The 51,758-nt window shown below is 67.1% G+C and carries 50 protein-coding genes and 2 tRNA genes (1 of these 52 only partly in view); 32 read left to right on the top strand and 20 right to left on the bottom strand.

Translation table 11 applies throughout. The features are described from left to right. Positions 1 to 11: 11 nt before the first annotated feature. Complete coding sequence (locus tag RU09_RS01415) at positions 12 to 545, bottom strand: M23 family metallopeptidase (protein WP_042536770.1); 534 nt, start codon at positions 543 to 545, stop codon at positions 12 to 14. A gap of 305 nt (positions 546 to 850) precedes the next feature. On the opposite strand from RU09_RS01415, the gene rpsB reads away from it, so the two are divergent. The 9 genes from rpsB to RU09_RS01370 all read left to right on the top strand — a co-directional run bounded on the left by rpsB (position 851) and on the right by RU09_RS01370 (position 7,566). Further along, on the top strand, positions 851 to 1,792 hold the full coding sequence (gene rpsB / locus RU09_RS01410; RefSeq protein ID WP_042536769.1) for a 30S ribosomal protein S2: 942 nt from the start codon (positions 851 to 853) through the stop codon (positions 1,790 to 1,792). Positions 1,793 to 1,836: 44 nt separating this feature from the next. Then, positions 1,837 to 2,664 (top strand): translation elongation factor Ts, encoded by an 828-nt coding sequence (gene tsf, locus RU09_RS01405; RefSeq protein WP_042536767.1) that lies wholly within the window; start codon positions 1,837 to 1,839, stop codon positions 2,662 to 2,664. Between the two features lie 90 nt (positions 2,665 to 2,754). Further along, positions 2,755 to 3,471, top strand: a complete 717-nt coding sequence (pyrH, locus tag RU09_RS01400) for a UMP kinase (RefSeq protein WP_042536766.1) — start codon at positions 2,755 to 2,757, stop codon at positions 3,469 to 3,471. A gap of 66 nt (positions 3,472 to 3,537) precedes the next feature. Further along, on the top strand, positions 3,538 to 4,092 hold the full coding sequence (gene frr, locus RU09_RS01395; protein WP_042536765.1) for a ribosome recycling factor: 555 nt from the start codon (positions 3,538 to 3,540) through the stop codon (positions 4,090 to 4,092). 5 nt (positions 4,093 to 4,097) lie between these two features. Continuing rightward, positions 4,098 to 5,237, top strand: coding sequence for a phosphatidate cytidylyltransferase (locus tag RU09_RS01390; protein ID WP_194286027.1), 1,140 nt, complete (start codon positions 4,098 to 4,100; stop codon positions 5,235 to 5,237). Beyond that, on the top strand, positions 5,237 to 5,821 hold the full coding sequence (locus RU09_RS01385; RefSeq protein WP_042536764.1) for a DivIVA domain-containing protein: 585 nt from the start codon (positions 5,237 to 5,239) through the stop codon (positions 5,819 to 5,821). The genes RU09_RS01390 and RU09_RS01385 overlap by 1 nt, the downstream gene beginning before the upstream one ends. 66 nt (positions 5,822 to 5,887) lie before the next feature. Next, complete coding sequence (locus RU09_RS01380; protein ID WP_079112749.1) at positions 5,888 to 6,553, top strand: transglycosylase SLT domain-containing protein; 666 nt, start codon at positions 5,888 to 5,890, stop codon at positions 6,551 to 6,553. 9 nt (positions 6,554 to 6,562) lie between these two features. After that, positions 6,563 to 6,850, top strand: a complete 288-nt coding sequence (locus RU09_RS18825) for a hypothetical protein (RefSeq protein WP_042536763.1) — start codon at positions 6,563 to 6,565, stop codon at positions 6,848 to 6,850. A gap of 2 nt (positions 6,851 to 6,852) precedes the next feature. Beyond that, positions 6,853 to 7,566, top strand: a complete 714-nt coding sequence (locus RU09_RS01370; protein ID WP_042536762.1) for an alpha/beta hydrolase — start codon at positions 6,853 to 6,855, stop codon at positions 7,564 to 7,566. Here RU09_RS01370 and RU09_RS01365 read toward each other — a convergent pair. Further along, entirely contained in the window at positions 7,563 to 8,624 is a 1,062-nt protein-coding gene (locus RU09_RS01365; RefSeq protein WP_042536761.1) for an AI-2E family transporter, read from the bottom strand. The two genes, RU09_RS01370 and RU09_RS01365, sit on opposite strands and share 4 nt — an antisense overlap. A gap of 179 nt (positions 8,625 to 8,803) precedes the next feature. Between RU09_RS01365 and RU09_RS01360 the strand changes: the two genes are divergently transcribed. Beyond that, a complete protein-coding gene (locus RU09_RS01360; protein WP_052492805.1) occupies positions 8,804 to 10,828 on the top strand; it encodes a hypothetical protein in 2,025 nt (674 codons plus the stop codon). Further along, positions 10,825 to 11,751: a tetratricopeptide repeat protein gene (locus RU09_RS01355; RefSeq protein ID WP_042536757.1), complete on the top strand. Its 927-nt coding sequence runs from the start codon at positions 10,825 to 10,827 to the stop codon at positions 11,749 to 11,751. The genes RU09_RS01360 and RU09_RS01355 overlap by 4 nt, the downstream gene beginning before the upstream one ends. Before the next feature lie 46 nt (positions 11,752 to 11,797). Here RU09_RS01355 and glgB read toward each other — a convergent pair whose 3' ends face one another. The 3 genes from glgB to glgX form a co-directional block, all read right to left on the bottom strand. Further along, entirely contained in the window at positions 11,798 to 14,002 is a 2,205-nt protein-coding gene (gene glgB, locus RU09_RS01350) for a 1,4-alpha-glucan branching protein GlgB (protein WP_042536756.1), read from the bottom strand. Beyond that, entirely contained in the window at positions 13,999 to 16,062 is a 2,064-nt protein-coding gene (locus RU09_RS01345) for an alpha-1,4-glucan--maltose-1-phosphate maltosyltransferase (protein ID WP_052492804.1), read from the bottom strand. Before RU09_RS01345 ends, glgB begins: the two co-directional genes overlap by 4 nt. A 76-nt stretch (positions 16,063 to 16,138) precedes the next feature. Further along, entirely contained in the window at positions 16,139 to 18,211 is a 2,073-nt protein-coding gene (gene glgX / locus RU09_RS01340) for a glycogen debranching protein GlgX (protein WP_042536754.1), read from the bottom strand. Positions 18,212 to 18,306: 95 nt separating this feature from the next. Between glgX and RU09_RS01335 the strand changes: the two genes are divergently transcribed. The 4 genes from RU09_RS01335 to RU09_RS01320 are packed head-to-tail and all read left to right on the top strand — an operon-like array spanning position 18,307 to position 23,429. Next, positions 18,307 to 19,482, top strand: coding sequence for a cysteine desulfurase family protein (locus RU09_RS01335; RefSeq protein WP_042536752.1), 1,176 nt, complete (start codon positions 18,307 to 18,309; stop codon positions 19,480 to 19,482). A gap of 9 nt (positions 19,483 to 19,491) precedes the next feature. Beyond that, a complete protein-coding gene (gene mnmA / locus RU09_RS01330) occupies positions 19,492 to 20,589 on the top strand; it encodes a tRNA 2-thiouridine(34) synthase MnmA (RefSeq protein WP_079112757.1) in 1,098 nt (365 codons plus the stop codon). A 42-nt stretch (positions 20,590 to 20,631) separates the two neighbouring features. Further along, positions 20,632 to 22,947, top strand: coding sequence for an NAD-dependent DNA ligase LigA (gene ligA, locus RU09_RS01325; RefSeq protein ID WP_042536750.1), 2,316 nt, complete (start codon positions 20,632 to 20,634; stop codon positions 22,945 to 22,947). Beyond that, entirely contained in the window at positions 22,944 to 23,429 is a 486-nt protein-coding gene (locus tag RU09_RS01320) for a hypothetical protein (RefSeq protein ID WP_042536748.1), read from the top strand. Before ligA ends, RU09_RS01320 begins: the two co-directional genes overlap by 4 nt. Positions 23,430 to 23,434: 5 nt before the next feature. Here the strand turns inward: RU09_RS01320 and RU09_RS01315 are convergent, their stop codons facing one another. The 3 genes from RU09_RS01315 to RU09_RS01305 are packed head-to-tail and all read right to left on the bottom strand — an operon-like array spanning position 23,435 to position 27,478. Beyond that, positions 23,435 to 23,839 carry a GNAT family N-acetyltransferase gene (locus RU09_RS01315; RefSeq protein WP_194286028.1) on the bottom strand — a complete coding sequence of 135 codons (405 nt, stop codon included), beginning with the start codon at positions 23,837 to 23,839 and terminating at the stop codon, positions 23,435 to 23,437. Between the two features lie 55 nt (positions 23,840 to 23,894). Continuing rightward, on the bottom strand, positions 23,895 to 25,730 hold the full coding sequence (locus tag RU09_RS01310) for a DEAD/DEAH box helicase (protein ID WP_228385696.1): 1,836 nt from the start codon (positions 25,728 to 25,730) through the stop codon (positions 23,895 to 23,897). 47 nt (positions 25,731 to 25,777) lie between these two features. Beyond that, a complete protein-coding gene (locus tag RU09_RS01305) occupies positions 25,778 to 27,478 on the bottom strand; it encodes a long-chain-fatty-acid--CoA ligase (RefSeq protein WP_042536744.1) in 1,701 nt (566 codons plus the stop codon). A 68-nt stretch (positions 27,479 to 27,546) separates the two neighbouring features. On the opposite strand from RU09_RS01305, the gene gatC reads away from it, so the two are divergent. Genes gatC through RU09_RS01275 form a run of 6 tightly spaced genes read left to right on the top strand, consistent with a single transcriptional unit; the run spans position 27,547 to position 33,098 of the window. Continuing rightward, entirely contained in the window at positions 27,547 to 27,846 is a 300-nt protein-coding gene (gatC, locus tag RU09_RS01300; RefSeq protein WP_042536743.1) for an Asp-tRNA(Asn)/Glu-tRNA(Gln) amidotransferase subunit GatC, read from the top strand. Then, positions 27,843 to 29,360, top strand: a complete 1,518-nt coding sequence (gene gatA, locus RU09_RS01295; protein WP_042536742.1) for an Asp-tRNA(Asn)/Glu-tRNA(Gln) amidotransferase subunit GatA — start codon at positions 27,843 to 27,845, stop codon at positions 29,358 to 29,360. Before gatC ends, gatA begins: the two co-directional genes overlap by 4 nt. Then, positions 29,360 to 30,874 (top strand): Asp-tRNA(Asn)/Glu-tRNA(Gln) amidotransferase subunit GatB, encoded by a 1,515-nt coding sequence (gene gatB, locus RU09_RS01290; RefSeq protein ID WP_042536741.1) that lies wholly within the window; start codon positions 29,360 to 29,362, stop codon positions 30,872 to 30,874. Before gatA ends, gatB begins: the two co-directional genes overlap by 1 nt. A 47-nt stretch (positions 30,875 to 30,921) precedes the next feature. Continuing rightward, on the top strand, positions 30,922 to 32,178 hold the full coding sequence (gene dinB / locus RU09_RS01285; protein ID WP_042536740.1) for a DNA polymerase IV: 1,257 nt from the start codon (positions 30,922 to 30,924) through the stop codon (positions 32,176 to 32,178). Positions 32,179 to 32,215: 37 nt separating this feature from the next. Beyond that, positions 32,216 to 32,533: a hypothetical protein gene (locus RU09_RS01280; RefSeq protein WP_042536738.1), complete on the top strand. Its 318-nt coding sequence runs from the start codon at positions 32,216 to 32,218 to the stop codon at positions 32,531 to 32,533. After that, the gene (locus RU09_RS01275; protein ID WP_042536736.1) at positions 32,517 to 33,098 is read left to right on the top strand and encodes an aminobenzoate synthetase; all 582 of its coding nucleotides are present in this window, start codon (positions 32,517 to 32,519) and stop codon (positions 33,096 to 33,098) included. The genes RU09_RS01280 and RU09_RS01275 overlap by 17 nt, the downstream gene beginning before the upstream one ends. A gap of 3 nt (positions 33,099 to 33,101) precedes the next feature. Here the strand turns inward: RU09_RS01275 and RU09_RS01270 are convergent, their stop codons facing one another. The 6 genes from RU09_RS01270 to orn form a co-directional block, all read right to left on the bottom strand. Then, entirely contained in the window at positions 33,102 to 33,593 is a 492-nt protein-coding gene (locus tag RU09_RS01270; protein WP_042536734.1) for a DUF2017 family protein, read from the bottom strand. Beyond that, complete coding sequence (gene clpS, locus RU09_RS01265) at positions 33,590 to 33,883, bottom strand: ATP-dependent Clp protease adapter ClpS (protein ID WP_042536733.1); 294 nt, start codon at positions 33,881 to 33,883, stop codon at positions 33,590 to 33,592. Before clpS ends, RU09_RS01270 begins: the two co-directional genes overlap by 4 nt. Beyond that, entirely contained in the window at positions 33,880 to 34,227 is a 348-nt protein-coding gene (locus RU09_RS01260) for a metallopeptidase family protein (protein ID WP_042536732.1), read from the bottom strand. Before RU09_RS01260 ends, clpS begins: the two co-directional genes overlap by 4 nt. 36 nt (positions 34,228 to 34,263) lie before the next feature. Further along, a complete protein-coding gene (locus RU09_RS01255; RefSeq protein WP_042536730.1) occupies positions 34,264 to 34,893 on the bottom strand; it encodes a LysE family transporter in 630 nt (209 codons plus the stop codon). Between the two features lie 115 nt (positions 34,894 to 35,008). Continuing rightward, positions 35,009 to 35,084: transfer RNA gene (locus RU09_RS01250), tRNA-His, on the bottom strand. A gap of 36 nt (positions 35,085 to 35,120) precedes the next feature. Next, positions 35,121 to 35,747, bottom strand: a complete 627-nt coding sequence (gene orn, locus RU09_RS01245; protein WP_042536728.1) for an oligoribonuclease — start codon at positions 35,745 to 35,747, stop codon at positions 35,121 to 35,123. Between the two features lie 59 nt (positions 35,748 to 35,806). Here orn and RU09_RS01240 point away from each other — a divergent pair. Then, positions 35,807 to 35,879: transfer RNA gene (locus RU09_RS01240), tRNA-Arg, on the top strand. A 23-nt stretch (positions 35,880 to 35,902) separates the two neighbouring features. Here RU09_RS01240 and RU09_RS01235 read toward each other — a convergent pair. Then, positions 35,903 to 36,172 (bottom strand): hypothetical protein, encoded by a 270-nt coding sequence (locus RU09_RS01235; protein WP_052492803.1) that lies wholly within the window; start codon positions 36,170 to 36,172, stop codon positions 35,903 to 35,905. Between the two features lie 204 nt (positions 36,173 to 36,376). Here RU09_RS01235 and RU09_RS18820 point away from each other — a divergent pair, with 204 nt between their 5' ends. The 4 genes from RU09_RS18820 to RU09_RS01210 all read left to right on the top strand — a co-directional run bounded on the left by RU09_RS18820 (position 36,377) and on the right by RU09_RS01210 (position 39,813). Further along, the gene (locus tag RU09_RS18820; protein WP_079112765.1) at positions 36,377 to 36,919 is read left to right on the top strand and encodes a single-stranded DNA-binding protein; all 543 of its coding nucleotides are present in this window, start codon (positions 36,377 to 36,379) and stop codon (positions 36,917 to 36,919) included. Between the two features lie 85 nt (positions 36,920 to 37,004). Continuing rightward, a complete protein-coding gene (locus RU09_RS18650) occupies positions 37,005 to 37,502 on the top strand; it encodes a DUF6993 domain-containing protein (protein ID WP_042536725.1) in 498 nt (165 codons plus the stop codon). A gap of 136 nt (positions 37,503 to 37,638) precedes the next feature. Next, entirely contained in the window at positions 37,639 to 39,318 is a 1,680-nt protein-coding gene (ettA, locus tag RU09_RS01215) for an energy-dependent translational throttle protein EttA (RefSeq protein WP_042536724.1), read from the top strand. A gap of 6 nt (positions 39,319 to 39,324) precedes the next feature. Continuing rightward, positions 39,325 to 39,813: an acyl-CoA thioesterase gene (locus RU09_RS01210; protein WP_042536723.1), complete on the top strand. Its 489-nt coding sequence runs from the start codon at positions 39,325 to 39,327 to the stop codon at positions 39,811 to 39,813. 16 nt (positions 39,814 to 39,829) lie between these two features. Here RU09_RS01210 and RU09_RS01205 read toward each other — a convergent pair whose 3' ends face one another. After that, a complete protein-coding gene (locus RU09_RS01205) occupies positions 39,830 to 40,717 on the bottom strand; it encodes an acyl-CoA thioesterase (protein ID WP_042536722.1) in 888 nt (295 codons plus the stop codon). Positions 40,718 to 40,768: 51 nt separating this feature from the next. Between RU09_RS01205 and RU09_RS01200 the strand changes: the two genes are divergently transcribed. Beyond that, positions 40,769 to 41,434, top strand: a complete 666-nt coding sequence (locus RU09_RS01200) for a hypothetical protein (RefSeq protein WP_042536720.1) — start codon at positions 40,769 to 40,771, stop codon at positions 41,432 to 41,434. Positions 41,435 to 41,448: 14 nt separating this feature from the next. On the opposite strand, the gene RU09_RS01195 is transcribed toward RU09_RS01200, so the two are convergent. From RU09_RS01195 to pepN, 4 genes are all read right to left on the bottom strand, one after another. After that, positions 41,449 to 43,107 carry an FAD-binding dehydrogenase gene (locus RU09_RS01195; protein WP_042536718.1) on the bottom strand — a complete coding sequence of 553 codons (1,659 nt, stop codon included), beginning with the start codon at positions 43,105 to 43,107 and terminating at the stop codon, positions 41,449 to 41,451. Next, entirely contained in the window at positions 43,104 to 43,553 is a 450-nt protein-coding gene (locus RU09_RS01190) for a globin (protein WP_042536716.1), read from the bottom strand. Before RU09_RS01190 ends, RU09_RS01195 begins: the two co-directional genes overlap by 4 nt. Next, on the bottom strand, positions 43,550 to 44,623 hold the full coding sequence (locus tag RU09_RS01185; protein WP_042536715.1) for a mechanosensitive ion channel family protein: 1,074 nt from the start codon (positions 44,621 to 44,623) through the stop codon (positions 43,550 to 43,552). The genes RU09_RS01190 and RU09_RS01185 overlap by 4 nt, the downstream gene beginning before the upstream one ends. A 73-nt stretch (positions 44,624 to 44,696) precedes the next feature. After that, on the bottom strand, positions 44,697 to 47,249 hold the full coding sequence (gene pepN / locus RU09_RS01180; RefSeq protein ID WP_042536714.1) for an aminopeptidase N: 2,553 nt from the start codon (positions 47,247 to 47,249) through the stop codon (positions 44,697 to 44,699). A gap of 124 nt (positions 47,250 to 47,373) precedes the next feature. On the opposite strand from pepN, the gene RU09_RS01175 reads away from it, so the two are divergent. The 5 genes in view from RU09_RS01175 to RU09_RS01155 are tightly spaced (at most 37 nt apart) and all read left to right on the top strand, a layout consistent with a single transcriptional unit that may run on beyond the window. Further along, positions 47,374 to 48,558, top strand: coding sequence for a ferrochelatase (locus RU09_RS01175; protein ID WP_042536712.1), 1,185 nt, complete (start codon positions 47,374 to 47,376; stop codon positions 48,556 to 48,558). Between the two features lie 37 nt (positions 48,559 to 48,595). Beyond that, positions 48,596 to 49,081 carry a ribose-5-phosphate isomerase gene (locus RU09_RS01170; RefSeq protein ID WP_042536711.1) on the top strand — a complete coding sequence of 162 codons (486 nt, stop codon included), beginning with the start codon at positions 48,596 to 48,598 and terminating at the stop codon, positions 49,079 to 49,081. 1 nt (position 49,082) lies between these two features. After that, the gene (locus RU09_RS01165) at positions 49,083 to 50,081 is read left to right on the top strand and encodes an Fpg/Nei family DNA glycosylase (RefSeq protein WP_042536710.1); all 999 of its coding nucleotides are present in this window, start codon (positions 49,083 to 49,085) and stop codon (positions 50,079 to 50,081) included. A 23-nt stretch (positions 50,082 to 50,104) separates the two neighbouring features. Next, the gene (locus tag RU09_RS01160) at positions 50,105 to 50,746 is read left to right on the top strand and encodes an FMN-binding negative transcriptional regulator (protein ID WP_042536708.1); all 642 of its coding nucleotides are present in this window, start codon (positions 50,105 to 50,107) and stop codon (positions 50,744 to 50,746) included. Continuing rightward, positions 50,743 to 51,758, top strand: the 5' portion of a protein-coding gene (locus RU09_RS01155) for an amidohydrolase (protein ID WP_042536707.1). It continues 481 nt past the right edge of the window; only the first 1,016 of its 1,497 coding nucleotides appear in the window; the start codon lies at positions 50,743 to 50,745; its stop codon lies beyond the right edge, outside the window. The genes RU09_RS01160 and RU09_RS01155 overlap by 4 nt, the downstream gene beginning before the upstream one ends.

Genomic DNA, 51,758 nt, shown 5'->3' with positions numbered 1-51,758 from the left:
TGGGTCGCGCGTCACGGCGCGTCGCAGCAGGGAAGCAGCACCGCTCGAGGCACCGGCCCGAAGAGCAGCATCGGGTTGATGTACGCACCATCCAGCCGAACGCCGAGATGCAGTGCGCCGAGCATCGTGTGACCGCCGGCCGCGACCGTGCCGATCTCGTCGCCGGCCGAGACGAGATCGCCGGGGGCGAGTGTGGAGGAGACCGGCTCGAACGTCGACACATAGCCGCCGGGATGCGCGATCGTGATCAGGGGCCGGTCGACGACTGTCCCACGGAATGCGATCGCCCCATCGGCGGGTGCGCGGACGATCACCCCCTGCGCGCTCGCGAGATCGATGCCTCGATGGCCGGCGCCGAACGCGTGTGCCGGAGCGCGATACGGCGTTGCGACCGAGCGGGGTGCATCGAGCGGCCATCTCCAGAGTGGATGCGCAGCGCCGTCCGAGGATGACGATGACGCTCTCGCGCTCGGCGCGGTGGGCGGTGCGAGAGCGATGACGATCAGCAGGAGGAGAACGATCGTCCGGCGTGTGCGGGTGCTCATGAGGCAATGCTCCTTCGTGTGTGCGATTGGCTCCCCGTCGGACTGACGCCTGCGCGGAGCGCGTGCAGAATGCCCGAAACAGGCGCGATGTGCAGGGTGAGTGAGGCCCGCGCATCCTGTATGCTGAGGGAGCACCTCGATCTCGGGGTGACTACGCGTGCCCAGAGCGACTTCAGTCGTGGCATCCACTCCCACAGGTCCTGTTTCCACTCAGGCGGGGGTGCGCCGGGCACCAGGAAGTTCGATCGTCCGATCGACTTGACAACCTCAACGGCGCATATCCGCGCCAGAACAAGGAGACGACCATGGCTGTGGTCACCATCCGCCAGCTGCTCGACAGCGGCGTGCACTTCGGACACCAGACGCGTCGGTGGAACCCGAAGGTCAAGCGCTTCATCCTCACAGAGCGCAGCGGCATCCACATCATCGACCTGCAGCAGTCGCTCGGGTACATCGACAAGGCCTACGACTTCGTCAAGGAGACCGTCGCGCACGGCGGCACGATCCTCTTCGTGGGCACCAAGAAGCAGGCGCAGGAGATCCTCGCCGAGCAGGCGACCCGCGTGGGCCAGCCCTACGTCAACCAGCGCTGGCTCGGTGGACTCCTCACGAACTTCCAGACGATCGCGAAGCGTCTCGCTCGTATGAAGGAGCTCGAGGAGCTCGACTACGAGAACCCGTCCGCTTCGGGCTTCACGAAGAAGGAGCTCCTTCTCAAGAAGCGCGAGCTCGACAAGCTGCACAAGTCGCTCGGCGGTATCCGCAACCTCACCAAGACGCCGTCCGCCCTCTGGGTCGTCGACGCCAAGCGTGAGCACCTCGCCATCGACGAGGCGAAGAAGCTCGGCATCCCGGTGATCGGCATCCTCGACACCAACGCCGACCCCGACGACTTCCAGTACCCGATCCCCGGCAACGACGACGCGATCCGCTCGGTCTCGCTGCTCACCCGCATCATCGCGGACGCCGCGGCTGAGGGTCTCCAGCAGAAGCACAACCCCGAGACGGGCGACGCTGAGCCGCTCGCCGACTGGGAGAAGGAGCTTCTCGAGGCCCCTGTCCAGGAGTCTGCTGATGCCGCCGCCGTCGAGACGCCCGCCGATGAGGCTGCCGTCGTCGAGACGCCCGCCGCTGACGAGACCGCTGCCGACGAGGCCGGTGCCGAGGCGCACGACGAGGCCATCGCCGACGCTTCGGGCGAGGAGACCGCTGAGGTCGCCGACGCCGAGGCTGCAGACGCCAAGTAATTCCGCGACCACCACACACATCACGAAGCAAGGAGCCACCACACATGGCCAACTTCACCATCGCCGATCTCAAGGCGCTCCGTGAGCAGCTCGGCACGGGAATGGTCGACACCAAGAAGGCGCTCGAGGAGGCTGACGGCAACGTCGAGAAGGCCACCGAGATCCTGCGTCTCAAGGGTGCCAAGGGCAACGCGAAGCGCGCTGACCGCTCTACCAGCGAGGGCCTCATCGTCGCTCGCGAGCAGGACGGCGCAGTGACGCTGATCGAGCTCGCCTGCGAGACGGACTTCGTCGCGAAGAACGAGCGCTTCATCTCGCTGGCCGACAAGGTCGCCGACGCTGTCGCAGCTGTCAAGGCCGATTCGGTCGAGGACGCACTCGCCGCCCAGGCGGGCGACAAGAGCGTCGAGCAGGTCATCTCGGAAGAGGCCGCGATCATCGGCGAGAAGGTCGAGCTGCGCCGCGTGCGCACGATCTCGGGCGACAAGGTCGAGGTCTACCTGCACCGCACGAGCAAGGACCTGCCTCCGCAGATCGGTGTCGTCGTCGCCTACACGGGTGATGACGCCGAGACTGCCCGCAGCATCGCGCAGCACATCTCGTTCGCGAACCCGTCTTACCTCTCCCGCGAGGACGTTCCGTCCGACGCCGTGGAGAAGGAGCGCCAGATCGTGACCGAGATCTCTCGCAACGAGGGCAAGCCGGAGGCGGCGCTGCCCAAGATCGTCGAGGGCCGTGTCTCCGCGTTCATCAAGCAGGTCGCCCTGCTCGAGCAGGACTACGCGAAGGACAGCAAGCTGTCCGTCGCCCAGGTGGCGAAGGACGCCGGTATCACCGTGACGGACTTCGCGCGCTTCAAGGTCGGCGCGTAACACCGTCGAAGGGGTTCGGATCAACGCGATCCGAACCCCTTCTTCATGCCCAGAAGGCACTATCTTGAATCGGGACGAGAGGATCACCCCATGACCGAACGCACAGGACGCCGTCGCGTCCTTCTCAAGCTCTCCGGTGAGGCGTTCGGCGCCGGCCAGCTCGGCGTCAACCCCGACATCGTCAGTCAGATCGCACGTGACATCGCTGCGGCGGTCGATCGCGTCGAGGTCGCCATCGTCGTCGGCGGTGGCAACTTCTTCCGCGGAGCGGAGCTCAGCCAGCGCGGGATGGATCGCGGGCGAGCCGACTACATGGGAATGCTCGGCACGGTCATGAACGCCCTGGCCCTTCAGGACTTCCTCGAGCAGGCGGGTGCGCCCACCCGTGTGCAGTCGGCCATCTCCATGACCCAGGTCGCTGAGCCGTACATTCCGCTCCGCGCCGAGCGGCACATGGAGAAGGGCCGTGTGGTCATCTTCGGCGCAGGTGCCGGATTGCCGTACTTCTCCACCGATACGGTCGCCGCACAGCGCGCGCTCGAGATCGGCGCGCAGGAAGTCCTCGTCGCCAAGAACGGCGTGGACGCGATCTACACCGCCGACCCGAACAAGCACGCCGATGCGGAGCGCATCGAGCGCGTCACGTATCGCGACGCCCTTCAGCGCGGACTCAAGGTGGTCGACTCCACGGCATTCAGTCTCTGCATGGATAACAACATGGACATGCGCGTGTTCGGCATGGAACCTGCCGGCAACGTCACGCGTGCGCTTCTGGGAGAGCCGATCGGCACTCTCGTCACTGCCTGAGCGCCTGACGGTGCTCACGGGTCACGCCCGATAGAATTTCAGAACACCCCGACGATAGGAGTCACCGTGATCGCGGATGTCCTCGCTGAAACCACTTCCCGTATGGCACGAGCGGTCGAGGCCGCCAAGGAGGACTTCTCCACGGTGCGCACCGGTCGCGCCAACCCGCAGCTGTTCCAGAAGGTGCTCGTCGACTACTACGGCACGCCCACGCCGCTCGCTCAGCTCGCCTCGCTGGCGAACCAGGAGGCGCGTACGCTCATCATCACGCCCTACGACAAGTCGGCTCTGAAGGGCATCGAGCAGGCGATTCGGGACATGCCGAACCTCGGCGCGAACCCCACGAACGACGGCAACCTCGTTCGCGTGACCATGCCGGAGCTCACGGCTGAGCGTCGCAAGGAGTACGTCAAGCTGGTCAAGACCAAGGCCGAAGACGCCAAGGTGCATGTGCGCGGTATCCGTCGCAAGGCGAAGGACGAACTCGACGGTCTCAAGAGCGAACTCGGCGAAGACGAGATCGCCCGGGCAGAAAAGGAACTCGACGCCCTCACGCGCCAGCACGTCGATCTCATCGACGACGCACTCAAGCGCAAAGAGGCTGAACTCCTCGAGGTATAGGCGGCATGTCCGACGAACGCACTGATGACGGCGCCGACAAGCCGCAGACGCGCCGCGAGGCGCGCGACTCGTCGACCTCGACCGGCGCCATCCCGCTGGTCGACGGCGCCCTCGTGGCGTTCGACGGGACGAGCATCCCGCCACGACCACCCCTCCCTGCCGACGAACGTGCGATGACGGAGTCCGCATTGGACACGGCTGAACACAATGCGATCAGAGAGCAGTGGCGGGCGAAGCGCGACGAGTTCGGAACGCATGTCACTCATGCGCGAGGTCAGCTCGACCAGGCGAACGAGCGCATCAAGGAGCGGACGGGCCGCGACCTGATCCTCGCGACCCTGATCGGGCTCGCGTTCGGCGCTGCGCTGCTCGCGTCGTTGTTGTTCATCAAGGTCCTCTTCGTGCCGTTCGCACTGGCTGCCGCGTTGCTCGGCGTCTACGAGCTCTCGCTGGCGTTGCGTGCATCGGGGCGGCGGATCGATGTGATCCCGCAGTTCATCGCCGCGACTCTGCTCGTGCTGTCGGCGTTCTTCCTCGACCTGTGGTTCGTCTGGGTCATGCTGTTCTTCGCCGTCGCATTCGTGATCGTCTGGCGACTGGTCGGCCAGATGATCGCCAAGGACGGCAGAACCTACGGCGATGTGCTGACGGATGCGGTCATCGGCGGATTCGTCCAGATCTACGTGCCGTTCCTCGCGGCCGTCGCACTGATCCTGCTCAAGCAGGAGGGGGGTCAGTGGTGGGTCCTGAGCTTCATCGCGATCGCCGTCGTGGCCGACACCGGTGCGTATGCCGCAGGGCTCGCGTTCGGGCGGCACCCCATGGCGCCGAAGATCAGCCCCAAGAAGACCTGGGAGGGCTTCGGCGGAGCTGTCGTGGGTTCGATCACAGCCGGCGTGCTTCTCGCGCTCTTCCTGCTCGACCTGCCGTGGTGGACCGGCGTGATCTTCGGCGTGGCGATCCTCCTGTCTGCGACGCTGGGCGATCTCGGCGAGTCCATGCTCAAGCGTGATCTCGGGATCAAGGACATGAGCTCCTGGCTTCCTGGGCACGGGGGGCTCCTCGACCGGCTCGACAGCATCCTGCCGTCGACGATTCCCGCACTGTGCCTGTATTTCCTCTTCTCCTCCTGGGTGGTGCTGTGATGCTCTCCGACGACGTACAGACTGCGGACGCCGCGAAGCAGGAGCCGCCCGCGTTCTCGTTGACCACGGGGCGAGTGCGCGGCTATCACCGTGCCGCTGTCGACACGTTTCTCGCGGCCGCCAGGGCGGCTTTCGAGGGAGATGCCGACGACCTCAGCGCAGCCGACGTCCGCGTGGCATCCTTTCCGCTCGTCAAGAACGGCTACGTCGTGGCTGAGGTCGACGCGGCACTCGGGCGCGTGGAGGATGCACTGGCTGCGCGTGCGCGCGACCGGGTCGTCCGTTCGCAGGGCGCAGGGGCGTGGGTGGAGCAGGCCCGAGGTGAAGCCCAGGTCATCCTCGACCACCTCGCGCGTCCGAAGCGGCAGCGTTTCGCACGTACGGGCATTCTCACCTTCGGCTACCGGATCGATGAGGTAGACCATGTCGGCACCCGGATCGCCCGTTATCTGCGGGACGGCGAGCCGCTGACGGCCGAGCAGCTGCGCTCGGCCGCGTTCCGCATGCAGCGCGGAGGGTATCGAGAAGAGCAGGTCGACGCACTGCTCGACGCGACCGTCGACGTGATCCTGGCTGTTCGCTGAGCGTTCCGATGGCCGACTCGTGCCTCACCGGGTAGACTGCCACTCATCGTGAACTCCCGAAACGACATGACACCTCATCGAAAAGACGTCACGCCTGTGCCCGCATCGGCGACTCTTTCGGCGCGCACCGGCAGTCGCCGACGAGGCGTCGCGGGATTCTTCAGCGGCCTCGCGGTCGTCGGCTTCGCTGCGGCCATGGTGGCACCGACCGGTGTCGCACTCGCTCAGCAACCCGAAGAGGTAGCCCCGGAGTCGGCATACTCGGCGGCGCTCGGCGATACGCAGAATCTCACTGTCACGGCAGAGGGCGCGGCGATCGCTCCCGTTCAGCGAGGGACGTTCTCGGTCTACGTCACGCCCAAGCCGACGCCGACACCGACGCCGACCACTGCCTCCGAGGGATCCTCCGGTTCGTCGAAGCCCGGCCCAAGCGGTCCTCTCTTCTACACCGGCGGGGGAGCCCCTGCCGAGTGGATGGCGGCAGCGGGCATCGCGGAGTCCGATTGGGGCTACGTCGATTACATCGTCTCCCGCGAGAGCGGGTGGAACCCGAACGCGACGAACAAGTCCTCGGGTGCGTGCGGTCTCGTTCAGGCGCTGCCCTGCAGCAAGGTTCCCGGCAACGGCTACGATCCGGTCGACAACCTGCGCTGGGCGACGGGATACGCCACGGGCCGATACGGCAGCTGGGCCGGCGCTCACGCCTTCTGGACGAACAACCACTGGTGGTGAGCCGGCGTCATGGCCCGCTCTCGCAGACGCCGTCCGGCGCGCCCTGACACCGACGACTCGCTCGATCGTCTCCTCGCGTCATGGAAGCGCACGGAAGTGCGTCGCGGCTCGGAGTGGACCGTGCAGCCCGTGTCGGCGGTGCAGGCTCTGAAGGAGTACATCTGCCCCGGATGCGGGCGCATCGTCGCGCCGGGAACGGCCCACCTCGTTGTCTGGCGAGCAGACGGGGTTCTCGGCGATGCCGCCGATCTCGCCGCCCGACGGCATTGGCACACACACTGTTGGAGGATTGCATGAGCATGGAGATCCGTGGACCGATCGAGTTGCCGGCGCTGCGCGAGGACATCGTCTTGGAGACCGCTGATGACCTGACGCTTGTCGGCGAGTTGGCGATGCCCGAGTCGTCTGCACCTGCGGCCACCCTGGTCACGCTGCACCCGCTTCCGACGGCCGGCGGCTTCATGGACTCGCACATCATCCGCAAGGCCGCCGCGCGGCTGCCGGCGCTGGCCGATCTCGCAGTGCTGCGATTCAACACCCGGGGCACGACCTCACCCCGTGGCACCAGCGGTGGCGCGTTCGACGGGGGAGCAGCAGAGCAATTCGACGTCGCAGCGGCGATGGAGTTCGTGCGTGAGCGAGGTCTTCCTCGCCCATGGCTCCTCGGCTGGTCGTTCGGCACCGAGCTCGCCCTGAAGTACGGGCGGGAGCACGACGTCGAAGGCATCATCCTGCTCTCTCCGCCGCTCCACCGGGCGACGGATTCCGACGTCGCGGCGTGGGCGGGCGTCGATGTCGAAGTGGTGGTGCTCGTTCCCGAGCTCGACGACTACCTTCGCCCGGCCGAAGCGCGAGAGCGCTTCGCAGCGATCCCTCACGCGAAGCTGATCGCCGTCGAGGGCGGCAAGCACCTCTGGGTGGGGGAGAGCCAGACGCGACGCGTCCTGACCGAGATCGTCGCTGCGGTGAATCCGGCGGCTCTCCCGGTGCCGACCGAATGGTCCGCCGTCTAGAGCTCGTTCATCCGGGGGATCAGCACCTGTCGGTAGAGGATCAGGATGCTGGCCGCCACGGGGATCGCGATCAGCGCACCGAGCAGGCCCAGCAGACTGCCCCCGGCCAGCGCCGCCACGACGACGACCGCGCCCGGTACCGACACGGCGCGGCTCATGATTCGCGGGGAGATGATGTACGCCTCGATCTGCATGTAGATGAGGTAGTAGATGGCCGCGGCGATCGCTGTCGCCGGAGAGCCGAGTCCGGGGATCAGGCACACGAGGACGATGATCGTCGACCCCGTCAGAGTGCCGACGAGCGGAATCAGCGAGAAGAAGAAGGCCACGACGGCGAGCACGGCGGGGAACGGCGCGTCGATGATCGTGAGGAAGATCATGCTCAGTACGCCGTTGATGACGCCCTGGGTGACCTGCCCCATGACGTAGTAGCCGACCGAATCGGTGATCTGTTCGGCCAGGTCGATGAACCGCTCGCGCTTCGACGCGGGGGCGAGCTGATAGACCGCGCGCTTGAGCGACGGTGTGGAGGCGGTGAGGTAGATCGTGAGGATGAGGATGATGAACGCGCCGAACAGCCCGCTCACCACGGCGCCGCCGGCCGCGAGGACGCTCTGGCCGATCGACCCGCCGATCTGGGCGAGGTTCGTCTCGAGCCAGTTCGTGACGTACGCGAAGACCTCGTCGACCTTGAGATTGGGGAAGGTGTCGACCATCCACTGGCGCAGGTCGGAAAGGAATGTGCCTCGCTGGACGATGGCCGTGATCTCGGCGATGAGCTGTGAGATCTGATCGACGAGCACCGGGATGACGATCAGGATGATGCCCGCGAACACGCCGAGAACCGCGAGGATGGTGATGAGCACGGCGAGCCAGCGGGGGAGCCGTCTGCGTTCGAGGAACGAGACGAGCGGGTCGAGACCGAGGCTGAGGAAGAGCGCTGTTCCGACGTAGAGCAGCACCGTCGAGAGGCTCTCCACGCTGCCGATCAGCAGGATGCCCAACCCCACGCCGAGCGTCGCCACGAGAGCGGTACGGAACGGGTTGTGGATCTTCATCGGTGCTCCTCGGAATGCGGGACCCTGCAAGCGTATCCACCGCACCGCGACTGGCCGCGACGACGTGCCGCACGCGGCTCCGGCGCCCCCTCGTGGGCAACACACAGCTGATTTCGCTAGTCTGAAATGTCGAGTGTTGCGACTCGGGCATGCGTCCGGGCCGTGTGAGGAGACTATTCGTGCGTTTCGTATGGGCCGTCGTGGCCTTCGTGCTGGCTGCGGGACTGATCGCTGCGGGCATCGCGCAGCGAACCATCTTCATGGGTCCGTCGACCCAGGAGGTCTCAGTCGCTGTGGAAGAACCCGCCCCCTATGTGCTGCTGGACGGCGACGTCCTGCGCGAGCACCCGGGCTCTCAGACGCTGCTCGTGCGGGGTGAAGGTGAGATCTTCGCGGCATACGGTCGGACGGCCGACATGGAGGCATGGCTGGCCGACGCCTCGTACAACCACGTGACCGCCGGCAAGGGTGGCGAGCTCGAGGCCGAGCTGATTGCCGCCGGAGCCGCGGCCGACGGCGATGACGCCACCGCGACCCCGGCACCGACCGAGAGCCCTGCTCCCGCGGAGACTCCGGTTCCTTCCGCGACTCCGACCGAGGGCGGCGCGGCCGCAGAGCCGGGACGCAATCCGGCGGGCTCCGATCTCTGGCTGGATTCGTTCACCGAGACCGACGCTCTCATCGTCGACAAGATGCAGCTCCCCGAAGGAGTCAGTCTGATCATCGCGTACGACGGCACCGCAGACGCTCCCGACGACATCGTGATCTCGTGGCCGCTCGACACGTCGACGCCGCTCGCGGGACCGCTCATGGCCGCAGGCGCGGCCCTGCTCCTCGTCGGACTCGTGCTCTATGTCCTCGCAATCCGTCACCAGCGCCGCGGGCGAGGTCCGCGGCGCAAGGGCCCTGGCCCCCTCCCGGCGACCGAGCCGATCGATGTGGCTCAGCTGCCGCCCTCGGAACGCGCGGTGATCGAGGGCTCGGCGCCCGCACCCGGCGATGCGGATGAGGCCTCCGGGGGTGCGCCCGCTGAGGGCCCGGACACGGCGGGGGTGGGCCGCGAAGGCGCGGATGACGCGGCTGGCGAGCGCAGCTCCGACCGCGATCGGAAGACCGAGAGGCGTGCGACGACCACCGACCGCAGACGCCGCCTGCTCGCCCTGCCCGCGCTCGCGGTGACGGCCCTGCTCGCGAGCGGTTGCTCGCCCGACTCCTGGCCGCAGTTCGGAGAAGGGACACCGTCACCGTCGCCCAGTGCGACCGTGATCGCCCCGGAGAACCAGAAACCGCCGGCCGTGACCGAGGCGCAGGCGAGACGGATCCTGCAGGAGGTGTCGACGACCCTCTCGGACGCGGACGCGGCGATGGACATCGCTCTCGCCGGGACCCGGCTCGATGGTCCGGCGCTGACGGCTCGGACGACCGAGTACGCGCTTCGGACCGCTCTTCCGGAAACCCCGGTGCCTGCCGCGATCCCGACGGATGACGTCGAGGTCGTGCTGCCCGAAGCCACCGACCGTTGGCCGCGCACGGTTCTGCTGCTCTCGAAGAGCGCGGGCGACGACACCGTGCCGCCCGTGATCCTCACCATGACTCAGCAGGACCCGTGGTCGAACTACAAGGTGACGAACATGGCCGAGATGTCGGCGGACGCAGTCTTCCCCGAGGTGGCCGCACCGTGGCTCGGTACGTCACTCGTGCCGGACGACTCCGCGTTCCTCAGCATCCCGCCGAGTGAGCTCGCCACCACGTTCGCCGACATCGTCGACGCGGGAGAGACCAGCGCCTCCTACGGGCTCTTCGACGAGATATCTCAGAAACTCGCCCAGTCGATTCGCGACAGCCGCCAGGCCGTCGTGCAGAACCTCGCGGACAATGGTGCCGCCGAGACCTCGCAGACGGCGTTCGACCTCGTCCCGGCGGATTCCGCACCGGTCTCGATGGCCACGCTCGACAGCGGCGCGATCGTGGCGGTCTCGCTCGTCGACACGGAGTCGGTGACGCCGACGTCGGCGGACGCCGTGATCCGCTTCGGTGACAACGCGCAGGCGAAGGCCCTGACGGGCGTGTCCGAGTCCGCCAAGGGTGTGACGACCAAGTACGAATTCCAACTGTTCTTCTCGGTTCCCTCCCAGGGGTCGACCGAGCAGATCCGTCTCCTGGCTGTCCGACAGGACCTTCTCTCCGTCGAGGTGATCAAATGACCGATATCTCTCCCGCCGCGCTCCGCGGAGCTGTCGACCTCTCTTCTCTGCGAAACCGCCCTGCAGCACCGGCGGCAGGCGCGCAGAGTCCCGCTACGGGGACTGACATCGTGGTCGATGCGACCGATGAGTCGTTCGGCCAGATCCTGGAGCTCTCTCGCACTGTGCCGGTGGTCGTCGACCTCTGGGCGGAATGGTGCGGCCCGTGCAAGCAGCTGAGCCCGATCATCGAGAAGGTGGCGCGCGAACTCGGCGGCAAGGTCTTGCTCGCCAAGGTCGACGTCGATGCGAACCCCCAACTCGCTCAGGGTTTTCGTGCGCAGTCGATCCCGATGGTCGTCGCACTCATCGCCGGCCAGCCAGTCCCGATGTTCACGGGTGCGGTTCCCGAGCAGCAGGTCAGAGAGGTCTTCGCGCAGCTGCTCCAGCTCGCGGCTCAGAACGGTGTGACGGGCACATTGAATGTCGGCGAGGTCTCCGAGGGGCAGGAGGCTCCGGAGGAACCGCCGATGCCGCCGCTGCACGCCGAGGCATTCGCTGCCATCGAGGCGGGCGACTACGCTGCGGCGATCGTGGCGTATGAGAAGGCTCTCGCAGAGAATCCTCGCGATGAGGATGCGATCGCGGGCCTGGGCCAGGTTCGTCTGCTCGACCGTGTGCAGCATCTCGACCTGCAGGATGCGCGGGCTGCCGCTGCGGCCCAGCCACGAGATGTCCAGGCGCAGTTCGACGTCGCCGACCTCGACCTCGCCGGTGGTCACGTCGAGGATGCGTTCGGACGGTTGCTCGACCTCTTCGCTCAGCTTCCCTCAGACGAGCGGACGCCGGTCAGAGAGCGTCTGATCGAGCTCTTCGGACTGATCGGCGCCGCGGACCCTCGCGTCATCACCGCGCGCAACAGGCTTTCCTCGCTGCTCTTCTGACGCTGTGCTGCGGCTGAGCGGCCCGATGCCGGTCAGCCGCAGCCGCTCAGCCGTGACTGATCGTGGGTACGTGAGGCTCGCCCTCGTGGCGCAGCCAGATGGTGGACAGCGCGGGAATCGTCAGGGTCGCCACGGCGGGCCCGTCATCGTCGGAGTGCGCGACGACCATGCCGAGGTTGCCCGATCCTCGACCGCCGTATTCTGACGCATCCGTGTTGAGGATCTCCTGCCACACGCCTGCGATGGGCAGAGCGAGGCGGTGGCCGCTGCGCTCCACGCCGGCGAAGTTGCTGATCACGACGACACGGCCACCGTGGGCGTCACGGCGCTCGAAGGCGATCACGTTCGGGTCCCAGCTGGGAGCGCCGAGACGCGCGAACGACGAGCCGTCGTTGTCTCGCTCCCAGAGGGGCGCCTGGGCACGATAAGTGCGGTTGAGCTGGCCGACGAAACTCTGCAGCTGCGCATGCGATGGCTGGTCCAGCAGCCACCAGTCGAGTTCGCGGGATTCGGACCACTCCGCGAGCTGCCCGAACTCCTGCCCCATGAACAGGAGCTTCTTCCCGGGGTGCCCCCACATGTATGCCAGGTACGCGCGGACGTTCGCGAGCTTGTGCCAGTGGTCGCCCGGCATCTTCGCGAGAAGACTGCCCTTGCCATGCACGACCTCGTCGTGGCTGATCGGCAGCAGATAGTTCTCACCGAACGCGTAGACGAAGGAGAAGGTCATCTCACCTTCGTGGTGCGCGCGGTACATCGGGTCGCGTTCGATGTACTGGAGCGAGTCGTTCATCCAGCCCATGTTCCATTTGAACCCGAAGCCGAGTCCGGCGTGATCGGTCGGTGCGGTGACGCCGGGGAAGCTCGTCGACTCCTCCGCGATCATCAGCACGCCGGGGTGAAGGCGATAGGCGGTCGCATTCACCTCCTGCAGGAAGCGGATCGCCTCGAGGTTCTCCCTGCCTCCGTGGATGTTCGGTTCCCACTCGCCCTCGTTGCGGGAGTAGTCGAGATAGAGCATCGAGGCGACTGCGTCGACCCGCAGACCGTCGACATGGAACTCGCTCAGCCAGAAGAGGGCGTTGGCGACCAGGAAGCCGCGCACCTCGGGGCGACCGTAGTCGAAGATGAGGGTTCCCCAGTCCTGGTGCTCGCCGCGCCGAGGGTCGGGGTGCTCGTAGAGCGGCTGGCCGTCGAACTTCGCGAGGGCGAAGGCGTCTTTGGGGAAGTGCCCGGGCACCCAGTCCATGATCACGCCGATCCCGGCCTGGTGCAGTCGATCGATCAGGTATCGCAGATCATCGGGGCTGCCGAAACGACTCGTCGCCGCGTAGTACCCGCTCACCTGATAGCCCCACGAGCCACCGAAGGGGTGCTCCGCGAGCGGCATGAACTCGACGTGCGTGAAACCGGCCTCGTTGACATGGGCGATGAGCGGCTCTGCGGCGTCGCGGTAGCTCAGGCCTCCGCGCCAGGATCCGAGGTGCACCTCATAGACCGACAACGGCTGCGCGACCGCATGGGTCGCGGCACGGCGGGTCATCCATGCGCCGTCCGACCAGTCGTAGGTCGACTGCGTGATCACCGATGCGGTCTCGGGGGGGATCTGCGCCGCCTGCGCCATCGGGTCGGCCTTGAAGATCCATGACCCTCCGCGGGTGCGGATCTCGTACTTGTAGGTCGTTCCGATCGCGAGATCCGGGATGAACAGCTCCCAGATGCCGCTCACGCCCATCGAGCGCATCGCGTGTGCTTCGCCGTTCCAGCCGTTGTGCTCGCCCGCCACTCGAACCGCTGTCGCGTTGGGTGCCCACACGGCGAACGCGACGCCGGTCTCGCCTCCCACGGTCTGTGCATGAGCTCCCAGCACCTGCCAGAGCCGCTCATGTCGCCCTTCTGCGATCAGATGCAGGTCGACGTCGCCGAGGGTGGGCAGGTGGCGGTAGGGGTCGCCGGAGATCGTCTCGTCGTCGTCTCCGTACGCGGTGGCGATCCGATACGGAACCGGGGCTCCGTCGTGCTGCGCCTCCCAGATACCGTGCGCGACGTGGTCGAGCTCGAGTCGGCTCCCGTCCCGGAAGACCGCCGCGACCGAGGAGGCGAGAGGACGACGGGCGCGGATCACCGTGACGGTGCGATCGCTCGCGTCGGTGAACGGGTGCGAGCCGAGCACGGCGTGCGGGTCGTGGTGGGCACCGGCCGCCACCGCCGCCCAGTCCGATGACGTAGCTGCATCCTCGACGTAGCTCATGATCGTCTCCTCACCTTCAGTATGTGCACCGGTTCGGCGAAGGCGTCGAGGCGCACGTAGTTGTGATCGGCCCAGGTCCAGACGGCACCGGTCAGCAGGTCCTCCACCTCGAACTGCTCGCCCAGGGGCACACCCCAGATCGTGGTGTCGAGATGCACTGTGGTCTCGCGAACGGAATGCGGATCGACGTTGGCGATCACGAGGAGCGTGTCGGATTCGCCGGTGCCGGTGAAGGCCGCATCGAGGTGCTTGCTGTAGACGAGCACGGAGTCGTCATCGCTCCAGTGCACGGCGAGATTGCGGAGCTGTCGCAGAGCCGGGTGCGCGCGACGGATCGCGTTCAGACGGCGCAGGAGGGGCGCCAACGAGTCGCCGGCCTCCTCCGCACCCTCCCAGTCACGGAACTTGAACTCGTACTTCTCGTTGTCGATGTTCTCCTCGGAACCGGGGCGCGCGACATTCTCGAAGAGTTCGTAGCCCGCGTAGACCCCGTACACGGGAGCAGCTGTCGCCGCGATGCATGCCCGGATCCGGTATGCCGCGCGTCCGCCGAACTGCAGGTACTCGGTGAGGATGTCATGCGTGTTCACGAAGAGGTTCGGTCGCATGTAGTCGCTGGTCTCGTGCGCGACGCTGGTGAGGAACTCCTCGAGCTCCGCCTTGGTGTTGCGCCAGGTGAAGTAGCTGTAGCTCTGCTGAAACCCCACGGCAGCGAGCGCGCGCATCACGGCAGGGCGCGTGAACGCCTCGGCGAGGAAGATCACGTCCGGGTCCTGGGCATTCACCGTGGCGATGAGCCACTCCCAGAACTGCAGCGGCTTCGTGTGCGGATTGTCGACCCGGAAGATCTTGACGCCCTCGCGCACCCAGTGCTGCACGATGCGCAGCATCTCCTGGTAGATGCCGGCAGGGTCGTTGTCGAAGTTCAGGGGGTAGATGTCCTGGTACTTCTTCGGAGGGTTCTCTGCGTATGCGATGGTGCCGTCGGGGAGGGTCGTGAACCACTCCGGGTGCTCATCGACCCAGGGGTGGTCCGGAGATGCCTGCAGCGCGAGATCGAGAGCGACCTCCAGACCCTCGTTCTTCGCGGCTCGCACGAACGCGCGGAAGTCGGCGGGCTTGCCGAGCTCGGGGTGGATCGCGTCGTGTCCGCCGTCGGCAGAGCCGATCGCATACGGCGAACCCGGGTCCCCTGGTTCGGTCGTCAGTGTGTTGTTCCGACCCTTGCGGTTCGTCGTCCCGATCGGATGGACGGGCACCAGATAGATGACGTCGAATCCCATCGCGGCGACCGCGGGAAGGCGTTTGGCGGCCGTCCTGAACGTTCCGCTCTTGACAGTGCCGTCTTTGAGATGCTTCGCTCCCTCTGAGCGGGGGAAGAACTCGTACCATGCGCCGACGCCCGCTGCAGTCCGCTCGACCAGCAGCGTGTGCACAGCTGACGCGGAACGCAGTGTCGTGAGCGGCCGGTCCCGGAAGAATCCCGCGAGCTCGGGATCGGTCGAGGCAGCGGTCGTCGTCGCCGCATCGCCGCCGGCCAGCGCTGCGGCGATGTCTCTGAGACGTCGGCGCTGAGCGGCGGGACGGTCCTTCTCGGCCGCTGCGCGCGTGAGCAGCTCGGCGCCGAGCGCCGCCATCACCGGTACATCGACGCCAACGGCGACCTTCACCTCGGCGGCATGCGCCCAGGTCGCGAAGTCATCGGAGAACGCCTCGAAGCGGAACGACCAGCGACCCTGAAGGTCGATCGCGATCTCGGCACCCCAGCGATCGGTCCCGTCCAGGAAAGGGGTCAGGCGGTGAAGCGTCTCCTCGCCGTCGGGTGAGGTCAGCCGGAGCTGCACGCCGATGAGGTCGTGCCCTTCGCGGAAGGCGACCACGCTGAACGGCACCACTTCGCCGACGAAGGCCTTGGGTGCGAAACCGCCTGGCACGGCGGGGGTGCCGCCGACCAAAGGGATGCGAGTCGCGACGAGCCCGTCGCCGTCCGAGACGGGCCCCAACGGGCGCGACGGGATCTGTGCGGGGCTTCGGAGAGCCTTCGGACTGGTGCTGCTCATTCGTGCGGCCACCTCCCGAATGTACCGCTCCGGACGGTGAGCGGGTAGCTCGCGGAAGGCACCGGCGCGCCGCCCGTCATTCCACGCGGAAGAGTCGCATGGAGGTGCCGGGGATGGGCAGGATGTCGCCCGGGGCGAACACCTCGCCACCGGCATCCGGGCGCTCGTCGGCACTCGACCACAGCGAGACGAAGCGCGTCGCATCCTCGAGTTCCTCCGGGAGGCGCACGTCGATGGGCGACTCCGTGCCGTGCACGATGAGGAGGATCCGGTTGGCCGCCTCACGGTCGGGTGTCGAGGCCGCGACGTACTGGAGCGTTCGGTTACCGGGGTCCGTCCACTGCTCGCTCTCCATCGTCTCGCCGTTCTGGTCGAACCAGTCCATGACCGAGGCGTTGGGGATGTGCTCGCCGAGTCGGGCGTATCGGCTCGGGCGCAGGGCGGGGTTCTCCGAACGGAGCTGGATCAGTCGAGCGACGTGCGCGCGCAGGTCTTCCTGCCACGGCTCCGCGTCCCATCCGAGCCATGTCAGCGACGAATCCTGCGCATAGGCGTTGTTGTTGCCGCGCTGGGTGCGCCCGACCTCGTCGCCTGCGGTGAGCATCGGGATGCCCGCAGACAGCAGCAGGGTGCCGAGCAGGTTGCGCATCGCTTTTCGACGGGCGGCGAGGATGGTCGGGTCGTCGGTCGGCCCCTCGATGCCATGGTTGAACGCACGGTTCATGTCGGCACCGTCGCGGTTCTGCTCGCCGTTCGCCTCGTTGTGCTTGACGTCGTACGACACGAGGTCGTGCAGCGTGAACCCGTCGTGCGCCGTGACGAAGTTGATGCTCGCGAGCGGGCCCCGCTCGGCGGCGAAGGTGTTCGAGGAGCCGGCGAGACGCGTGGCGAAGCCGCCGATGCCGACCGGGGCGGAGGCACGACGCGCGTAATCGATGTCGCTCAGCCAGAAGTTCCGCACCCGGTCGCGGTAGCGGTCGTTCCACTCCATCCAGCCGTTCGGGAAGTTGCCCGTCTGCCACCCGCCCATGCCGACGTCCCACGGCTCCGCGATGAGCTTGGTCTCGCTGAGGATCGGATCGTTGGCGATCGCGGTGAGCAGCGGATGCTCCGGTGTGTAGGTGTGCGAGTCGTCGCGCGCGATCGCGGCGGCGAGGTCGAACCGGAACCCGTCGATCTGCATCTCCTGCGCCCAGTAGCGCAGCGAGTCGAGCACGAGTCGGGCGCCGGCATCGGTCGAGGTGTCGAGCGTGTTGCCGCACCCCGTCGTGTCGATGTACGCGCCGGACGCGTCCTGTCGGTAATAGCTCGCGTTGTCTATACCGCGAAGACTCGAGCGAGGACCGCCGAGGCCCTCCTCAGACGTGTGGTTGTACACGACGTCCAGGATGACCTCGAGTCCGGCTTCGTGCAGCAGTCGCACCATGCCCTTGAACTCGGCGAGAACGGCGTCAGGGCCGCCCTTGCGGGCATCCTCTGTCGCGTAGGCGTTGTGCGGCGTGAAGAAGTTGAGGGTGTTGTACCCCCAGTAGTTGGTGAGGCCGCGCTCGAGCAACCGCGGCTCCGGCACGAAGGCCTGAACGGGAAGCAGCTCGATCGAGGTGATGCCGAGAGAGTGGAAGTACTCGATCATGGCCGGGTGCGCGAGTCCGGCGTAGGTGCCGTGCAGAGCAGGCGGCACGTCGGGCTGGCGTTTGGTCAGACCCTTCAGGTGCCCTTCGTAGATCACGGTCCGGTCGAGCGGGATCCGCGGCTTGACGGACTCTCCCCAGTCGAACCCGTCGACGATCACGACGGAGCGCCACTCCTCGTAGCCGTCGCCCTGGGCGAGACCACGGGCATAGGGATCGAGCAGGAGGGTCTCGGGGTTGAACGTGTTGCCCGGACCGTGCGGCCCTCCCACGCGGATCGCGTACCGGGTTCCCGGCTGGAGCAGCTCCGTGGTCACTTCCCAGATGCCGCCGGGAAGGCGGGCGAGGTCGACCTGATCGATCACCCAGTCGAGGTCGGTGGCATCGAAGACGACGAGCTCGATGGAGGACGCGTTCTGCGACCAGACGCGGAGGGTTCCGACGCCGTCGTGAAGGCGCACACCGAGGTTGTCGAGTGCAGTACCGCCGGGCACGGTGATGTCTCGGATCGCGGGCATGAATACACACTAGAGGTCTGCACTCGGGTCTCAGGACCGCATGCACTCAGTTCCATGTGCACGCCACCACCCGGAAAATGGGGGAGAGTGGAGGAATGCGGCACTATCTCGACCACGCGGCCACGACACCCCTGCGCCCTGAGGCGCGGGATGCATGGCTCGATGCGAGCGAGATGGTCGGGAACGCATCGTCGACCCACGGCGCGGGGCAGGATGCGAGGCGCCTGCTCGAGGAGGCGCGCGAGCGCTCAGCTGCAGTGCTCGACTGCGATCCCATCGAGGTCGTCTTCACCTCGGGCGGCACGGAGTCGATCAATCTCGCGCTGCAGGGACTCTGGCAGGCGCGGCCCGTGGGGACGGATGCGATCGTGATGCCGGAGGCCGAGCATCACGCGACCGTGGACACGATCGAGGCTCTGGTCGCAGCGGGAGCGGTCCTGCGCGCTGTACCGGTATTTCGCACGGCGGCGATCGACGGGCGAGTGTTCGCCGACCAGCTTCCCGGAGCAGCGTTGGCAACCGCCCTGGTCGCCAACAACGAGGCGGGGACGATCAACGACGCCGCTGAGCTCGCCTCGTCGGCCGCGCAGGCTCTCGTGCCCCTTCACCTCGATGCGGTGTCGGCGCTCGGTCATCTACCACTGTCCTTCCGAGGGCTGAGAGGCGATGCCCCGGATGCGCTGGGGCTGGTCGCGATGAGCGTCGCAGGACACAAGATCGGAGCGCCGGTCGGTGTCGGCGCGTTGGTCGTCGCTCGCACCGCTCGGCTCTCGGCGCTCCTTCGCGGTGGCGCGCAGCAGAGAGGGCTCCGCGCCGGGACGCAGGATGTGGCGGGCGCAGCCGCGTTCGCCACCGCGCTCGAACTCGCGGAGTCCGAGCGGGAGTCGGAGACGACTCGACTCGCAGCGATGCGCGACCGGCTGGTCGACGGCATCCTGACACGAGTGCCGCAGGCTGAGCTGCTCGGCGACAGTTCGCGACGCCTCCCCGGCAACGCCCACATTCTCTTCCCCGGTGCGGTGGGGGAGAGCCTGCTCTTCCTGCTCGATACGGCAGGGATCGCCGCGTCGACCGGATCGGCGTGCCAGGCAGGAGTCGCAGAGCCGTCGCATGTGGTGATGGCGATGGGGCGCAGCGAGCAGGATGCCCGCAGCGTGCTCCGGTTCTCGCTGGGCCGCACCTCCACAGACGCCGACATCGACGCGGTTCTCGCCGCTATCGCCGACGCCTATGCGAGAGCGTCCGGCTCCGGCTCGGCTGCGCGCTCGTAGACTGGTTCCATGAGGATTCTTGCGGCCATGAGTGGCGGAGTGGACTCCGCAGTCGCGGCCGCGAGGGCCGTGGAGGCGGGGCACGACGTCGTTGGAGTGCATCTCGCGCTCTCCCGGGCGGGCGGCACCCTGCGCACCGGGAGCCGGGGCTGCTGCACCATCGAGGACGCTCTCGACGCCAGACGCGCAGCAGATCTCCTCGGCATCCCCTTCTACGTCTGGGACTTCTCCGAGCGGTTCCGCGAAGACGTGATCGCCGACTTCGTGTCGGAGTACCAGGCGGGGCGCACTCCCAATCCGTGCATGCGATGCAACGAGAAGATCAAGTTCGCCGCCCTGCTCGATCGAGCGATCGAGCTCGGCTTCGATGCCGTCTGCACGGGACACTATGCGACGCTGATCCCCACGGATGCCGGCCTCGAGCTGCACAGGGCTGCGGACAACGCGAAGGATCAGTCCTACGTGCTGGGTGTGCTGACGGCCGACCAGCTCGCGCACACCTATTTCCCGCTCGGAACCACGCCGTCCAAGGCCGTCGTGCGTGCGGAAGCCGAAGCGCGCGGTCTGAGCGTGGCGCAGAAGCCCGACAGCCACGACATCTGCTTCATCCCTGACGGCGACACCCGTGGCTGGCTCGCCGAGAAGGTGGGCACGGCGACAGGCGAGGTCGTCGACCGCAGCGGAGCCGTCGTCGGGTCCCACGAGGGTGCGCACGCGTTCACGGTCGGCCAGCGCCGCGGGCTCAAGCTCGGGGTTCCCGCCGCCGACGGCAAGCCCCGATTCGTGCTCGAGGTGCGCCCGGTCTCGAACACCGTGGTCGTCGGGCCGAAGGAGGCGCTCGCGACGCGCGAGATCTCCGGCGGTCGGTTCAGCTGGGCAGGTGCAGCCCCCGAAGACGCGGAGTTCAGCTGTGACGTGCAGATCCGCGCTCATTCGGAACCGGAACCTGCGAGGGCTTTCGTCTCGGCGGATGAAGTGAGAGTGGTGCCGGATCGCCCCCTCGACGGCGTCGCCCCCGGACAGACTGCTGTGCTGTACGTGGGAACGAGAGTGCTCGGCCAGTTCACGATCGATCGCACGGTGTCGGCCGTGCCTGTCGACGCCTAGACCCGCGCTCGGGATGTCGGTGCTCGCTCGTAGACTGGCGGGGTGCCGGAGAACATCTCGTTGGAAGACGCCCGTATCGAAGCGGACGAGCTGACCACTCGCATCCTCGAGGCGAAGGACGCGTACTACGGGCGTGACACCTCGCTCGTCGACGACGCCACGTATGACGGATGGATGCGCCGGCTCGAAGAACTCGAACGGCTGCACCCCGAGCTCCAGGGACAGGATTCACCCACCCAGATGGTGGGCGCCGCCGAAGCGACGGGTCTGGCGACGATCGAGCACGCCGAGCGGATGCTGAGTCTCGACAATGTGTTCTCGATCGACGAACTGCGGGAGTGGGCAGCGAAGACGCGGGCTTCGGCGGGGCGTGACGTCGACTGGCTCACCGAACTGAAGATCGACGGACTCGCCATCAATCTCCGCTACGAGAACGGCCGGCTGACGTCCGCCGCGACGCGAGGAGATGGGCGCGTCGGCGAGATCGTCACCGAGAACGCGCTGCGACTGCCCGAGATACCGTTCGAGCTCTCGGGCACGGGCCACCCTGCGATCGTCGAGGTCCGCGGCGAGGTGTTCATCCCGGTTGCGGCGTTCGAACGCCTGAACGTGGCGCAGGCGGAGTTCCGCGAGCGTGCCTACGACGACGCGTATGCGCGATGGGAGGCGCGATCGGGTGCGAAGAAGCCTTTCGACGAGGAGAAGGCCCGAACGGCCGCCGCCCGGCGGTTCCCCTCCTTCGCCAACCCGCGGAACGCGGCGAGCGGGGGCCTGCGGCAGCAGATCGACAAGAAGAACGGTCTCGAGCTCGAGGCGGGGATGCTGCGCATCGAATCGCTCGCTCTCTACGTGCACGGCATAGGCGCCTGGCAGAACCCACCCGTCGCAGCGCAGAGCCAGGTGTACGAGCAGCTCGCAGAGTGGGGTCTGCCGACGAGCCCCCACACCAAGGTCTGCACGAGCATCGATGAAGTCGCGGCGTTCGTCGAGTATTTCGGCCAGCACCGGCACGACATCGAGCACGAACTCGACGGCATCGTGGTCAAGGTCGATGAGCTCTCCCTGCACGATGAGCTCGGAGCCACCAGCCGCGCTCCGCGCTGGGCGATCGCCTACAAGTACCCGCCCGAAGAGGTGCAGACGAAACTCCTCGACATCGTCGTATCGGTGGGTCGCACAGGCAGGGCCACGCCGTTCGCGGTGATGGCTCCCGCCCAGGTGGCGGGCTCGGTGGTGAGGCAGGCGACGCTCCACAACAAGGACGTCGTGAAGGCGAAGGGCGTACTCATCGGCGACACCGTCGTGCTGCGTAAAGCGGGCGACGTCATCCCCGAGGTGCTCGGTCCCGTGGTCGACAAGCGCGACGGCACGGAGCGCGAGTTCGTCATGCCCGTGGAGTGCCCCGAGTGCGGCACCCCGCTGCGCCCGATGAAAGAGGGCGACATCGATCTGCGGTGTCCGAATGCGCGATCGTGCCCTGCGCAGGTGCGCGGTCGCGTCGAGCACATCGGATCACGGGGCGCGCTCGACATCGAGGCTCTCGGCGAGGTCACTGCAGCGGCGCTCACCCAGCCGACGTCGCCGGCCGTTCCGCCCCTCGAGACCGAGGCAGGACTCTTCGCGCTCACGCTCGAAGAGATCGTGCCGATCGAGCTGTTCGTCCGCGACGCGGAGACGGGCCTGCCGAAGGAGGACGACGACGGGCTGGTGAAGACACGAGCGCCGTTCCGCCGCAATCCCACGGCCGCAGAGAAGAAGTCCGGCCTCGAGGGGCCGCAGCCGTCGTCGCAGGCCCTCACCCTCCTGGCCGAGCTCGAGAAGGCGAAGACGAAGGACCTGTGGCGACTTCTCGTGTCGCTCAACATCCGTCACGTCGGCCCCGTCGCTGCACGAGCGCTCGCGCAGTGGTTCGGCTCGCTCGATGCGATCCGCGCGGCCTCCCGCGACGAGCTCGCTGCGGTCGAGGGGGTCGGCGGCATCATCGCCGACTCGCTGCTCGCGTGGTTCGAAGTCGACTGGCACAGAGAGATCGTGCAGCAGTGGGCCGAGGCCGGGGTCCAGTGGGCGACTCCCGGTCACCCGGGTCCGGGTGCTGCCGTGGTCGAGGGCGGCGTACTCGACGGCCTCACCATCGTCGCGACCGGATCGCTCGACGGGTACACACGCGACGGTGCCCAGGAGGCCATCATCAAGGCGGGCGGCAAGGCCGCGTCGAGCGTGTCGAAGAAGACCGACTTCGTCGCCGCCGGTCCTGGCGCGGGGTCGAAGTTGGGCAAGGCGGAGGAGCTCGGTATCCGCATCCTCGACGCTGCTCAGTTCCACATCCTCGTGACCCAGGGGCCGGACGCGCTCGGATGAAGCGCTACGGGCCGTTGATCGTCGTTCCGGGCGCGCTGGCGGTGGGTGATCCGGGGAGGCATCATCTGCGCCTGACACCCGACGCGGTCCTCTTCCGCGACGGCAGTGAGAATCGCGGTATCGTCCCGTGGATTCAGGTCGAACGAGTGCTGATCGACGTACCCGTGACGAGATTCCGGCTGCCGGGGCTCGTCAGCACGATCGTCATCGGTGCGCTGACGTTCCTCGCCGTCTCCGATCTCGGAATGGACCCGGATGACGGCACAGTCGACGTGCAGATCGGCGGAGAATCCACCACCGCACCCTTGAGCCGTCACCATGTCGGCGGATACTGGGCTCCGACAGTCGATGGCGCCCACAGGCTGTTGCAGCACCTCATCGACCACCCGGAGCAGCGATCGCTGCTCGCGCGGCCGGAGTCCCTGCTCGACGTCGCCGCGCGCCTGGCACGCAGCGCGGCGTCGGGAACCTCAGGCGCCTGACGCGACTATGCCTCGGCGATCCGCTGGAGCAGCTTCGGAGATCCGGTGAACCCGAGCCGCTGATAGACCGAAACCGCGCGCTCGCTCGAGTGCACGGTGACCCTGGAGGCGCCGGCTCTGTGCGCATGGGTGGCAGCTGCGTCGACGAGTGCGGCGCCCACGCCGCCCCCACGGTGCTCGGGCATCACGAAGACGCTCTGGATGTCTGCCGAGAGGCGGTTGTTCGCACCAGGGCTGGGCACGCGCGGGAGCAGCGCGACCCATGCGGCACCCACCGTCGTGTCCTCGGTGAGGGCCACGAACGCGAAGTGGGTGGCCCGATGGGCTTCCCACCACGCCCCGAGTGCGTCCACGAACGAGTCGAACTCCGCGGTGTCGGCGTCGTCGCCGGCTCTGTCAATCCACTTCAAGCGCGCCAGGCCCCGAACATCCTCGGGGCCTGCGCGCTCGATGTGCATTGGTCGATCAGTCCTTGTGCCGCGGCTTGCGGAACGGCTTCTCGCCGCGCTCATCGGAGCGGGCCGGACGGTCCTCGCGGTCGTAGCGGGGGCGGTCGAAGCCGCCTCGAGCGCCGGCGTCGCGCGGGCCGTCGTTGCGTCGGGCTGCCGGACCACGGTCGGGCTTGATCTCGATCAGTCGACCAGAGATGCGGGTGTCCCTGAGCTTGTCGAGCACCGAGGAGTCGAGGTTGGCGGGAAGCTCGACGACCGTGAAGTCCGGCCGGATGTTGATGGCGCCGAAATCGTCACGGCCGAGGCCGCCCTCGTTCGCGAGCGCACCGACGATCTGACGCGGCTCGACCCGGTGACGTCGACCGACCTCGATGCGGTAGGGCTTGTAGTCGCCCCGTCCACGGCGCTCGCGAGGCTCGCGGGGCTCCCGCTGATCGCGGGTGTTGCGTTCCCGCGGCGGACGGTTGTCGAACTCGACGGCCTTCGTCAGCGGGTCATCCGACGGGTCGAGCAGCAGCGGAGTGTCGCCCTGCGCGACGACCGCGAGCGCAGCGGCCACATCGGCTTCAGGCACATCATGGTTGCGCACGTAGTGGGCGATGATGTCACGGAACTTCTCGATCCGCGGGCTGTCGCCGAGCGCGGTCGTGATCGCATCGTCGAATCGCGCGAGACGCGTGGTGTTGACGTCGTCCATGCTGGGCAGCTGCATCTGCGTCGGCTGCTGGCGGGTCGCCTTCTCGATCGACTTGAGCAGGTAACGCTCGCGCGGGGTGATGAAGCTGATCGCGTCGCCCTTGCGACCGGCGCGTCCGGTGCGGCCGATGCGGTGCACGTAGGACTCGGTGTCGGTGGGGATGTCGAAGTTGATGACGTGGCTGATGCGCTCGACGTCGAGACCTCGAGCGGCGACGTCCGTCGCGACGAGGATGTCGAGCTTGCCGTCCTTGAGCTGGTTGACGCTGCGCTCACGTTGCACCTGCGCCACATCGCCGTTGATCGCAGCGGCCGAGTATCCACGGGCGCGCAGCTTCTCGGCGAGCGTCTCGGTCTCGTTCTTGGTGCGGACGAACACGATCATGCCGTCGAAGTTCTCGACCTCGAGGATGCGGGTCAGCGCATCGACCTTCTGCGCGTACGACACCACGAGGTAGCGCTGCGTGATGTTGGTGCCCGTTGCGGTCTTCGACTTGATGCTGATCTCTTCGGGATCGCGCAGGTACTTCTGCGCGAGGCGGCGGATCTGCGGGGGCATCGTCGCGGAGAACAGTGCGACCTGCTTCTCGACGGGCGTCTGAGCGAGGATCTGCTCGACATCTTCCGCAAAGCCCATCTTGAGCATCTCGTCGGCCTCGTCGAGCACCAGGTACTGCAGCTGCGAGAGGTCGAGAGTGCCCTTGGCGAGGTGGTCCATGATGCGGCCGGGCGTTCCGACGATCACGTGGACGCCGCGGCGCAGCGCGGAGAGCTGCACGCCGTAGGCCTGGCCGCCGTAGACCGGCAGCATGTGCACACCCTTCATCTTCGAGGCGTAGGACTCGAAGGCCTCGCAGACCTGCAGTGCGAGCTCGCGAGTCGGAGCGAGCACCAGCGCCTGCGGAGTCTTCTGCGAGACGTCGAGGCGCTCCAGGACGGGGAGCGCGAAGGCCGCGGTCTTTCCCGTTCCTGTCTGCGCCATGCCGACGACGTCGCGGCCCGACAGGAGAGTCGGGATCGTCGCGGCCTGGATGGGGGAGGGGGTCTCGTAGCCGAGGTCCTTGATCGCCTTGAGGACGGGGCCGGTGATGCCGAGCTCCTCGAATCCAGGGGTCTCGGGGGCGTCGGTGGGCACAGCGTCTTCAGGGGTCACTGATCAAGGGTAGCGCGTCCCGGGTTCCCGCGCCTGTGAGGGCGCCCTCAGGCACCGGAGGTCAGCGCCAGGAGCTTCTCCCTGACCTGCCGGCGCAGGACCTTGCCGATCAACGATTTCGGAAGCTCATCCACGACGAAGATGCGCCGGGGCACCTTGTAGGGGGTGAGGATGCTGCGCGCATACTCGCGGATCGCCTCGACGTCCACCTCGGTTCCGGAGTCGATGACGATCGCCGCGACCACCTCCTCGCCGGAGTGATCGCTCGGCAGGCCGACCACCGCGGCGTCGGCGACCTGCGGGTGCTGACGCAGTGCGTTCTCCACCTCCGTCGGTGCGACATTGAAGCCGCCGGTGATGATGAGTTCCTTGATGCGGTCGACGATTCTGATGAAGCCCGCATCGTCGACCGTCACGATGTCTCCGGTGCGGAACCAGCCGTCGACGAAGACGGCCTCGGTCTCCTCCGGCTTGCCGTAGTACCCGGAGAACACCTGTGGACCGCGCACGAGGAGTTCGCCCGCTGCGCCGGGTTCGACATCGACGGTCGGGTTGTCGGGATCGACCACCCGGCATTCGGTGCCGGGCAACGGAAGTCCCACTGTTCCGGGCACGCGGTTGTCTGCGACCGGATTCGCCATCAGAACGGGGGAGCATTCGCTGAGTCCGTATCCCTCGACGAGGAAGCCGTTCGTGGCAGCCTCGAACGGCACCACCAGCTCGTGAGGGAGCGCCATGGCGCCGGAGATCGCGACCTCGATCCCGTCGAGGGACACGCCCTCGGCGTTCGCCGCTGCGAGCAGTCGATCAGCGATCGGGGGCACAAGCGGAAGGAACGTCGCCGGGTGCTTCTTCATCACACCGAGCACGAGGTCCGGATCGAACTTCGGGAAGAGCACGAGTCGTGCTCCCATCGACATCGCAAACGTCAGACACAGCGTGAGGCCGTAAGCGTGGAACATCGGCAGCACCGCGTAGACGACGCAGCCCTTGCCACGCTGGATGGACGGCACCCACGCCTGCGACTGGGCGGCGTTCGCGAGCAGGTTCCCGTGCGTCAGCGCCGCACCCTTGGGGGTTCCCGTGGTGCCCGACGTGTACTGGATGATGGCGAGGTCGCCGGTGGCCGGCTTCGGGTGCGTCGCCGAGATCGGAGCCGACTGCACCAGCGAGTCCCAGGCGACGGTTCCCCGGACGCGCTCGGTGAGCGCCGCGCGCGACTCTCTCGCTTTCGCCACAGGCAGTCGCAGAGCCACGCGGGTCAGAAAGGGCATCGCCCGGGTGACGTCCACGGAGATGAGGTTCGTCACCGCGAGATCGGCCGGGAACTCCTGCACCGTCGATACGACCTTGTTCCAGACGATCGCGTGCTTCGCGCCGTGGTCCTCGAACTGCTTGCGGAGCTCGCGAGGCGTGTAGAGCGGGTTGTGCTCGACGACCACGGCGCCCAGACGGAGCACGGCGTAGAACGCCACGATGTGCTGCGGGCAGTTCGGCAGCACGATCGCGACCGGATCCCCTGCGCGCACGCCGAGATCGCGCAGACCCTCGGCGGCGCGGTCGATCGCATCCTGCAGTTGCGCATAGGTCGTCTCACGTCCGAAGAACTGCAGTGCAGGGGCGTCGGGGTAATCGCGAGCGGATGCCGCGACGATGTCGACCAGCGATCCCGAGACGGGGGCGAGGTCGTCGGGGACGCCTTCCGCATAGCTGGCGATCCACGGGCGGGGAGGCTGGTACGGGCTCACCCGCCCAGCATAGGACCGGCACCGCCCGTCTGCGGGGAGACGACGAGCACGGCAACTAGACTTGGGACGTGTCTGAAATCACCCCTGATCTTGTGCGCCATCTCGGCGTGCTCGCGCGCATCCAGCTCAACGACGACGAGGTGACCCGGCTGACGGGCCAGCTCGATGCCATCGTCGACAACATCGCGAAGGTGTCTGAGGTCGCAAGCCCCGACGTCGCCGCGACGAGTCACCCGATCCCGCTGAGCAACGTCTACCGTCCCGATGTGGTGGGCGAGACGCTCACGCACGAACAGGTGCTCCAGAACGCGCCGGACCAGGCCGATGGCCGGTTCCGCGTCACCGCGATCCTGGGAGAAGAACAGTGAGCGACATCATCCGGATGACCGCAGCCGAGCTTGCGGACAAGCTCGCCAGCCGCGAGATCTCCAGCGTCGAGGCGACGCGCGCACACCTCGACCGCATCGCCGCCGTCGACGGCGACGTCCATGCCTTCCTCCACGTGAACGAGGGCGCGCTCGATGCCGCCGCAGCTGTCGACGCGAGGCGGGCTGCGGGCGAGGAGCTCGGCCCGATCGCCGGTGTGCCGCTCGCCATCAAGGACGTGCTTGTCACGACCGACCAGCCGACCACCAGCGGCTCGCGGATCCTCGAGGGCTACCGCTCGCCGTACGACGCCACCGTCGTCGCTCGATCGCGCGCGGCAGGGCTGATCCCGCTCGGCAAGACCAACATGGACGAGTTCGCCATGGGGTCGTCCACCGAGCATTCCGCATACGGCCCCACCCGCAACCCGTGGGACCTCGATCGGATCCCCGGTGGCTCCGGCGGTGGATCGGCCGCGGCCGTCGCCGCCTTCGAGGCTCCGCTGGCGCTCGGCTCAGACACCGGTGGATCAATCCGTCAGCCCGCGCATGTGACCGGCACGGTCGGCGTCAAGCCCACCTACGGCGGTGTCAGCCGCTACGGCGCGATCGCACTCGCTTCCAGCCTCGACCAGGTCGGACCGGTGACGCGCACCGTGCTCGACGCAGGTCTGCTGCATGACGCGATCGGCGGTCACGACCCGAAGGACTCCACATCGCTGCGCGACGAGTGGCCTTCGTTCGCGGATGCCGCCCGTGAGGGCGCGCGCGGAGATGTGCTCAAAGGCCTCAGGGTCGGCGTCATCAGGGAATTGCCCGACAGCGGGTTCCAGCCGGGCGTCGCCGAGTCGTTCCGCAGCGCTCTCGCGCTCATGGAGGCTCAGGGTGCAGAGATCGTCGAGATCGGAGCGCCCCACTTCGAGTACGGCGTCGCCGCGTACTATCTGATCCTCCCCGCCGAGGCATCCAGCAACCTCGCGAAGTTCGACTCCGTGCGCTTCGGTCTCCGTGTGACTCCTGATGGCAACCCGACCGTCGAGGACGTCATGTCCGCGACGCGCGACGCCGGCTTCGGCGACGAGGTCAAACGACGCATCATCCTCGGCACGTACGCACTGTCGGCGGGGTACTACGACGCCTACTACGGCAGTGCACAGAAGGTCCGCACGCTCATCCAGCAGGACTTCGCGAACGCCTTCGCGGAGGTGGACATCATCGCGACGCCGTCGGCACCGACCACCGCGTTCAAGATCGGCGAGAAGATCGACGATCCGCTGCAGATGTACCTCAACGACATCACGACGATCCCGGTCAACCTCGCCGGCGTCCCGGGCATCTCGATCCCGAGCGGCCTCGCGTCAGAAGACGGACTGCCCGTCGGCATCCAGTTCATCGCACCGGCGAGGGAGGACGCGCGACTCTACAAGGTCGGCGCTGCGGTCGAGACGCTCCTCGTCGATTCGTGGGGAGCACCGCTCCTCACGCGTGCACCCCAGCTCGTGGGAGGGACCCGCTGATGGCCACTGCCAAGCTCATGGACTTCGACAAAGCGCTCGAGCTGTTCGAGCCCGTTCTCGGATTCGAGGTGCACGTCGAACTCAACACCAACACGAAGATGTTCTCGGACGCGCCGAACCCGGCGAACGAGGCCTATCACGCGGCTGCGCCGAACACGCTGATCGCCCCGGTCGACCTCGGTCTACCCGGATCGCTGCCCGTCGTGAACGAGACGGCGATTCGCTCATCGATCAGCCTCGGTCTTGCACTCGGCTGCTCGATCGCACCGTCGAGCCGCTTCGCGCGGAAGAACTACTTCTACCCCGACCTCGGCAAGAACTACCAGATCTCGCAGTACGACGAGCCGATCGCGTTCGAGGGTGAGGTCGAGGTCGAGCTCGAAGACGGAACCATCGTGCAGATCCCGATCGAGCGCGCGCACATGGAGGAGGACGCCGGCAAGCTCACTCACATGGGCGGATCCACCGGACGCATCCAGGGTGCCGAGTACTCGCTGGTCGACTACAACCGCGCCGGTGTTCCGCTCGTCGAGATCGTCACGAAGGTCATCTTCGGCACTGAGCACCGTGCCCCTGAGGTCGCCAAGGCCTATGTCGCGACCATCCGTGACATCGTCCGCAGCCTCGGGATCTCCGAAGCCCGCCTGGAGCGCGGCAACCTCCGCTGCGACGCCAACATCTCGCTGCGCCCTCGCGGCCAGGAGAAGCTCGGCACGCGCACCGAGACGAAGAACGTCAACTCGATGCGGTCGGTCGAACGCGCCGTGCGTTACGAGATCCAGCGTCAGGCGCAGATCCTCGCCGACGGCGGCACGATCACTCAGGAGACCCGGCACTGGCACGAGGACACGGGCACGACCTCGCCCGGTCGTCCCAAGTCGGATGCCGATGACTACCGGTACTTCCCCGAGCCCGACCTGGTTCCGGTGGAGCCTGCGGCCGAGCTGATCGAGGAGCTCCGAGCGCAGCTGCCCGAACAGCCCGTGGCGCGTCGGCGCCGCCTGATGGGCGAGTGGGGGTTCACCGACCTGGAGTTCCAGGACGTGCGGAACGGCGGCCTGTTGGAGGTCGTCGAGGCGACGATCTCGGCCGGAGCGACTCCTGCCACGGCCCGCAAGTGGTGGACGGGCGAGATCAGCCGTCTCGCGAACACGCAGGAGAAGGATGCCACGGAGCTGATCTCTCCTGAGAACGTCGTGGCGCTGCAGAAGCTCGTCGACGCCGGGACCCTCACCGACAAGCTGGCCCGCCAGGTGCTCGAGGGAGTCATCGCCGGTGAGGGCACGCCGCAGGAGGTCGTCGACGGCCGCGGACTCGCCGTCGTCTCGGATGACGGAGCGCTGATCGCCGCGATCGACGAGGCCCTGGCAGCTCAGCCCGACGTTCTCGCGAAGATCAAGGACGGCAAGGTCCAGGCAGCCGGCGCCGTCATCGGCGCTGTGATGAAGGCTATGAAGGGCCAGGCCGACGCAGCCCGGGTCCGCGAACTCGTTCTCGAGCGCGCTGCGCAGTGATCGGATCCCCCGGACCTCATGTCTGAGGTCCGGGGGAGAATGGTCTCATGGGACACGGTGACGGCAGAGGGCGCATCGTCTCGTCAGCCGATGCCGACGACACCGGCACGAGCATCCTGCACGTCGACATGGATGCGTTCTACGCCGGTGTCGAGGTGCTCGATGATCCCAGCTTGCGCGGTCTCCCGCTGATCATCGGGTCACCCGACGGCCGATCGGTGGTGTCCAGCGCCTCCTACGAGGCGCGCCGCTACGGCGTGCGTGCGGCGATGCCGGTGTCTCAGGCGCTGCGCTTGTGCCCGTCGGCGCGCGTCGTTCCTCCGCACTTCCATCGCTACCAGGCGGTCTCACGTCAGGTGATGGCGATCTTCGAGTCGTTCACGCCGTTGGTCGAGCCGCTGTCGGTCGATGAGGCCTTCCTCGACGTGCGCGGCGTCCGACGGCTCTGGGGCAGCCCTGCACAGATCGCGCACCTCGTTCGGCAGCGCGTCAGAGATGAGGTGGGCATCACCTGCAGTGTCGGCGTCGCAGCCACGAAGCATGTGGCGAAGATGGCCTCGACGATCTCGAAGCCCGATGGGATGCTCGTCGTCTCGGCATCCGACACGCAGGACTTCCTCGACCCGCGTCCGGTGCGCGCCATGTGGGGTGTGGGGCCGAAGGCGGCCGAGGCATTGGAGGGGCGCGGAATCCGCACGGTGCGCGACATCCGCACCTCGTCTCCGGCGATGCTCGACCGCGCCGTGGGGCCGGCTCTCAGCGCGCGACTCGCGGAGCTCGCTCGCGGCGAGGATCCCCGGGCAGTCGAGACGGAACGCGTCGAGAAGAGCGTCGGGCACGAGGAGACCTTCGACACCGACATCTCAGACAGGTCCTTCCTGAGAGCCGAGCTCCTGCGCCTCGCCGACCGCGTCGCAGCGCGCCTGCGGAAGGCGGAATGGGAGACGTCGACGGTCGCCATCAAGATCAGGTTCGACGACTTCCGCACCATCAGCCGTTCGCAGACGCTCCCGGAACCCACCGCGGTGGGCCAGCGCATCGGAGAGGCCGCCCAAGCGCTTTTCGACCAGATCGATCGACGGGATCCCGTGCGTCTGGTCGGAGTGCGCGCTGAGAAGCTGCGGCCGGCCGGCGGCGGCGGCTTCGGCCTCTGGGACGACGACGAGGACTGGAGGCGCGTCGAGGGCGCGGTCGACGATGCCGTCGCACGTTTCGGCACGGCCACGATCAGGCGAGCGAGACACATCGGGCGGGGCGACGGCCGTGGTGCTGCGCAACATCCCAGGGCGCACGGGCTCGATTGACCCTTCCCACGGCCGATTCCTGGGCTAGCGTGGAGCCATGCCCAACATTGCACTGGAACTCGGACAGCAGGCTGCCTCGTTCGGCGTGAAGAGCGCGTACGGCGAGCCGCAGGATATCGACGGCGTGAGCATCACTCCGGTGGCGTTCACCTACTCCGGCTTCGGCGGAGGAAGCGGTGACGGTGCCGAGGGCGGCGGAGGCGGAGGCGTGTCGGTCCCGGTCGGCGTCTACGTCCGTCGCGAGGAGGGGCTCCGGTTCGAGCCCAACATCGTGACGCTGCTCGTCGTCGCTGTGCCGTTCATCTGGGTGACCGGACGCGCTCTCTCTCGCATCATCCGTGCCCTCAAGAAGTAGTGACCCGGTCGCTGACGCCCTCGAGCGAGCTGCGGCCCTGATCGTCGACGACATCCACATGCTCGCGGCGGCGAACCCGGTCGTCCTGATCGACGGTCGCAGCGGAGCGGGGAAGACGACCCTCGCGCGCATGCTCGTCGAACGTTGGCCGATAGCAGGACGGGTGCAGCTCGTCGCACTGGATTCGATCTATCCGGGCTGGGACGGGCTCAGAGACGGAGTCGAACGCGCTCTGGACGGCATCCTCCGCCCGCACGGACGAGGGTATCTGGGCGAGTGGCGACGATGGGACTGGGGGAGCGGCAGCGAGGCCGAGATTCACGCGGTCGACCCGGCGCTCGGGGTGCTGATCGAAGGGAGCGGGATACTCACGCCCGACACGGCGGCGATTGCGGATGTGCGGGTCTGGGTCGAGTCCGCGGAGGTCGGTCGCAAGGCCCGAGCGCTGGCGCGCGATGGCGATACCTATCGTCCGCACTGGGATCGCTGGGCGCAGCAGGAAAGCGATCACATCGTGCGTGACGATCCGCGTGCGCTCGCGACCAGGGTCATCGAGGTGCCGTAGGTCTCAGAGGAGCTCGTCGGCCGCGTCGATCGTGAGTTCGAGGCGGTACCCCAGCCAGTCGTAGACGCCGAACCGCGGGTCGTCGGGGTCATGGTCATCGTCGCTCTCGATGCCGAGGCGCTCCGCGATCACGAGGCGCAATGCGGTGAGCGTGCGCAGCCATGCGTCGATGTCGGACGGAGGTATGTCGAGGTCGTGCTCCGCGAAGGCCTCGCTGTGTGACATCTCGGCGAGGTCACCGCGCATGCCTGCGAGTGCGGTGCGGACGATGTCCGCGTCCAGAGCGCGTCGGTCGAGCAGGTCTTCTCGCGTCGCATCCCGGAACGCGCGAGACGACTCCTCGTCCTCGGGGTAGGCATCGGGAACCAGGCGGCCGATCGCGGGATCCTCGACGTCGCGGGTCGCTCCCACGAGATCGCGGAAGTCGTCGACCAGCTGCGCGAGCTGCGCGCCCTCGACCCGAGCCATACGTATCCGCACCATCGGCTCGCTCATCCTTTGGCCTTTCGGACGGTCGCCCACAGGCCGTAGTCGTGCATCGCCTGCGCGTGCACCTCCATCGTCTCTCGCGGCCCTGTCGCGACGATCGCCTGGCCGTCGTGGTGCACCTGTCGCATGAGCACCGTCGCGCGCTCCAGCGAGTAGCCGAAGTAGGTGCGGAAGACTCGCACGACGTAGCTCATCAGGTTGACAGGGTCGTTCCACACGACGACCTCCCATGGTTCGAGCGGAGCTGCCGAGAGATCGACCGACTCTTCGACGTCGGGCGTGGCGAGGGGGCTCATGCCCACCCCAGCGTGTGGAGCTGCTCGTCGTCGATGCCGTAGAAGTGCGCGATCTCGTGCACCAGGGTCGTGTGCACCTCGTCGCGCAGTTCGTCGTCCGTCTCGCACGCTGCCAGATGCGGCTCGCGGTAGACGACGATCCGGTCGGGGAGCTCGCCGGCGCCGTACTGCGTGCGCTCGGTCAGGGCCAGCCCGTCGTAGAGCCCGAGCAGGTCCAGGCTTCCGTCCTCCGGCCGATCCTCGACGACGAACACCACGTTCTCCAGCCCGTCGACCATCTCGTCGGGCAGCCGATCGAGCTCGTCGATCACGAGTTCTTCGAAGTCCGCAGCATCCATTTCCATCAGGTCCAGCCTATTGCCGGGCGGGGGAGCGAAGCGTCAGTGGAGGAAGACGAGGAGACCGGCGACGGCGATGAAGAGGAAGCCGAAGACGCTGTTGAGCGTCCGCTGTCCGCGCGCTGATCGTGTGAGCCTTCGGAAAGGCCGAGCCGCGGTGGCGAAGAACCCCCACATCACCACGATGTCGACGATGATGACCGTGACGATGAGAGTGAGGTATTGAGGGAGCTGTTGCTGATCGAGGCGGATGAACTGCGGGATGAACGCGAGGAAGAACACGATCGCCTTCGGGTTGAGGAGATTCACCCAGAACCCGCGTCTGATCATCGACCAGTGGCCCTCGTAGAGGTTGACCGTGGTCCCCTCGTCAGCGGCAGGAAGCTTCGGCTTGGTGAGGATCAGACGTATGCCGAGGAAGACCAGGTATGCCGCGCCGGCGTATCGGATCACGTTGAACAGCACCTCAGACTGCGACACGACGAGTCCGAGGCCCGCCGCGATGATCACGACATGAACGATGAGAGCGAGCTGCTGCCCGAGGATTCCCCAGATCGAACGGCGCCAGCCCTGGCTCAGGGCGTTCGACATCGTGTTGATGGCGCCGGCCCCCGGCGTGAAGCTGATAACCACGCAGGCGGTCAGAAGTGAGAACCACACGGCGAGCGACACCCCGCAATCCTACGGGGGCCTCACCGTGCGTCGATCACCGTGGTTCGGGCCCGGAGCAGGAAGCGCTTCGTGACGCAGAGAAGGTCCGAGCCTTTCGACTCGGACCTTCTCAGAGTGGGGTGAGTAACGGGACTCGAACCCGCGACATCCGGCACCACAAGCCAGCGCTCTACCAGCTGAGCTATACCCACCATGTGCCGATCGCGATCGGCAACCAGACGAGTCTATTACATGTTCGGAGTGAACTCTGACACCGTGCGTGCGGCGATGTCGCGAGCATCGTCACTCGAGGGCCCCGGTTCATCGACGAAGACCGCCTCGCGGTAGTACCGCAGCTCGCGGATGGACTCGAGGATGTCGGCGAGGGCGCGGTGTCCGCCGTCTTTCGCCGGCGCCTGGAAGAACACCCGCGGGTACCACCGCCGCGAGAGCTCTTTGATGCTCGAGACATCGACGTTGCGATAGTGGAGCCACTGATCGACCTGACTCATGTACTTGGCCAGGAACATCCGGTCTGTGCCGATGGTGTTGCCGGCGAGAGGAGCCTTGCGCTCGACCGGAGCGAACCGCTTGATGTAGGCGAGGGTCTGCGCTTCGGCCTCGGCCAGCGATACGCCGTGGGGGATCTCGTTGATCAACCCCGACGTCTCGTGCATCTTCGTCACGAAGTCATTCATGTTCTCGAGTGCCGCGTCGCTCGGGCGGATGACGACCTGGAAGCCGGGGTCCACCGGACGGAGCTCGAAATCAGTGACGACGACGGCGATCTCGACGAGTTCGTCGACGGCCAGATCGAGACCGGTCATCTCACAATCGATCCATACGAGGCGGTCATTCTCTGAGGCAGATACCATTTCGCCATCCTATCGACGGCTCCGACATCCGAGTCTGGCGCGGTACGGTAGATGTGTGCGCCTCCGTAGCTCAGGGGATAGAGCAGGAGCCTTCTAATCTCTTGGTCGCAGGTTCGAATCCTGCCGGGGGCACGATCGCCTGAGCCGGGCAGTGCTCATCCGTTGCGGAGAGCGGCGACCGCGTCATCCGCGCTCCAGAAGTCGCCGACGAGTCGGAACGACGCCGTGGCGAGGTGCAGGCGCTCCGCCCGGTAGCGAACCCCGAGTGGATCCGGGATGAGGCGCAGGTGCCCGAGGACCCTCTCTCGCGCGTCGTGAACCCGCCACAGGTGGGCTGACGCGCGCACGAGATGCTCCTTCTTGGTCGACAGCTGCGGTGTCGCGTAGGGAACCTCGGGCGTGGACGTGATCAGGGTTGCAGACATCGAATCTCCTTTCATGATTCGAACGTATGACCGACCACCGACATTGCTGGCCAGACGTGACGACTGCCGGCGACGGAGTGGTTCTGCACATTCGCGCGCCGCTCCGAGTTGTTCAGGATGCCCGTGTTCTCGGCATCGGCGAGGTGGAGAGAGGACGCACTCTGAAGTGATCCGGACGCACGCTCCGGGCACAGAGGAGAGAACATGCATGACACAGTGACCATCGTCGGCAACGTCGCCACCGATCCCACTCAGGGGCGAACGACAGGTGGAGTTCCCGTCACGAACTTCCGACTCGCGAGCACGCACCGACGATTCGATGATGCGACCCAGACGTGGGTCGATGTGACGACGAACTGGTACTCGGTCGCGGCTTTCCGTCAGCTGGGCGAACATGCGAAGGCCTCTCTGCGGTCCGGTGACAGCGTGATCGTCACGGGGAGGATGAAGATTCGCGCCTGGGAGAACAACGGCAAGCAGGGCACGAGCGTCGACATCGACGCCGATGCGATCGGCCACGATCTCCGATGGGGGACGACGGCGTATCGCCGCAGCGCGCGATCGGGGGTCGATGCCCCATCCAGAACCGCTGCGACATCGGATCCGCACGATGACCCCGAGCAGCCTGCGCACTCGCGTGGTGACGGTCCGGACATCGACACGTCGTGGGCGGCGAAGGACGGCGCGCTCTTGGGCACCGAAGACGGCCTCGCGGATTCTGCTGCCGCAGGGGCGAGCACGCTCTGAGATTCCTGGCCGATCGACGCCGGCGCACATGGCAGCCGTGAGCGCGCTCGGGCGCTGCGGGGGAGGACGCCCTTAGACTCAGTTCGTGCTTCGACGACCGGACTCCTCCGCATCGCGTGCGGCGATCGCGACCGGCGTCGCCACGACGCTGGCGCTGCTGCTGACCTCATGCGGTGCGCCCGCAACGCCCACACCGAAGCCGACGGATGCCGGAGTGAGCCCCAGTCCGTCGGCGTCTCCTTCGGGTTCCGCGTACGTTCCGGACGGCACCGCCGATGACAACCTGCCGCTCTTCGCGGCCGTGACCGCCGCGGTGTGGGCGTCAGACCAGAAGGTGTCGGGTCGTGCCTACATCGACGCCCTGATCGCCGCCGGGTTCGACCGCGCAGCCATGCAGGTCACACAGGACGTCTCGACCGTCGGCAACCCGGTGGAGAGCCTCATGTTCGCCGTGCGGTGGGGAGACACGGAGTGCCTCATAGGGCAGGTGGGCCCGTCGACGGGCGAGCCCGTCACGGTCGTCATGCCGCAACTGGCCGAGGGACGTTGTCTCGTCGGGACGACGCGAGCGATCGACTGGTAACCCGCCACGTGCGTGGCACGTGCGGCACCGCGCGCAACCGCGTCGTGGAGCTGGCATCCGGCTTCGGTAGCGGCCCCCGAGATCGCCGGTAGGCTGGAGTGTCGATCTTCGACGCCAACAGAAGGAGCGGTTTTCGGTGGCTGAGTACATCTACTCGATGGTTCGTGCACGTAAGGCGGTGGGTGAGAAGCTCATCCTCGATGACGTCACGATGGCGTTCCTCCCCGGTGCCAAGATCGGCATGGTGGGTCCCAACGGCGCCGGTAAGTCGACGATCCTCAAGATCATGGCCGGCATGGACACGCCGTCGAACGGCGAGGCGAAGCTGTCTCCCGGTTTCTCGGTCGGAATCCTGATGCAGGAGCCGGAGCTCGACGAGACCAAGACGGTGATCGAGAACATCCAGGACGGCATCGCCATCAAGGCGAAGGTCGATCGGTTCAACGAGATCTCCATGCTGATGGCAGATCCCGATGCCGACTTCGACTCCCTGCTCTCCGAGATGGGAACCCTGCAGGAGGAGATCGACGCGGCGGACGGCTGGGACCTCGATTCGCAGCTCGAACAGGCCATGGACGCCCTGCGCACGCCTCCCGGAGACGCGGCGATCGCTCCGCTCTCCGGAGGTGAGAAGCGACGCGTCGCACTCGCGAAGCTGCTCCTGCAGAAGCCCGATCTGCTCCTGCTCGACGAGCCGACCAACCACCTCGACGCGGAAAGTGTGCTGTGGCTCGAGCAGCACCTTCAGGCATACAAGGGCGCGGTCATCGCCATCACTCACGACCGGTACTTCCTCGACCACGTCGCCGAATGGATCGCCGAGGTCGACCGTGGCCGCCTGATCGGCTACGAGGGCAACTACTCGACCTACCTGGAGAAGAAGGGCGAACGCCTCGAGGTCCAGGGCAAGAAGGACGCGAAGCTCGCCAAGCGCCTCAAGGAGGAGCTGGAGTGGGTCAGGTCCAGCGCAAAGGGCCGTCAGACGAAGTCGAAGGCGCGACTCGCGCGGTACGAGGAGATGGCGACAGAGGCCGAACGCACGAGGAAGCTGGACTTCGAGGAGATCTCGATTCCTGCGGGACCGCGTCTCGGAAGCATCGTGATCGATGCGAAGAAGCTCCAGAAGGGCTTCGACGGCCGGGTGCTCATCGATGGGCTCAGCTTCAACCTGCCGCCGAACGGCATCGTCGGTGTGATCGGCCCCAACGGTGTCGGTAAGACGACCCTGTTCAAGACGATCGTCGGCCTGGAGCCGCTCGACGGCGGAGACCTCAAGATCGGCGAGACGGTCAAGATCAGCTACGTCGACCAGTCGCGCTCGAACATCGACCCCGACAAGACGCTGTGGGAGGTCGTGTCCGACGGTCTCGACGTCATCACGGTGGGCAAGACGGAGATCCCCTCACGCGCGTACGTCTCGAAGTTCGGTTTCAAGGGCCCGGACCAGCAGAAGAAGGCAGGCGTGCTCTCCGGTGGCGAGCGCAACCGTCTGAACCTGGCCCTCACGCTCAAGGAGGGCGGCAACCTTCTCCTGCTCGACGAGCCGACCAACGACCTGGACGTCGAGACGTTGAGTTCTCTCGAGAACGCGCTTCTCGAGTTCCCCGGCTGCGCAGTGGTCATCACTCACGACCGGTGGTTCCTCGACCGCATCGCGACCCACATCCTCGCGTACGAGGGCACCGACGAGAAGCCCGCTCAGTGGTACTGGTTCGAGGGCAACTTCGAGTCCTACGAGGAGAACAAGGTCCAGCGCCTCGGCGCCGACGCGGCCAAGCCGCACCGGTCGACGCACCGCAAGCTCACGCGCGACTGATCGCCGATGTCCGACCTGACACCGGGGCCCCGGCTGCACATCCCGATCCACCTCCGCTGGGGCGATCTGGACGCATTCAATCACGTCAACAACACCTCGATGCTGAAGCTCCTCGAGGAGGCGCGCGTACGCGCGTTCTGGCGTGCGGGTCCCGGTGAGCAGGCACCATCGACCGCTGTGCTCGATTCAGGCATCGACGAGGGCACGCTGACGCTCATCGCGCGGCAGGAGATCGAGTACCTCGCTCCGGTGCCGTACCAGCGTCGACCTCTCGAAGTGCAGATGTGGTTCGGCAAGCTCGGCGGCTCCAGCGTCGAGGTCTGCTACGAGGTGCACAACGACCCCGCAGCCGAGCCCCGCACGATCTATGCGCGGTCGACCGCGATCATCGTGCTCGTCGACGCCAAGTCGGGCCGTCCCACACGGCTCACGCAGGAGATGCGCGACGCGTGGGAGCCGTACGTCGGCCCCTCCATCGAGTACACCCACCGCTGAGCCGAAAGGCGCGGCATCAGGCCGGGGACGGCACCCTGACCATGATCTCCTGGGCGACAGAGGCGACCAGATCGCCCGACTGCGTGTAGATGCGTCCCTGAGCGAGGCCGCGGCCCCCGCGCGCGTTCGGCGATTCCTGCAGGTAGAGCAGCCACTCGTCGACGCGCGCAGGCCGGTGCCACCACATCGCGTGGTCGAGGCTCGCCACCTTCAACCCCGGGAGCCCCCAGTACACGCCGTGGGCGCGAAGGATCGATTCCTGGATCGTCATATCGCTGAGATACGCGAGAGCCGCCCGGTGAATGCGCTGGTCGTCGGGAAGCGGTGCCTTCATGCGCATCCAGACGCCCTGCTGAGGAACGCGGGAATCCGCGCTCGGCAGGAACATCGGTGAGTCGATGTGGCGCACGTCAGCAGCGCGATCGCTGAGCATCCGAACAACGCCGGGCGGCAGCCCGTCGACGCGCTGCTCGTCGGGCAGCAGAGAGTCCGGACCCGGAATTCCTTCAGGCATGGGAACCGCGTGCTCGATGCCCGGATCGTCGTCCTGGAAGGAGGCGATCATCGAGAAGATCGGCACACCGTTCTGATACGCCTGCGAACGACGGGTGGAGAAGGATCGGCCGTCGTGGATGCGGTCGACGGCGATCGTGATGCCCTGGCTTGCGTCGCCCGGCCGCAGAAAGTACCCGTGCATGGAGTGCACCGCACGATCCTCGGGGAGCGTCCGTTCCGCGGCGAGGAGGCTCTGAGCGAGCACTTGACCACCGTAGATCCGCCCGGAGGGCATCGGATGCGAAGATCCGGTGAAGATGTCTTCGGTGGTGCGGGCCTGAGTGGAATCGAGGTCCAGTACGTCGAGGAGTTGTTCGACGGTGCGAATCGCGTGGGCGTCGGCGGTCATGAGTTCCTTCCCGCGACGGCGGATGCCGCTGGCGTTGCTAGTTTAGAGGGTGTGCCCCACCAGCTTCTTCTTGCAGACGCCGAGACCGCGAAGGACGTACTGACCTTCCTCGGGCGAGCGACCCGAATCTCCGATGAGGGGGTTCGGCTGCAGGCGGCCAGAGGTGTTCTCGCGCTCACAGGAGCCGCTCTAGCGCCCCACGGTCTGTTCGATCAGACCCCGACAGTGCTGGCGATGCGCGTCGTGCAGGTGGATCCTGAGCTCGAGTGCGATGTCGTCGTCTCCTCGCTCACCGCGACAGACGATGACAGCGCGCTGACCCTGCCGGAGACAGGGCTCTCACCCGCGTGGGCCGGAGTCGCTCCACCGCGCGGCCACTGGCAGCCGACGTCGACCCTGGCGGCATCCGTCATCGCTCGACGCGCGCAGTGGGGGATCAGCGCAGTTGCGCGCGGAGCGACGCCCGGGTCCGGGGAGGAAGCCGTCAGAGCGCTTCGTGCAGCCATCTGGGGGGAGCCCGACGAGGATCTCGGCGGCCTGCCTCGCGGAGTCGCATTCGCGGCCGACGCGTTCGGCTTCATCTCCGGTGAGGAAGACGTTCCGGTGATGCAGTCGGGGCGGTGGACTCGACTCGCCTTCCGGCGCGGTCACGTTCTCGCTCGAGGACCCGTCGCGGCCGGTCTCACAGCTGTCAGGGGCACCGGCTCCGCCCAGTAGCGCGGACCACGAGCTCAACGGGCGGCGGCGCGCCCGGCCTGGCGTCCCGAGAAGAGACACCCACCGAGGAACGTGCCCTCGAGCGCCCGGTAACCGTGCACACCGCCGCCGCCGAATCCGCTCGCCTCGCCGGCGGCATACAGACCGGGGATCGGTTCGCCGTCGGCACCGAGAGCGCGGCCGTCGAGATCGGTGTTGATCCCGCCGAGTGACTTCCTGGTGAGAACGTGGAGCTTGACGGCGACGAGAGGGCCGGCTGCCGGGTCCTGAAGACGATGCGGAGCTGCGGTGCGGATCAGCTTGTCGCCACGGTAGCCGCGCATCGAACGCAGCATGCCGATCTGGGTGTCTTTCGTGAACTCGTTCTCCATCTCGAGGTCACGCGCGATCACCTCTCGTCGCACATGATCGATGTCGAGTGACTCTCCGCCGGGGTGCCGCTGCATCTGCTCGAGCAGCGATTCGAGGTCGTTCTCGACGATGAAGTCCTCTCCCTCGTCGAGGAACGCCTGCACCGGCCCCGTCGGGCCCTTGGCGAGTCGGGACTTCACGAGGAGCCCGACATCCTTGCCGGTGAGATCGGGGTTCTGTTCGCTTCCGGAGAGGGCGAACTCCTTCTCGACGATCTGGCGAGAGGTGACGAACCACGAGTGGTCGTGGCCGGTGCTGCGGAGGTGGGCGAGTGTGCCCAGCGTGTCGAAGCCCGGGAAGAGCGGCACGGGCAGTCTCTTGCCCGTCGCGTCCAGCCACAGCGAAGACGGGCCGGGGAGGATGCGGATGCCGTGCGACGGCCACACGGGGTTCCAATTCGTGATTCCCTCGACGTAGTGCCACATGCGGTCGCCGTTGACGAGACGCGCACCGGCAGACTCCGAGACGGCGTGCATCGATCCGTCCACATATGCGGGCACTCCCGTGAGCATGTGCTCAGGAGGCGCGCCCAAGGTTGCCGGCCAGGCAGCGCGCACGAGGTCGTGATTTCCTCCGATACCGCCGGAGGAGACGATCGTGGCGCCCGCGCTGATCTCGAAGTCGCCGATCGCGCGCCGCGTCGATTCGACGCCGCGAGCGGCGGGGCTCGACTCCAGGATCGTGCCGCGCGCGCCGGTGACGGCTCCGTCGGTGGTGATCAGCTCCGTCACGCGATGGCGGGGGAGGATCGTGATCCGTCCCTCGCGTTCGCCCTGCTCGACCGCGGCGGCGAACGGCGCGACGACACCCGGCCCGGTGCCCCAGGTGATGTGGAATCGAGGGACGGAGTTGCCGGGACCGAGCGCACCGTAGCCTCCGCGTTCGGCCCAGCCGACCACCGGGAAGAAACCCACTCCGCGTTCGCGCAACCACGAGCGCTTCTCTCCGGCCGCGAACTGCAGATAGGCCTCGGCCCACCGACGCGGCCAGTGATCCTCGGGGCGGTCGAACGATGCGGTCCCGAACCAGTCCTGCGTGGCGAGGGCCAGCGAATCGCGAATGCCCATCCGCCTCTGCTCGGGAGAGTCGATGAAGAACAGGCCGCCGAACGACCACCATGCCTGCCCGCCGAGGTTGGTGCGCGGCTCCTGGTCGACCAGGATCACACGACGACCGGCATCCAGCGCCTCACCCGCTGCGACAAGACCGGCGAGCCCCCATCCGATGACCAGTACGTCTGCAGACAGGGGCGTGTTCGTCATGTGCTCTCCGTTGATTCCTGACGTGATCGCGTCTCGAGCGTGGGGCGCCCGGCCGAGGGTGCGCCGATGCCGGACGGCTCGAATGTGTTCACCATGGCATACGCGGCGCGTTCGAGGTAGTCCCACAGCGTCGATTCGTGGAGTGGCGACAATTGCGCCTCGTCCAAAGCCGTTCGCATGTGCCGGAGCCACCTGTCACGAGCGTCGGGGTCGACGTGGAACGGCATATGACGCATCCGCAGGCGTGGGTGTCCGCGCGTCTCCCCATAGGTCGTGGGGCCACCCCAGTACTGCTCCAGGAACATCAGCAGTCGCTCCTCGGCAGGGCCGAGATCCTCTTCGGGGTACATCGGCTTCAGGACCGGGTCCAGGGCGACCTCGCGATAGAAGACCGACACGATCTTCGCGAAGGTGTCGTGCCCGCCGACCTCGTCGTAGAACGTCACTTCTGGGAGCTCCCGTCATCGTTCGTCTTCTTGCGCCGCCAGATTCCACGATCCGGGATGACGGGAACGCCGGTGACGGCGTTCGGACGTGTCTTGGGGGGATTGGCACCCCGAACGCGACGGGCGCCCTCGAGCCCGGTGGGGACGACGGTGGTCATGCTCGGGAGGAGGATCTCGTTCTCGAGCATCGCGGCCCGTAGGCGCTTACGCAGCTCCTGCGCGACGTCGTCCTTGGCGTTGGCACGAGCCTTGATGACGAGCCGCACGACGAGGGCGTCGCCGTCGATCGACTCGAGGCCCCAGAGCTCGGGCTTCTCGATGATGCGGGTGCGCCACTTCGGATCCTTCGCGAGAGCCTGAGCCGTGTCGAGCATGATCTGCTCGACCTTCTCGAGATCGGCGTCCACCGGCACGCCGAGATCGATGATCGCCCTGGCCCAGCCCTGCGACATGTTGCCGATGCGAAGCACCTCGCCGTTGCGGACGTACCAGAGCGTGCCGTTCACGTCGCGCACCTGCGTGATGCGCACGCTCACGTATTCGACCACGCCCGAGGCGAGGCCGAGATCGACGACATCGCCGATTCCGATCTGGTCCTCCGCCACGATGAACATGCCGTTGAGCACGTCCTTGACGATGTTCTGAGCGCCGAAACCGAGACCGGCGCCCACAGCAGCAGTGAGGAGTGTCAGCGAGCCCAGGAGCGTCGGCGCGAGGTGATTGACCACGAGCACGATCGCGATGACCACCAGCATCACGTTGACGATGTTCTGCAGGATGGTGCCGAGAGTCCGCGTGCGTTGCACGAGACGCATGTCAGCGAGCGGCGAGCGTTCCAATGCCTGAGTGTCGTCGACGGCCGCTTTGTTCTTCGCGCTGTCGACGATGCGATGCACGACGCGGCGGATGACCACGCGGAGCAAGAGAGCGATGAGAACGCAGCCGGCGATGATCGCGACCACTCCGAGCGCCTGCAGGCCCACATCGCGCAGCACCGTGACGACGTCCATCCACCAGGAGGGGAGAACGGTCTCTGCGGGGTCGGGCGTCGTGTCGAATGGCTGCATCATCCCCTCCAGAGTAGCGATCAGGCCTCTGCGCGGGCTGGACGCATCGCGCAGAGGCCTGATGGGAGAAGCGGGCTCAGTCCTCCGCGTCGCGGGACTGCGCAGCGAGCGAGCGCTCGACGTCGGCGAGGTTCTCGAGCACCAGACGGCGCAGCGCCGGTGCCGCGTCCTGGTTGGCCGACAGCCACGCGCGTGTCGCGTCGCGCAGTTCGACATCGGCGATGGCCGTGGGGAACAGGCCCACGATCAGATACTGCGCGATCTGGTAGCTGCGGGACTCCCAGATCGGCACCAGCATGTCGAAGTACGCGGGCACGAACTCGCGAAGAGCCTCGGCGCCGGCCGGGTGCACGAAGCCGAGCGCGGCAGACCGCACGATCGTGTTCGGAGCGTCGTCGCGTTCGATCAGCGACGCCCACGCCGCCTTCTTCGAGGCGGAGTCGGGCAGCGCCGCACGTGCCTGCGCGGCGAACTCGCCGCCCTTCGACGTGTTGTCAGACGCGAGCGCGGCATCGATGGATGCCGCATCCGTCGCGCCGATCGTGGCGAGTCCGACGAGCAGCTGCCAGCTGAGGTCCGCGTCGATCTCGAGGCCCGGGAGCGTCTCCTCGCCGGAGCGCAGGCGCCCCACGATGCCCGCGTGCTCGGGAGTGACCAGGGCGTTCGCGAAGGCCGTCACGAACTGGAGCTGGCTGTCGCTGCCCGATTCGGCGGCTTCTGCAAGAGCCCAGAGTCCGTCTGCGACCTTCTGGCGAGCGGCGAGACGAGCCTCTGGCCTGACATAGAGCGTGGCGGCGGTGCGCAGCTGCGCGAGCGTCGTGCGGACCGTGGTCGACTCGGTCTCGCGGCCGATGTTGCCGAGCACCAGGTCGATGTAATCGGAGGCCGCGGTCTCGGCGTCGCGGGTCTGGTCCCAGGCGGCGCCCCAGACGAGGGAGCGCGCGAGGGGGTCGCTGATGTCGGCGAGGTGTGCGATCGCGGTGGCGAGGGAGCGCTCGTCGAGGCGGATCTTCGCGTAGGCGAGGTCGTTGTCGTTGAGCAGCACGAGGTCGGGACGCGCGAGGCCATGCAGCTCGGGAACCTCGGTGCGGTCTCCGTCGACGTCGACCTCGGCGTAGTGCGAGCGCACGAGTGCGCCGTCCTGGAGGTTGTAGAACCCGATGCCGAGCCGGTGCGGACGGATGGTCGGGTAGTCGGCCGGAGCGGTCTGCGTCACGGCGAATCGTGTGATGGTGCCGTCCGAGTCGTCTGCGATCACCGGTTCGAGCGTGTTCACGCCCGCGGTCTCGAGCCACTTCTTCGACCAGGTGCTCAGATCGCGTCCGCTGGTGGCTTCGAGCTCGGTGAGAAGGTCGCTCAGCTCGGTGTTCCCCCACGAGTGCTTCTGGAAGTACTGCGAGACGCCGGCGAAGAACGCCTCGATGCCCACCCAGGCGGCGAGCTGCTTGAGAACCGAGCCGCCCTTCGCGTACGTGATGCCGTCGAAGTTCACCTGCACGTCTTCGAGGTCGTTGATCTCAGCCACGATGGGGTGGGTCGAGGGAAGCTGATCCTGGCGGTAGGCCCAGGTCTTCTCCATCGCGTTGAAAGTGGTCCACGCCTCGGTCCACTCGGTGGCCTCCGCGGTCGCGATCGTCGACGCCCACTCGGCGAACGACTCGTTCAGCCAGAGGTCATTCCACCACTTCATGGTCACGAGGTCGCCGAACCACATGTGCGCGAGCTCATGCAGGATCGTGACGACGCGGCGCTCCTTGACGGCGTCGGTGACCTTGCTGCGGAACACGTACGTCTCGGTGAAGGTGACCGCCCCCGCGTTCTCCATCGCACCGGCGTTGAACTCGGGGACGAAGAGCTGGTCGTACTTCGCGAACGGGTAGGGAACGCCGAACTTCGACTCGAAGTACGCGAAGCCCTCGCGCGTCTTGTCGAAGATGTAGTCGGCGTCGAGGTGCTGCCACAGGCTCTTGCGTCCGTAGACGCCGAGCGGGATGACCCGGCCCGAGGAGCTGGTGAGCTCGGAGAACGTCGCCTCGTAGGGGCCTGCGACCAGGGCCGTGATGTACGACGAGATGCGCGGCGTGGGCTCGAAGCCCCACGTCGCGACCGAGTGGTCGTCGTGGACGATGGGCTCGGGCGTGGGGGAGTTCGACACGACCTTCCAGGACGCCGGTGCCGTCACCGTGAACTGGAACGTCGCCTTCAGATCGGGCTGCTCGAACACGGCGAACACGCGCCGCGAGTCGGGGACCTCGAACTGGGAGTAGAGGTAGACCTCGCCGTCGACAGGGTCGACGAAGCGGTGCAGTCCCTCGCCGGTGTTGGTGTAGAGGCAGTCCGCGTCGACCACGAGGACGTTCTCGGCCTGCAGGCCGGCGAGCGCGATGCGCGAGTCGGCGAAGACCTCGTCGGGGTCGAGCTGCTCTCCGTTCAACGAGATCTCGCGCACGTCGCGTGCGATCAGGTCGATGAAGGTGATGCTCTCCGGCGTCGCGGTGAACCGGACGACGCTGCGGGAGCCGAAGACCTCCGCACCCTTCGTCAGGTCGAGCGAGACTTCGTACGACTGGGTGTCGATGACGTCGCGGCGCTCCTGCGCTTCGATGCGGGTGAGGTTCTCTCCAGGCACAGCTGTACTCCCAGGGGTGAGGGGATGCTGCCGCAACCCAGCGCAGTTGGCGCCCACGGCAACCATGACAGCCTACGCCAGCACGGCGGCCTGACTCACTTCCAGGAGATGAAAGAATGGACGGGTGACCGCGATCGAGCAGAACACCGTCCTCTTTGCCTCCGATGCCGCTTCCTCCGGCGCGCCGTATATGACCACCCCGGTGGCCTATGACGGCATCCTGCTCGCCGGGTTCGGCGGCCCAGAAGGGCAGGAGGACGTCATACCTTTCCTGCGCAATGTCACGCGGGGGCGGGGGATCCCGGACGAGCGCCTCGAAGAGGTGGCGCACCACTACCGCCATTTCGGCGGTGTGAGCCCCATCAACGGACAGAACCGCATCCTCAAGGAGGCGCTTGAGGGCGAGCTCGCGCGCCGCGGCATCGATCTTCCGGTGTACTGGGGTAACCGCAACTGGAGTCCTTACCTCGAAGAGGTCGTCACCGAAGCCGCAGCCGACGGCAAGACGACGCTCCTCGCCTTCGCCACGAGCGCGTACAGCTCCTTCTCGAGCTGCCGGCAGTATCGCGAGGACTTCGCGCGAGTGCTCGAGGAGACGAAGCTCGGCGAGACCGTGACGATCGACAAGATCCGTCCCTTCTACGACCACCCCGGGTTCGTCGAGTCCTTCGAGACGGGTGTCCGCGAGGCCGTGGAGACCTTCCTCGGTCAGGGAATCGCCCCGGCCGACATCCAGATCCTCTTCTCCACCCACAGCATCCCGACTGCGGATGCCGAGCGCTCGGGCGCGCGGGACATCGACTGGGGCGAGGGCGGCGCGTATGCCGCGCAGCATCTCGCCGTCGCCGCGTGGGTGATGGATCGCGTCCGTGAGAGCATCCCGGCAGCGGCTGACGTCTCGTGGGAGCTGGTCTACCAGTCCCGTTCGGGCCCCGCCTCGCAGCCGTGGCTCGAGCCTGATGTGTGCGACGTCATCGGCGAGCTGCCCGAACGCGGCCGGAAGGCCGTGGCCGTGGTGCCCGTCGGGTTCATGAGCGATCACATGGAGGTGCTCTGGGACCTCGACACCGAGGCCGCCGAAGCCGCCGAGGAGGCGGGACTCGCCTTCACGCGTACTCCGACGCCCGGAGTCGCCCCGTCGTTCGTCACCGGAATCGTCGACCTGATCGTCGAGCGCCTGGAGGGTCGTCCGAACGAGGATCGCCCCCATGTCACCTCTCTGCCCGGTGCGTTCGATGTGTGCCGCCCCGGCTGCTGCGAGAACGTCCGGGCGGGATTCAAGCCGGCTGCGGCCGGCGTGGCTCCGTGAGCACCCGCTGACCGTCTGCGCTTCTAGGATGGATGCCATGCGCATCCATATCGCCACCGATCACGCCGGTCTCGACTTCTCGACGCAGCTGCAGGACCATCTGCGCAGCGCAGGCCATGAAGTCGTCGACCACGGGCCGGTCGAGTACGACGCGCTCGACGACTACCCCGCGTTCTGCATCCGCGCTGCGCAGGCGGTCGTGGCGGACCAGAGGGCCGGGGTCGAGACGCTCGGCGTGGTGTTCGGCGGTTCGGGGAACGGCGAGCAGATCGCCGCGAACAAAGTCGCCGGTGTCCGCGCCGCGCTGGTGTGGAACACGTCGACCGCAGAGCTCGCCCGTGAGCACAACGATGCGAACGTGATCTCGATCGGGGCGCGTCAGCACTCCTTCGACGAGGTCACCTCGTTCATCGACACCTTCATCGCCACGCCGTTCTCGGGAGACGAGCGTCACATCCGCCGCATCGGTCAGATCGCGGACTTCGAGCGCGACGGCTCGCTGCTTCCGGACCCGCGAGCCTGACATGCCCGAGGGCCACTCCGTCCATCGCATCGCTCGTCAGTTCGATCGGAACTTCGTCGGCAAGGCGATGCTCGCCTCGAGCCCGCAGGGACGATTCGCCGAGGGGGCGGCCGTCCTGAACGGACGCGAGGCGATCAGCGTGCAGGCTGTGGGCAAGCAGATGTTCCTCGAGGCCGAAGGCGATGTGTGGTTGCGCGTGCACCTCGGTCTCTACGGAGCCTGGGACTTCGCCGGCGACATCCTGGTGGACCCCACCATCGCGTCTGCGAACGGTCGCATGGGGCAGACCAACCAGAGGGGCACGGTGGTGGATGAGGAGATCCTCGACGATGCCGGAGAGAACTCGCTGGCGTCGATCGGCGCGCCCCGTAGAACCCGTGTGCACGTTCGCATGTCGGAGCAGACGAAGGGTCTCGCTGACGAGGGGCTCGAGTGGCCGCCGCCGGTCGTCGGGCAGGTTCGGCTGCGTCTGATGACCGACATCACCGCCGCTGACCTTCGCGGTCCCACGGCATGCGTGCTGCAGACTCCTGAGGAGATGCTCGCCAGCGTCGCGAAGCTCGGTCCCGATCCGCTCGTGGGCGATCCGGTGCAGAACGAGGAGCGCTTCGTCGCGGCGGTCCGCAAGAAGCAGACGGTGATCGCTCTCCTGCTCATGGATCAGGCCGTGGTGAGCGGCATCGGCAACGTGTATCGGGCCGAGATGCTGTTCCGCCAGCGGTTGAACCCGCATACCCCCGGCCGAGAGGTTCCCGAGGACGTCGTGCGAGCCCTGTGGCATGACTGGGTGCGTCTCCTCGCCGTCGGCGTCGAGACCGGTCAGATGATGACCATGGATGATCTCTCGCCCGATGCGTACCGCGCCGCGATGGCGAGCCGCGACGACCGGCACTGGGTCTACCATCGCGCAGGTCTGCCGTGCCGTATCTGCGGCACCGAGATCGCTCTCGAGGAGATCGGCGCGCGCAAGCTGTACTGGTGCCCGCGCTGCCAAGCGTGACCCGTCGGCCATAGGCTGAGGGGATGCGTCAGAACCCCAGTTTCACGCTCGCGGATGTGGCCGAGATCCGTCGGATCGTCGATGCCAATCCCTGGGCGACGATCGTGAGCCACGGTCCCGACGGCCTGGTCTCTTCGCACTACGTCGTTCTTCTCGATGACGACCATGACGACTTGACGGTCGTGGGGCATGTCGGGCGGCCGGACGACCTGATTCACGGCCTGGGGGATGGGGAGATGCTCGTCGTCTTCCAGGGACCGCACGGCTACATCTCGCCCGGTTGGTACGGCGATGTGCCGTCGGTTCCGACCTGGAACTACACGGCCGTGCATCTCGCAGGGATTCCCGAGATCCTCAGCGACGAAGAGAACCTCGCCGTGCTCGACCGGCTGGTCGACCGTTTCGAGGGACGGATGCCGGAGCCACGGCGCATGTGGGAACGGCCGAACGATCCCGCGTTCGTCACTCGCCTGGCCACAGGGACGGTGGGCTTCAGACTCACCCCGACCAGGGTCGTCGCCAAGCGCAAGCTCAGTCAGAACAAGCCGACCGAGACCGTGGAGACGGTCATCGCCGAGCTCGAGGCCGTCGGGCCCTACAGGCAGCCCGCCCTCGCGGCCGAGATGCGTCGTGTTCAGCAGGCGCGCGTCGGAGGTCGCTCGTGATCGGGATCGGAGAGCGGGTCGGCACCCTCGTCGGCGTGCGGGTCTCCGGCCCTGGAAGAGAGTTCCTGATCGACGACGAGCCTGTGGACATCTTCATCGAAGACGGTCGCATCAGCGACATCGCTCCCACCGGAGCTGTCGCGCCGCAGGGCGAGATCCTCGAGGGCAACGGGGCCTGGGCGGTGGCCGGCCTGTGGGACAACCATGTTCACACGGTCCAGTGGGCGCTGGCGGCGGAGCGAGTCGCACTCGGCGGCGCGGCCTCCGCGTCTGAGGCTGCTGCGATCATGGCGGCCGCGGCACCCCTGCCGGATGGACGGAAGGTGGGCAGCGGATTCCGCGATGCGATGTGGCCGGATCGCCCGACGCTCGCTCTGCTCGACAGCGTCACCGGAGAGGTCCCCACCTACCTCATAAATGCAGACGTGCACAGCACGTGGCTCAACTCGGCTGCCTTGCGACTCGAGGGGTTCGCCAGCGCCGACGGGATGCTGCGCGAGCAGGACGCGTTCGAGATCTCTCGTCGACTGAATGCCGTGGATCCTGTTCGCGGCGATGCGGCGGTCCGGGACGCGGGGGAGAGAGCAGCGTCCCGCGGCGTCACGGGGCTGGTCGACTTCGACATGGCATGGAATGCCGATGCGTGGCCACGCCGAGTCGCGGCGGGGTTCGCCGCGCATCGCGTCGAGTTCGCGATCTATCCGTTCGACCTCGAGCGAGCCATCCGTGCCGGCCTGAGGTCGGGTGAGCTGCACCAGGACGAGGACGCGCCGGAAGCCGGGCGCGGCCTGATCCATGTCGGACCGCTGAAGATCATCTGCGACGGTTCGCTGGGCACCCGCACCGCCGCGTGCTCACACGCGTATCCGGGTGATCCCGAGAATTTCGGGGTGCTCACCGTGCCCCCGGCCGAGCTCGCAGAGCTGCTCACCGTCGCAACAGGAGCAGGACTCGCGGTCGCCGTGCACGCGATCGGCGACCGCGCCGTCACCGGCGCGCTCGATGCCTTCAC

It is taken from the genome of Microbacterium sp. MEJ108Y (assembly GCF_000834175.1).
Taxonomy (GTDB): Bacteria; Actinomycetota; Actinomycetes; order Actinomycetales; family Microbacteriaceae; genus Microbacterium; species Microbacterium forte.
The sequence above is the reverse complement of the archived record's forward strand: the minus strand, read 5'-3'. Positions and strand labels throughout refer to the sequence as shown.

Coding starts and splice junctions, on each gene's coding strand:
- RU09_RS01210 (WP_042536723.1), top strand. CDS start 39,325: ATGTCCGACCTGACACCGGGGCCCCGGCTGCACATCCCGATCCACCTC.
- clpS (WP_042536733.1), bottom strand. CDS start 33,883: ATGAGCCCCCTCGCCACGCCCGACGTCGAAGAGTCGGTCGATCTCTCG.
- RU09_RS01195 (WP_042536718.1), bottom strand. CDS start 43,107: ATGACGAACACGCCCCTGTCTGCAGACGTACTGGTCATCGGATGGGGG.
- gatB (WP_042536741.1), top strand. CDS start 29,360: ATGGCCACTGCCAAGCTCATGGACTTCGACAAAGCGCTCGAGCTGTTC.
- RU09_RS01355 (WP_042536757.1), top strand. CDS start 10,825: ATGACCGATATCTCTCCCGCCGCGCTCCGCGGAGCTGTCGACCTCTCT.
- RU09_RS01185 (WP_042536715.1), bottom strand. CDS start 44,623: ATGATGCAGCCATTCGACACGACGCCCGACCCCGCAGAGACCGTTCTC.
- RU09_RS18825 (WP_042536763.1), top strand. CDS start 6,563: ATGGCCCGCTCTCGCAGACGCCGTCCGGCGCGCCCTGACACCGACGAC.
- RU09_RS01160 (WP_042536708.1), top strand. CDS start 50,105: ATGCGTCAGAACCCCAGTTTCACGCTCGCGGATGTGGCCGAGATCCGT.
- RU09_RS01335 (WP_042536752.1), top strand. CDS start 18,307: ATGCGGCACTATCTCGACCACGCGGCCACGACACCCCTGCGCCCTGAG.
- mnmA (WP_079112757.1), top strand. CDS start 19,492: ATGAGGATTCTTGCGGCCATGAGTGGCGGAGTGGACTCCGCAGTCGCG.
- RU09_RS01205 (WP_042536722.1), bottom strand. CDS start 40,717: ATGACCGCCGACGCCCACGCGATTCGCACCGTCGAACAACTCCTCGAC.
- RU09_RS01170 (WP_042536711.1), top strand. CDS start 48,596: ATGCGCATCCATATCGCCACCGATCACGCCGGTCTCGACTTCTCGACG.
- RU09_RS18820 (WP_079112765.1), top strand. CDS start 36,377: ATGCATGACACAGTGACCATCGTCGGCAACGTCGCCACCGATCCCACT.
- orn (WP_042536728.1), bottom strand. CDS start 35,747: ATGGTATCTGCCTCAGAGAATGACCGCCTCGTATGGATCGATTGTGAG.
- glgX (WP_042536754.1), bottom strand. CDS start 18,211: ATGCCCGCGATCCGAGACATCACCGTGCCCGGCGGTACTGCACTCGAC.
- rpsB (WP_042536769.1), top strand. CDS start 851: ATGGCTGTGGTCACCATCCGCCAGCTGCTCGACAGCGGCGTGCACTTC.
- pyrH (WP_042536766.1), top strand. CDS start 2,755: ATGACCGAACGCACAGGACGCCGTCGCGTCCTTCTCAAGCTCTCCGGT.
- RU09_RS01370 (WP_042536762.1), top strand. CDS start 6,853: ATGGAGATCCGTGGACCGATCGAGTTGCCGGCGCTGCGCGAGGACATC.
- RU09_RS01235 (WP_052492803.1), bottom strand. CDS start 36,172: ATGTCTGCAACCCTGATCACGTCCACGCCCGAGGTTCCCTACGCGACA.
- glgB (WP_042536756.1), bottom strand. CDS start 14,002: ATGAGCTACGTCGAGGATGCAGCTACGTCATCGGACTGGGCGGCGGTG.
- RU09_RS01260 (WP_042536732.1), bottom strand. CDS start 34,227: ATGGAAATGGATGCTGCGGACTTCGAAGAACTCGTGATCGACGAGCTC.
- RU09_RS01385 (WP_042536764.1), top strand. CDS start 5,237: ATGCTCTCCGACGACGTACAGACTGCGGACGCCGCGAAGCAGGAGCCG.
- RU09_RS01320 (WP_042536748.1), top strand. CDS start 22,944: ATGAAGCGCTACGGGCCGTTGATCGTCGTTCCGGGCGCGCTGGCGGTG.
- RU09_RS01270 (WP_042536734.1), bottom strand. CDS start 33,593: ATGAGCGAGCCGATGGTGCGGATACGTATGGCTCGGGTCGAGGGCGCG.
- RU09_RS01165 (WP_042536710.1), top strand. CDS start 49,083: ATGCCCGAGGGCCACTCCGTCCATCGCATCGCTCGTCAGTTCGATCGG.
- dinB (WP_042536740.1), top strand. CDS start 30,922: ATGGGACACGGTGACGGCAGAGGGCGCATCGTCTCGTCAGCCGATGCC.
- RU09_RS01415 (WP_042536770.1), bottom strand. CDS start 545: ATGAGCACCCGCACACGCCGGACGATCGTTCTCCTCCTGCTGATCGTC.
- RU09_RS01345 (WP_052492804.1), bottom strand. CDS start 16,062: ATGAGCAGCACCAGTCCGAAGGCTCTCCGAAGCCCCGCACAGATCCCG.
- RU09_RS01280 (WP_042536738.1), top strand. CDS start 32,216: ATGCCCAACATTGCACTGGAACTCGGACAGCAGGCTGCCTCGTTCGGC.
- tsf (WP_042536767.1), top strand. CDS start 1,837: ATGGCCAACTTCACCATCGCCGATCTCAAGGCGCTCCGTGAGCAGCTC.
- RU09_RS01390 (WP_194286027.1), top strand. CDS start 4,098: ATGTCCGACGAACGCACTGATGACGGCGCCGACAAGCCGCAGACGCGC.
- RU09_RS01365 (WP_042536761.1), bottom strand. CDS start 8,624: ATGAAGATCCACAACCCGTTCCGTACCGCTCTCGTGGCGACGCTCGGC.
- RU09_RS01380 (WP_079112749.1), top strand. CDS start 5,888: ATGACACCTCATCGAAAAGACGTCACGCCTGTGCCCGCATCGGCGACT.